General features: G+C 64.5%; 53 protein-coding genes and 1 other RNA gene (1 of these 54 cut by a window edge). 25 read left to right on the plus strand and 29 right to left on the minus strand.

What is annotated here, in order from left to right:
- Positions 1-847: protein-disulfide reductase DsbD domain-containing protein (locus tag AC0L23_RS03755; protein ID WP_473356771.1), on the minus strand; the 847-nt coding region annotated here is incomplete at its 3' end.
- Between the two features lie 142 nt (positions 848-989).
- Here AC0L23_RS03755 and AC0L23_RS03760 point away from each other — a divergent pair.
- On the plus strand, positions 990-1,634 hold the full coding sequence (locus AC0L23_RS03760; protein ID WP_018454636.1) for a YqgE/AlgH family protein: 645 nt from the start codon (positions 990-992) through the stop codon (positions 1,632-1,634).
- Between the two features lie 158 nt (positions 1,635-1,792).
- On the opposite strand, the gene AC0L23_RS03765 is transcribed toward AC0L23_RS03760, so the two are convergent.
- Both AC0L23_RS03765 and AC0L23_RS03770 read right to left on the minus strand, forming a co-directional pair.
- Complete coding sequence (locus AC0L23_RS03765; RefSeq protein ID WP_085351755.1) at positions 1,793-2,680, minus strand: TauD/TfdA dioxygenase family protein; 888 nt, start codon at positions 2,678-2,680, stop codon at positions 1,793-1,795.
- 201 nt (positions 2,681-2,881) lie between these two features.
- Complete coding sequence (locus AC0L23_RS03770; RefSeq protein ID WP_085385081.1) at positions 2,882-3,661, minus strand: SDR family NAD(P)-dependent oxidoreductase; 780 nt, start codon at positions 3,659-3,661, stop codon at positions 2,882-2,884.
- Between the two features lie 99 nt (positions 3,662-3,760).
- Here AC0L23_RS03770 and AC0L23_RS03775 point away from each other — a divergent pair, with 99 nt between their 5' ends.
- Together AC0L23_RS03775 and AC0L23_RS03780 are read left to right on the plus strand one after the other, a co-directional pair.
- On the plus strand, positions 3,761-4,498 hold the full coding sequence (locus tag AC0L23_RS03775) for an SDR family NAD(P)-dependent oxidoreductase (RefSeq protein WP_085351756.1): 738 nt from the start codon (positions 3,761-3,763) through the stop codon (positions 4,496-4,498).
- A 73-nt stretch (positions 4,499-4,571) separates the two neighbouring features.
- Positions 4,572-4,940: a CsbD family protein gene (locus AC0L23_RS03780; RefSeq protein ID WP_018454632.1), complete on the plus strand. Its 369-nt coding sequence runs from the start codon at positions 4,572-4,574 to the stop codon at positions 4,938-4,940.
- A 174-nt stretch (positions 4,941-5,114) separates the two neighbouring features.
- On the opposite strand, the gene AC0L23_RS03785 is transcribed toward AC0L23_RS03780, so the two are convergent.
- Complete coding sequence (locus AC0L23_RS03785; protein ID WP_085351757.1) at positions 5,115-6,803, minus strand: SGNH/GDSL hydrolase family protein; 1,689 nt, start codon at positions 6,801-6,803, stop codon at positions 5,115-5,117.
- Positions 6,804-7,018: 215 nt separating this feature from the next.
- Positions 7,019-8,416 carry a lytic murein transglycosylase gene (locus AC0L23_RS03790; protein WP_198957649.1) on the minus strand — a complete coding sequence of 466 codons (1,398 nt, stop codon included), beginning with the start codon at positions 8,414-8,416 and terminating at the stop codon, positions 7,019-7,021.
- A 203-nt stretch (positions 8,417-8,619) separates the two neighbouring features.
- On the opposite strand from AC0L23_RS03790, the gene AC0L23_RS03795 reads away from it, so the two are divergent.
- Positions 8,620-9,495 (plus strand): UTP--glucose-1-phosphate uridylyltransferase, encoded by an 876-nt coding sequence (locus tag AC0L23_RS03795; RefSeq protein ID WP_085351843.1) that lies wholly within the window; start codon positions 8,620-8,622, stop codon positions 9,493-9,495.
- Between the two features lie 106 nt (positions 9,496-9,601).
- Here the strand turns inward: AC0L23_RS03795 and AC0L23_RS03800 are convergent, their stop codons facing one another.
- Complete coding sequence (locus AC0L23_RS03800; protein ID WP_085385082.1) at positions 9,602-11,098, minus strand: sensor domain-containing diguanylate cyclase; 1,497 nt, start codon at positions 11,096-11,098, stop codon at positions 9,602-9,604.
- Between the two features lie 144 nt (positions 11,099-11,242).
- Here AC0L23_RS03800 and AC0L23_RS03805 point away from each other — a divergent pair, with 144 nt between their 5' ends.
- Complete coding sequence (locus AC0L23_RS03805) at positions 11,243-11,512, plus strand: DUF7662 domain-containing protein (RefSeq protein WP_018454627.1); 270 nt, start codon at positions 11,243-11,245, stop codon at positions 11,510-11,512.
- A 12-nt stretch (positions 11,513-11,524) separates the two neighbouring features.
- Here AC0L23_RS03805 and AC0L23_RS03810 read toward each other — a convergent pair whose 3' ends face one another.
- Complete coding sequence (locus AC0L23_RS03810) at positions 11,525-14,401, minus strand: EAL domain-containing protein (protein ID WP_026232774.1); 2,877 nt, start codon at positions 14,399-14,401, stop codon at positions 11,525-11,527.
- Between the two features lie 154 nt (positions 14,402-14,555).
- A complete protein-coding gene (locus AC0L23_RS03815) occupies positions 14,556-15,554 on the minus strand; it encodes an NAD(P)H-quinone oxidoreductase (protein ID WP_085385083.1) in 999 nt (332 codons plus the stop codon).
- A 111-nt stretch (positions 15,555-15,665) separates the two neighbouring features.
- Here AC0L23_RS03815 and AC0L23_RS03820 point away from each other — a divergent pair, with 111 nt between their 5' ends.
- Both AC0L23_RS03820 and rcdA read left to right on the plus strand, forming a co-directional pair.
- A complete protein-coding gene (locus AC0L23_RS03820) occupies positions 15,666-15,857 on the plus strand; it encodes a DUF1192 domain-containing protein (protein ID WP_007605502.1) in 192 nt (63 codons plus the stop codon).
- A gap of 532 nt (positions 15,858-16,389) precedes the next feature.
- The gene (rcdA, locus tag AC0L23_RS03825) at positions 16,390-16,899 is read left to right on the plus strand and encodes a protease adaptor protein RcdA (RefSeq protein WP_085361612.1); all 510 of its coding nucleotides are present in this window, start codon (positions 16,390-16,392) and stop codon (positions 16,897-16,899) included.
- Positions 16,900-16,987: 88 nt separating this feature from the next.
- On the opposite strand, the gene rpmE is transcribed toward rcdA, so the two are convergent.
- The gene (gene rpmE, locus AC0L23_RS03830) at positions 16,988-17,215 is read right to left on the minus strand and encodes a 50S ribosomal protein L31 (RefSeq protein WP_018454622.1); all 228 of its coding nucleotides are present in this window, start codon (positions 17,213-17,215) and stop codon (positions 16,988-16,990) included.
- A 212-nt stretch (positions 17,216-17,427) separates the two neighbouring features.
- Here rpmE and AC0L23_RS03835 point away from each other — a divergent pair, with 212 nt between their 5' ends.
- The 4 genes from AC0L23_RS03835 (at position 17,428) to AC0L23_RS03850 (ending at position 20,394) form a co-directional block, all read left to right on the plus strand.
- Positions 17,428-19,254 (plus strand): ABC transporter ATP-binding protein/permease, encoded by a 1,827-nt coding sequence (locus AC0L23_RS03835; protein ID WP_085351760.1) that lies wholly within the window; start codon positions 17,428-17,430, stop codon positions 19,252-19,254.
- Between the two features lie 413 nt (positions 19,255-19,667).
- The gene (locus AC0L23_RS03840) at positions 19,668-19,877 is read left to right on the plus strand and encodes a hypothetical protein (RefSeq protein ID WP_085361611.1); all 210 of its coding nucleotides are present in this window, start codon (positions 19,668-19,670) and stop codon (positions 19,875-19,877) included.
- Positions 19,878-19,902: 25 nt separating this feature from the next.
- On the plus strand, positions 19,903-20,076 hold the full coding sequence (locus AC0L23_RS03845) for a hypothetical protein (protein WP_162847278.1): 174 nt from the start codon (positions 19,903-19,905) through the stop codon (positions 20,074-20,076).
- Positions 20,077-20,223: 147 nt separating this feature from the next.
- A complete protein-coding gene (locus tag AC0L23_RS03850) occupies positions 20,224-20,394 on the plus strand; it encodes a hypothetical protein (RefSeq protein WP_157642917.1) in 171 nt (56 codons plus the stop codon).
- Between the two features lie 15 nt (positions 20,395-20,409).
- Here the strand turns inward: AC0L23_RS03850 and AC0L23_RS03855 are convergent, their stop codons facing one another.
- From AC0L23_RS03855 to AC0L23_RS03870, 4 genes are all read right to left on the minus strand, one after another.
- Positions 20,410-20,628 (minus strand): hypothetical protein, encoded by a 219-nt coding sequence (locus AC0L23_RS03855; protein ID WP_018454617.1) that lies wholly within the window; start codon positions 20,626-20,628, stop codon positions 20,410-20,412.
- Positions 20,629-20,738: 110 nt separating this feature from the next.
- Entirely contained in the window at positions 20,739-21,185 is a 447-nt protein-coding gene (locus tag AC0L23_RS03860; RefSeq protein ID WP_085361610.1) for a GNAT family N-acetyltransferase, read from the minus strand.
- Positions 21,185-22,213, minus strand: a complete 1,029-nt coding sequence (locus AC0L23_RS03865) for a peptidoglycan -binding protein (protein WP_085361609.1) — start codon at positions 22,211-22,213, stop codon at positions 21,185-21,187. Before AC0L23_RS03865 ends, AC0L23_RS03860 begins: the two co-directional genes overlap by 1 nt.
- Before the next feature lie 4 nt (positions 22,214-22,217).
- Positions 22,218-23,237: a flagellar motor protein MotA gene (locus AC0L23_RS03870; protein WP_018454614.1), complete on the minus strand. Its 1,020-nt coding sequence runs from the start codon at positions 23,235-23,237 to the stop codon at positions 22,218-22,220.
- A gap of 218 nt (positions 23,238-23,455) precedes the next feature.
- Between AC0L23_RS03870 and AC0L23_RS03875 the strand changes: the two genes are divergently transcribed.
- The 4 genes from AC0L23_RS03875 (at position 23,456) to AC0L23_RS03890 (ending at position 30,464) form a co-directional block, all read left to right on the plus strand.
- Positions 23,456-24,475 (plus strand): SAM-dependent methyltransferase, encoded by a 1,020-nt coding sequence (locus tag AC0L23_RS03875; RefSeq protein WP_085385084.1) that lies wholly within the window; start codon positions 23,456-23,458, stop codon positions 24,473-24,475.
- Positions 24,476-24,706: 231 nt separating this feature from the next.
- Positions 24,707-25,900, plus strand: coding sequence for an efflux RND transporter periplasmic adaptor subunit (locus AC0L23_RS03880; protein ID WP_085351844.1), 1,194 nt, complete (start codon positions 24,707-24,709; stop codon positions 25,898-25,900).
- A gap of 6 nt (positions 25,901-25,906) precedes the next feature.
- The gene (locus AC0L23_RS03885) at positions 25,907-29,062 is read left to right on the plus strand and encodes a multidrug efflux RND transporter permease subunit (RefSeq protein ID WP_473356770.1); all 3,156 of its coding nucleotides are present in this window, start codon (positions 25,907-25,909) and stop codon (positions 29,060-29,062) included.
- Between the two features lie 262 nt (positions 29,063-29,324).
- A complete protein-coding gene (locus AC0L23_RS03890) occupies positions 29,325-30,464 on the plus strand; it encodes an AAA family ATPase (RefSeq protein ID WP_085361605.1) in 1,140 nt (379 codons plus the stop codon).
- Positions 30,465-30,497: 33 nt separating this feature from the next.
- Here AC0L23_RS03890 and AC0L23_RS03895 read toward each other — a convergent pair whose 3' ends face one another.
- The 9 genes from AC0L23_RS03895 to AC0L23_RS03935 form a co-directional block, all read right to left on the minus strand.
- Complete coding sequence (locus AC0L23_RS03895) at positions 30,498-31,283, minus strand: inositol monophosphatase family protein (RefSeq protein ID WP_018454609.1); 786 nt, start codon at positions 31,281-31,283, stop codon at positions 30,498-30,500.
- An 85-nt stretch (positions 31,284-31,368) separates the two neighbouring features.
- On the minus strand, positions 31,369-32,463 hold the full coding sequence (locus AC0L23_RS03900) for a tetratricopeptide repeat protein (protein WP_018454608.1): 1,095 nt from the start codon (positions 32,461-32,463) through the stop codon (positions 31,369-31,371).
- An 8-nt stretch (positions 32,464-32,471) separates the two neighbouring features.
- Entirely contained in the window at positions 32,472-33,146 is a 675-nt protein-coding gene (locus AC0L23_RS03905; protein ID WP_018454607.1) for a thiamine phosphate synthase, read from the minus strand.
- Positions 33,147-33,149: 3 nt separating this feature from the next.
- Complete coding sequence (locus AC0L23_RS03910) at positions 33,150-34,175, minus strand: class I fructose-bisphosphate aldolase (RefSeq protein ID WP_085361604.1); 1,026 nt, start codon at positions 34,173-34,175, stop codon at positions 33,150-33,152.
- Positions 34,176-34,450: 275 nt separating this feature from the next.
- Positions 34,451-35,518 (minus strand): class II fructose-bisphosphate aldolase, encoded by a 1,068-nt coding sequence (gene fba, locus AC0L23_RS03915; RefSeq protein WP_085361603.1) that lies wholly within the window; start codon positions 35,516-35,518, stop codon positions 34,451-34,453.
- Positions 35,519-35,585: 67 nt separating this feature from the next.
- Positions 35,586-36,782 (minus strand): phosphoglycerate kinase, encoded by a 1,197-nt coding sequence (locus AC0L23_RS03920; RefSeq protein WP_085361602.1) that lies wholly within the window; start codon positions 36,780-36,782, stop codon positions 35,586-35,588.
- Between the two features lie 152 nt (positions 36,783-36,934).
- On the minus strand, positions 36,935-37,942 hold the full coding sequence (gap, locus tag AC0L23_RS03925) for a type I glyceraldehyde-3-phosphate dehydrogenase (protein WP_085361601.1): 1,008 nt from the start codon (positions 37,940-37,942) through the stop codon (positions 36,935-36,937).
- 147 nt (positions 37,943-38,089) lie between these two features.
- Entirely contained in the window at positions 38,090-40,075 is a 1,986-nt protein-coding gene (tkt, locus tag AC0L23_RS03930; RefSeq protein ID WP_085351770.1) for a transketolase, read from the minus strand.
- A 185-nt stretch (positions 40,076-40,260) separates the two neighbouring features.
- Positions 40,261-40,419: a hypothetical protein gene (locus AC0L23_RS03935; protein ID WP_158091727.1), complete on the minus strand. Its 159-nt coding sequence runs from the start codon at positions 40,417-40,419 to the stop codon at positions 40,261-40,263.
- Here AC0L23_RS03935 and AC0L23_RS03940 point away from each other — a divergent pair.
- From AC0L23_RS03940 to AC0L23_RS03960, 5 genes are all read left to right on the plus strand, one after another.
- Positions 40,388-40,708: a DUF4164 domain-containing protein gene (locus AC0L23_RS03940; protein WP_026232773.1), complete on the plus strand. Its 321-nt coding sequence runs from the start codon at positions 40,388-40,390 to the stop codon at positions 40,706-40,708. The genes AC0L23_RS03935 and AC0L23_RS03940 overlap by 32 nt on opposite strands.
- Positions 40,705-41,088, plus strand: coding sequence for a cell division protein ZapA (locus tag AC0L23_RS03945; RefSeq protein ID WP_007599950.1), 384 nt, complete (start codon positions 40,705-40,707; stop codon positions 41,086-41,088). Before AC0L23_RS03940 ends, AC0L23_RS03945 begins: the two co-directional genes overlap by 4 nt.
- A gap of 48 nt (positions 41,089-41,136) precedes the next feature.
- Positions 41,137-41,296: non-coding RNA, 6S RNA (ssrS, locus tag AC0L23_RS03950), on the plus strand.
- 207 nt (positions 41,297-41,503) lie between these two features.
- A complete protein-coding gene (locus AC0L23_RS03955; RefSeq protein WP_085361600.1) occupies positions 41,504-42,100 on the plus strand; it encodes a 5-formyltetrahydrofolate cyclo-ligase in 597 nt (198 codons plus the stop codon).
- Positions 42,078-42,902: a TIGR00282 family metallophosphoesterase gene (locus AC0L23_RS03960; RefSeq protein ID WP_085385086.1), complete on the plus strand. Its 825-nt coding sequence runs from the start codon at positions 42,078-42,080 to the stop codon at positions 42,900-42,902. Before AC0L23_RS03955 ends, AC0L23_RS03960 begins: the two co-directional genes overlap by 23 nt.
- Before the next feature lie 190 nt (positions 42,903-43,092).
- Here AC0L23_RS03960 and AC0L23_RS03965 read toward each other — a convergent pair whose 3' ends face one another.
- The 5 genes from AC0L23_RS03965 to AC0L23_RS03985 form a co-directional block, all read right to left on the minus strand.
- Complete coding sequence (locus AC0L23_RS03965) at positions 43,093-44,436, minus strand: c-type cytochrome (protein WP_085351771.1); 1,344 nt, start codon at positions 44,434-44,436, stop codon at positions 43,093-43,095.
- Positions 44,433-46,610: a xanthine dehydrogenase family protein molybdopterin-binding subunit gene (locus AC0L23_RS03970; RefSeq protein ID WP_085385092.1), complete on the minus strand. Its 2,178-nt coding sequence runs from the start codon at positions 46,608-46,610 to the stop codon at positions 44,433-44,435. The genes AC0L23_RS03965 and AC0L23_RS03970 overlap by 4 nt, the downstream gene beginning before the upstream one ends.
- Before the next feature lie 8 nt (positions 46,611-46,618).
- Positions 46,619-47,083 carry a (2Fe-2S)-binding protein gene (locus tag AC0L23_RS03975; protein WP_018454596.1) on the minus strand — a complete coding sequence of 155 codons (465 nt, stop codon included), beginning with the start codon at positions 47,081-47,083 and terminating at the stop codon, positions 46,619-46,621.
- Positions 47,084-47,518: 435 nt separating this feature from the next.
- Complete coding sequence (locus tag AC0L23_RS03980; protein WP_085351773.1) at positions 47,519-49,423, minus strand: sensor histidine kinase; 1,905 nt, start codon at positions 49,421-49,423, stop codon at positions 47,519-47,521.
- 367 nt (positions 49,424-49,790) lie between these two features.
- Positions 49,791-50,126, minus strand: coding sequence for a hypothetical protein (locus tag AC0L23_RS03985; protein ID WP_083926372.1), 336 nt, complete (start codon positions 50,124-50,126; stop codon positions 49,791-49,793).
- A gap of 176 nt (positions 50,127-50,302) precedes the next feature.
- Between AC0L23_RS03985 and AC0L23_RS03990 the strand changes: the two genes are divergently transcribed.
- Both AC0L23_RS03990 and AC0L23_RS03995 read left to right on the plus strand, forming a co-directional pair.
- Positions 50,303-50,566, plus strand: coding sequence for a hypothetical protein (locus tag AC0L23_RS03990; protein ID WP_083926371.1), 264 nt, complete (start codon positions 50,303-50,305; stop codon positions 50,564-50,566).
- Positions 50,532-50,921 carry a hypothetical protein gene (locus AC0L23_RS03995; protein WP_240543344.1) on the plus strand — a complete coding sequence of 130 codons (390 nt, stop codon included), beginning with the start codon at positions 50,532-50,534 and terminating at the stop codon, positions 50,919-50,921. Before AC0L23_RS03990 ends, AC0L23_RS03995 begins: the two co-directional genes overlap by 35 nt.
- A 739-nt stretch (positions 50,922-51,660) precedes the next feature.
- Here the strand turns inward: AC0L23_RS03995 and AC0L23_RS04000 are convergent.
- Together AC0L23_RS04000 and AC0L23_RS04005 are read right to left on the minus strand one after the other, a co-directional pair.
- Entirely contained in the window at positions 51,661-53,085 is a 1,425-nt protein-coding gene (locus AC0L23_RS04000) for a methyl-accepting chemotaxis protein (protein ID WP_085361598.1), read from the minus strand.
- 109 nt (positions 53,086-53,194) lie between these two features.
- Entirely contained in the window at positions 53,195-54,943 is a 1,749-nt protein-coding gene (locus AC0L23_RS04005) for a methyl-accepting chemotaxis protein (protein WP_085361597.1), read from the minus strand.
- Between the two features lie 205 nt (positions 54,944-55,148).
- On the opposite strand from AC0L23_RS04005, the gene AC0L23_RS04010 reads away from it, so the two are divergent.
- From AC0L23_RS04010 to ruvA, 3 genes are all read left to right on the plus strand, one after another.
- On the plus strand, positions 55,149-55,895 hold the full coding sequence (locus tag AC0L23_RS04010; protein WP_085361596.1) for a YebC/PmpR family DNA-binding transcriptional regulator: 747 nt from the start codon (positions 55,149-55,151) through the stop codon (positions 55,893-55,895).
- Positions 55,896-55,966: 71 nt separating this feature from the next.
- On the plus strand, positions 55,967-56,494 hold the full coding sequence (ruvC, locus tag AC0L23_RS04015) for a crossover junction endodeoxyribonuclease RuvC (RefSeq protein WP_018454591.1): 528 nt from the start codon (positions 55,967-55,969) through the stop codon (positions 56,492-56,494).
- Positions 56,491-56,495: the start of a Holliday junction branch migration protein RuvA gene (gene ruvA, locus AC0L23_RS04020; RefSeq protein ID WP_018454590.1), read on the plus strand. The gene runs 613 nt beyond the window's last position; 5 of the gene's 618 nt are visible here — the first part of the coding sequence; it begins with the start codon at positions 56,491-56,493; its stop codon lies off the right edge, out of view. Before ruvC ends, ruvA begins: the two co-directional genes overlap by 4 nt.

Below are 56,495 nucleotides of genomic sequence, written 5' to 3' on the forward strand. Positions count from 1 at the left end.
CCCACACCCACACCTTTTTTTTTTCCACCCGCCCCTCCGGCGCCGCCCCCCCCGCCTCCCCCGCCGGCGGGGCGCGGGGGGGGGGGGCGCGGGGGGCCAGGCCGTCGAGTTCTAAATAAAATCGCTTCACGCCCGGTGGGCTGGGCTCGACCGGCGCCGGGATGGGCAGCGCCCAATCGGGCGTCGGACCTTCCACGAACAGACTGACGGTGCGCGCATCCGGAACGACCACGTCGACCACCACATTCTTGGGCCCATCACGCTTCACGTCGCGGATGGTGAGCGGATTGGGATCGCCGATGGCGGCAGGTTTGGGCACGGTGTCGAGCGCTGCACGCAAATTGGCGTCCTCGGTCGAGGCGACGCTGTTGAAGCCAAGCTCGGCGCGGGCCTCGACTGGAATGCAAAGCTTTTCGCACACCGCATAATTGATCTCGGCGCGCAACGTCACCGGCTTGTCGGCCGCCTTGGCGATGATGCGCAGGGGCAGCACGATCTGGTCGTGATAGCCGATCGAATGGCCGCCCGCGCCGTCGTCGAATTTCTGCGGGGCCGGCCACATCACCGTCACCGCTTCGACATTGTCGGATTTCGAGAAATCGAAGCGCGGCGGAACGCCGGAATCGCCCGGCATGCGCCAATAGGTTTTCCAGCCGGGCTGGATCTGGAAGGCGATACCGCCGAGCAGGACGGCGCCGCTGCGCGATCCTGCCAGCAACCGCACCGCGGAATGTCCGTCGCGCTGCCACGGCGATGCGTCGTCGGCATGGGCCGCAAGCGCCAGCGAGGACGCGAGCAGGGTTGTCGCGACGCCAATCGCCGCACGCCGGGGAACTCTTGTCAGCATGGTACGTCTTTACAGGGTCGCCCGGCGGCAAACCATTGAATTGCTTGTGATGGATGCACTTGAATCAAGTCCCTGAAAGCCTTGATTTGACAGCGGCCCGGCCCGACATCAGGATAGGAATTGAAACCGGAGTGCTTCACCGATGGCTCCCACAGGCAAGAGGACGGGCGAAAGCACCCGCAAGCCAGCCCCCGCGCTCCCGAGTTCGGCGGGCTACCTCGACGGCCAGCTGTTGATCGCCATGCCCGTGATGGGCGACGAGCGCTTCGAGCGCTCGGTGATCTATCTCTGCGCCCACTCCGCCGAAGGCGCGATGGGCATCATCGTCAACCATCCGGCCGGCAGCATCGACTTCCCCGAGCTGTTGCAGCAGCTCGGCATCATCAACAAGGGCGAGCACATCAAGCTGCCGGAGAATGCCGAAAGCATGAAGGTGCTGCGCGGCGGTCCGGTCGATACCGGCCGCGGCTTCGTGCTGCATTCCAGCGATTTCTACATCGAGAATGCGACGCTCCGGATCGACGACGGCGTCTGCCTCACCGCGACCGTCGACATCCTGCGCGCGATCGCCAACGGCTCCGGCCCCAAGCACGCCATCCTGGCGCTCGGCTATGCCGGCTGGGCGCCGGGCCAGCTCGAGACCGAAATCCAGAGCAATGGCTGGCTGCATTGCGACGCGGATTCGGATTTGATCTTCGGCGACGACGTCGACGAAAAATACGGACGCGCGCTGCGCAAGATCGGCATCGATCCCGGCATGCTCTCGAACGAGGCGGGGCACGCGTAGCGCCTCAGTGTCGTCCTGGCGAAGGCCAGGACCCATTACCCAGGCTGCAATTGTTGAAGCAGGCTGGCAACCACCAGCCTTCGCCGAACTGGACACCGGTGGTAATGGGTCCTGGATCGGCGCTGCTTCGCTCGCTGGTCCAGGACGACTATGGAAAACTACTCCGCCGCCTGCTGCTGCACCGTTGGCTCCGTGCCCGCCACCGTCGCGCGGCGCATGTCACGGGGCTGCGACTGGTCGTAGCGGCGGACGCGGTGCATGGTCTGCCGGTTGTCCCACATCACGAGGTCATGCAGCTTCCATTTGTGGACGTAGACGAACTCGCTTTGTGTGGCGTGCTCGTTGAGATCGCGCAGCAGCAGCCTTCCCTCGGGGACGCTCATGCCGACAATCTTGCCGGCATGCGATGAGAGATAGAGCGACTTGCGGCGATGGACCGGGTGGGTGCGCACGAGACGTTGCAGCACCGGCTTGAACATCTCCTTCTCCTCGTCGGTGTATTCGGTGAAGCCCAGCGATCCCCGCGAATACATCAGCGAGTGCTCGCAGACGAGATCCTCGATCTCCGCCTTGGTCTCGTCGTCGAGCGCGTCATAGGCCGCCCGCATGTCGGCGAATTCGGTATTGCCGCCCTTCGGGTTGAGCACGCGGGCCGACAGCAGCGAGAATTTTGCCGGGATAGGGCGGAACGAGCTGTCGGAATGCCACAAGCAATTGCCGAGGTTGAACAGGTGCGCGCGGCTGTCCTTTGCCAGCGGCTTGCCGTCCTTGCCGAGATTGGAAACGTCGTTCAGGCCCGACTGGAGCCGGTAGTCCTTCTCCTTCGTGACCGTGCCGCCGCGCGCGTCCTCGCGCTGGCCGAAGTTTAGCGCAAAGGCCATCTGCTGTTCGTCGGTGATGTCCTGGTCGTGGAACACCAGCACTGCATATTTGTCCATGGCGGCTTCGATCTCGCGCGCCTCGGCCTCGGTGAGAGGTTGCCGCAGGTCGAGGCCCGAGACCTCGCCGACAAAATGTTTGTGAAGCTGCCGGATGGCGATCGTCATGACGTTTCTCCCGCGAACCGCGAGCGGTTGGTCCCGCTCTGTCGAGGAAAAAGTTACTCACGTAACAAGCGATGTCAACGCTGGGCGCGCATAGCTGCCCGTAGCCCGGATGGAGCGAAGCGTAATCCGGGGAGTCTTCCTGCCAGGTGAGAACCCCGGATTGCGCTGCGCTCCATCCAGGCTACGCACCTTTGGTGCCGCTTACGCGTTGCGCGCCATCAGGCCGCCGTCGACAGGGATGACCGCGCCGGTGAGGAAGGACGCTGCCGGCAGGCACAGGCTCAGCGTCATGTGCGCGACCTCTTCGGGATCACCGTAGCGGCCGAGTGCCGTGCGGCGCTTGGCGTAGATGGTCTTGTGCTCTTCCGAGATCCGGTCGGTGATGGCGGTGCGGATCGGTCCCGGGCAAATGCAGTTGACGGTGATGCCCTCGCGGCCAAGCTCCACCGCGAGCGAGCGGGTGAGGCTGGCGACGCCGCCCTTCGCCGCCGAATAGGGGCTGTGCAATGCGGTGGCGCCGAGCGCCTCGGTCGAGGCGATGTTGACGATGCGCGGGCTCTTCGACTTGCGCAAGTGAGGCAGCGCGGCGCGGATGATGCGCGGATGCGCCGTCAGCATCACCGCGAGGCCCTTGGCCCAGGCTTCCTCATAGGCGTCGTCGTCGATCGCGACGCGCACGGAGATGCCGGCATTGTTGACGATGATGTCGAGTCCACCGAAATGTGCAGCGACGTCGCCGACCACGCGCTTGATCTTATCGCCGTCGGCAACGTCGAGCTTCCAGGCTTTCGCGGCGCCGCCGCTTGCCACGATCTCCTTCGCGACGGCCAGCGCGCCCTGCTCGTCATAATCGGTGACGGCAACGTTCGCGCCCTCAGTGGCAAACACGCGCGCCGTCGCGCGTCCCATGCCGCTGGCCGCGCCGGTAACGAGAACGGTCAGGCCCTTCACGGACCGGCTGAGTTGTTTGAAATCGGCCATGCTGTTTCCTCTGAGCCCTGCTTGTTCTTGTTGTGATTGACAAGGCTGTCATCGATCCGCAGACAGGTCAAACAAGCAAGACAATGGGAGAGGCCAGCGATGACGAACGAGCTCGATTTCTCAGGCAAGCAGGTGCTGGTTGTCGGCGGATCCAGCGGCATCGGCAACGGCATTGCGCAAGCCTTTCGCGTCAGGGGCGCGCAAGTTGCGGTCTGCGGCACGCGTGCTCACGCGAAGGAATATTCGCAAGCTGAAGGCTCGGATCTCACCGGTCTTTCCTATGCGCAGCTCGACGTCGGCAATGCCGGAGCGGTCGAAGCGTTCAAGCCGTCGTTCGATCGGCTCGATATCCTGGTGCTCGCACAGGGCGTGGTGCTCTATCGCCGCGGCGAGTTCGAGATGGCGGGCTTTCGCAAGGTCGTCGAGGTCAATTTGATGAGCCTGATGGCCTGCGCCACGCGCTTCCATCCCATGTTGCGGGACGCGCGGGGATCGCTGATTATGGTGTCCTCGACCGCGGCCTATCATTCCACCATGGGCAATCCCGCTTACAACGCGTCGAAGACCGGCGCGGTCGGACTAACCCGGACGCTGGGCGAGGCCTGGGCCGAAGATGACATCCGCGTCAACGGCATCGCGCCCGGTCTGGTCGACACCAAGATGACGAAGGTGACGACCGACAATCCCAAGCGGCTCGAAGGTGCACTTTCACGCATTCCGCTGCGGCGATTGGGCACCCCGGCTGACATGGCGGGCGCGGCGCTGTTCCTGGCATCGCCGCTGTCGTCCTACATCATCGGCCAGACATTGGTCGTCGACGGCGGGCTGATTCTCTGAGTCCAATTTCAAGTCAGATGGAACTGCGCCGCTCCTGATCGGTTACTTGGGCTGACCCCCGAGGAGGAGCATCATGGATAAGGATCGGATTGTCGGATCGGCCAAGGAATTCGCCGGACGCGCGGAAGGCGCTATCGGAGATTTGGCTAGCGATACGCAGACACAGGCGTCCGGCAAGGCACGCGAAGCCGCCGGCAGTGTGCAGAATCTTTACGGCCAGGCCAAGGATGCCGTACGTGACGCCACGGACACCGCGGCAAGCTATGCCAAGGACGCCTACGACAAGCCGGCCGAAACGTTGCGTGACGGCTCGCAGGCGATTGCCCAGAAGGTGCAGGACAACCCGATGGGCGCGCTGCTGGTCGCCGGCGGCATCGGCTTTGCACTGGCACTGCTGATGGCGCGGCCTTCGCGCCGCCCGCCGCCGCGCTGGCGCTACTAGGCTAAAGCCAACGCGCGATAAGCATCAGGGCCCCGGACGCAGCGCGGCGCGTACGCCGCGTTGCCGAGCCGGGGCCCATTCTTTTTGTGACTGTCGGACGAGCTGGGTCCCGGCTCTGCGCAGCAGCGTTTCCCGCTGCAGCGCGTCCGGGACACGAGAGCTCAGCTTAGAAAATTATCGGAACACTTCCGCCGATCGCCCGACGTTGCCAGGCGGACGCGGGATCGCAGGGTTGGGATTCGGATTGCGCGGCGCCGGCGCCAATTGACGCGGCGGGGGCGGCGGCGAGCCAAAGCCGAAGAAATCGCGCATCGATGGCGCTGCCTGTGCCGGTTGCTGCGGCGCCGGTGGCTTCTTCGGCGCAAGCTTTGGCGGGGCGATCGCCGCGGCCGCACCCGGCGTACCGCGATCGGGTGTCGTCGTGGCGACCGGCGTATCGCCCTTGGCCTGCTCGCGGCCGACTTCGCGGCGCGGCCAGGCATAATCGTCGGCGCGGCCGGCGGGCGCAGCCAGTGGCTCGCCCTTCACCATCGTCTTCGCAGCGAGCGCATCGACGGCGGCAGGACGTGAGCCCGGCCCACCCAGCAATTGATCGGTCGAGATCGAGGCCGCAACCAGCGGCACGATCGGACCGGCCAGCGGCCGCGGCGCGGGCTTGCCGGGTTCGGCACTGGTGTCGGGGGTCGCCGGTTCGCTCGGCAGCGCGATCGGGCCGGAGCGCCCGGCGAGCAGGCGGGTGATCTCGCGCTCGACATAGTGGGCGAGCTTGCGCGCGCCGGGTTTCGTGAAATAGACGCCGTCACCGCTGCGGAGCTGACGGATCTGGCCTTCGAAGTCCGGGCCCTTCTGCAAGAAGCGGCCGGCTTCGTCGACAAAGCCGTCCCAGACGTCGACATAGGTGATGCCGGCCTTGGCCGCGCCTTCGCGATAGAGCGAATCCAGGAACAGCATGTCCGCAGTGCCCTTGGGGCCACGGATGGCGGGCAGGCCGACCCAGAGCACCGGCACGCCCTTGGACTTGAGGACGTTGGCGAGCTCCTCGATCTTCTTGCCGTAGAGCTCGACCCAGCGCTCGTCGCGGAATTCGTAAAGGCCGTTCGGGTTGCGCGCGGTCTTCTCGGGCGCGGCGACCGCCGGTGCGTCAGCGTTGTCGGCATCATCCTGCGGCAGGTCGGCATCGGCCGGCTTGTCATCCGGCTTCGCGGCGGTGTCGCCGGGCTTGGCATCGGCAGGCTTGGCCGGTGGTTTGCCGCGCGCGCCCTTGTCGTTCTTCTTGTCCTTGTCCGTCGCCTTGTCCGATTTATCGGGTGCTGCCGCCTCGCGGATCGCGATGCGGTCGTTGAGGCCGAGCATCACCACGATCACGTCGGGCTTCTCGGTCTCGAGAATGCCCTTCGCAGCAGCGGTCCAGTCCGAGGGCTCGCCTTTGGGCTGGTACTTGATCAGGCCCGACGTGGTCTTGTGCTTGCGGATCACGCCCATGTCGGGCTGCTCGGTGTAGGCGTCCTCCAGGCCGTAGGCGAGCCAGTCAGCCATGGCGTCGCCGATCACCAGCACGTTCCTGTCGGGAATGGTGTCGCGCTTGGCCGGCGCCGGTGCGCGCGAAAAATCCTGGCGCGGCGCTTGCGGCTGTTGCTGCTGGAACGGCGCGAAGAAGTCGCCGCCGAACCATCCGCCGCCTCCGCCTCCGCCGTTGCGCGGCGGCGGCGGAGCCGAGCGCTGCGGCGGGCCGCCGAAGCCGGGGAAGTTGAAGAACTGCGCCGAGGCGGGTCCCGCGACCGACACCAGAATCGCAAGCGCCGTCCCCAGCGCGATCAGCGGGCCAGTCTCGGTCAGCACCTTGAACAGGGACTTCTTCGACATGCGATCTCGGCACGTGCAATAGGGATCAGGACAGGCTCGATATAATAACGGAATCGGGCGCCAAACGGGCAGATTCTCTTTCAGATTCTCTTCAGATCCTTGAGATTCTGGGCCCAGATTCTCGGCCCAGAATTATTGGCCCATACACGGCGAACCGCCGCCCCGGTCAAGACTGCCGGCCAAAATCCCTGTTCAGGGTTACTTTCGGCGCGATTTTATTGCCCGCGCAGCCGATTCAGCGCATCAGAGGAGGCAAATCCGTCCGCGGGGACCCCGATCGAGGCCTGGAAGTTGCGCAGGGCTTCCCGGGTCTGGCCGCCGAACTGGCCGTCCGGGGTGCCCTTGTAGAAGCCGCGCTGGGCCAGCAGCTGCTGGAGTTCCAGCCGCTCGGTCCGGGACAGCTCCCGTTCCTGCCGCGGCCAGGGCTGAACGAACGGCTGGCCGCCGCGGAGGCGATCGGCGAAATGGCCAATCGCCAGCGCATAGGCCTCGGCCGGGTTGTACTTCATGATGACCCGGAAGTTCTGCAGCATCAGGAAGCCGGGCCCTTGGGCACCGGCCGGCGCCAGCAGATAGGCCTTCTCGGCTGGATGCGGGAAGGGCTGGTTGGTCGGGCGCTTGAGGCCGAGCTTCTCCCACTGCGCTACCGTCATCGCCTTGGCGCGGTCGGCCAGCATGTAGTTGAAGCCTTGGGGCACCACGACCTCGTAGCCCCAGGTCTGGCCGGCCTGCCAGCCGTCCTTCTTCAGATTGTTGGCGGTCGACGCAATCAGGTCGGAGGGATTGTCGACGACGTCACGCCGGCCGTCGCCGTCGCCGTCCACGGCAAAGCGCTTGAATGCGGTCGGCATGAACTGGGTCGGGCCGAAGGCGCCGGCCCAGGAGCCGCGCAATTGTTCGGGCCTGAGATCGCCGCGGTTGAGGATCTCCAGCGCGGAGAGGAATTCGTCCTTGAAGTAAGCCTGGCGGCGGCCGATGCAGGCGAGCGTCGCGGTCGATTGCAGCACGCTGCGGTCGCCCATCTGCGTCGAGTAGTTGGACTCGATGCCCCAGATCGAGGCGATGACATAACGATCGACGCCGGTGGCTTTTTCGGTGGCCTCGAACTGCGCCTTGTATTTGGCCAGGACCTCGCGGCCCTTGGCGAGGCGGTTGTCGTTCACGAGGATGTCGAGATAATCCCAAATCGACTTGGTGAACTCGGGCTGCGAATCCATCAGGTCCATGATGCGCAGATCGGGCGCGAGGCCTGCCGTGAAGCGCTGGAAATCTTCCTGCGTGATGTTGCGCCGTGCGGCATCGGGCCACATGCCTGCGACGCAATTGTTGAAGTTACCCGCGGCCTCTCGGATCGCGGCGGCTGTCATCAGCGGATGCCCGGAGGCGCCATCCTCGCCGGTCCAAGGTTGAACTCCCGTTTGAGCGCCGCTGGGCCCGGGCGCTGCTGGCGAAGGCGCCTGGTTCGGGCCGGAGAAAATACCGCCGAACAGATTGGACAAACCGTTCTGAGCCTGCGCGCTGGCGGGAAGTGGGAACAGCAGGGCGGTCGCAATCATCGTCGCACCGGTCACGGACCCGCCCCGTTTTGCCAGCCCTGCCATTGATTGCATCATGTCCACACCTGTCCGGCCAAAATCCGCCCTCAGGAGGCCTGGTTACGGTTGCCAACAGCTTAACAAAGGTGAAATTTTGATGGTGGCCTTTTTCTTAACTCTGTGAGGATGAGGCCCCACATCCGCCTTTGTTGGCGGCTGCAAACAAGCTAGCAAGATGCCATTGCTCCCTTCACGTGTTCCTCAGGTATTCGATCAATCCCATGAAAATCCGCAAAGCCGTATTTCCCGTTGCCGGCCTCGGCACCCGCGTCCTGCCCGCCACCAAGGCGATGCCGAAGGAAATGCTGACGATCGTCGACAAGCCGCTGATCCAGTACGTCTATGACGAGGCCCGGGAAGCCGGCATCGAGCACTTCATCTTTGTCACCGGCCGCAACAAAAATGTCATCGAAGATCATTTCGACCGGATGTTCGAGCTCGATGCGACGCTGGCCGCGCGCGGCAAGAAGACCGAGCAGGACGTTCTGGCGCAGAACCAGCCGGAGGCCGGCGCCGTCAGCTTCACCCGCCAGCAGGCGCCGCTCGGCCTCGGTCACGCGGTCTGGTGCGCACGCGACATCGTCGGCAACGAACCGTTCGCGGTCGTGCTGCCGGACGAACTCGTGCTCAATTCGCCCGGCTGCCTGAAGCAGATGATCGACACCGCCAGCAAGCTCGGCGAAAAATCCAACGTCATCGCGGTCGAGGCGGTGCCCGACCATCTGACCCATCAATACGGCATCTGCGGCGTCGGCAAACGCACCGGCAAGATGTTCGAGGTCGACGGCATGGTCGAGAAGCCGGCCAAGGGCACCGCGCCCTCCAACCTCTCGATCACCGGCCGCTACATCCTGCAGCCGGAGATCTTCAAGATCCTGGAGACCCAGGAGCGCGGCGCCGGCGGAGAGATCCAGCTCACCGATGCCATGATCGGCCTCGCCAGATCGCAAAGCTTCTACGGCGTCGAGTTCGAGGGCGAGCGCCATGATTGCGGCTCCAAGCCCGGCTTCCTCCGCGCCAACATCGCCTACGGACTGAAGCGGCCGGAGCTGCGTGACGGGCTCATTGCGGAAATGAAGAAGTATTTGGGGCAGTAGCGCTCCGATCGTCATTGCGAGGAGCGAAGCGACGAAGCAATCCAGGCTGTCTTCGCGGAGACAGTCTGGATTGCTTCGCTTCGCTCGCAATGACGAAACGAAACCCTCACGCCACTAGCGACAGCTTCGGCAAGCTTGCGACCACCGACTGGTTGCGGCCGCCGGCTTTTGCGGCGTAGAGCGCCTTGTCGGCGGCGGCGACCAGGATCGGCCAGTCCATGCCGGTGGTGGGAACGAGGCTCGCGATGCCGCAGGACACCGTGGAGCTCGTGTGGTCGTCGGACCATCCCTGCACCTTGGCGCGGATCTTCTCGGCCACCAGGAGGGCGTCCGTGACCGAGGTGCCCGGCAGCAGCACGGCGAATTCCTCACCGCCATAGCGCGCGGCGCAGTCGCCGGCGCGGCTCACCGAATCGGAAATGCAGATGGCGATGCCGACCAGCACCTGGTCGCCGGCCTGGTGGCCGAACGTGTCGTTGTAGGCCTTGAAGTGATCGGCATCGATCATCAACAGCGCGATCGGCGTCTGCTGCCGCATCGCGCGGCGCCATTCGACGTCGATCACCTGGTCGAACTTGCGGCGGTTCTTCAGACCGGTGAGCGCGTCGGTCGTCGCCATCTGCTCGAGCTTGCGCTCGGCCTCGGCGCGCCGGCCGATCTCGCGCGCGAGCACCAGCGTCGATGCCAGCATGAACAGGCTGAGCGCCACGACCACGGCGCCGATGCGGTAGGCTTCCCTCTGCCAGAGCTCGAACACGGTGTTCAGTGGCTTACCTGCCACCACGAATAGCGGGCTGGTCCCACCGCTGCGGACATAGAGCCGCGGCGTGCCGTCGATCGGCCCCTGTCCGGCGAATGCGCTGCCGACCTTCAGATTTTCGGCCTTCCAGACCGGCCGGTCGGCCAGATTCGTGCCGATCACGTCGAGATCAAACGGCCGCCGCATCATGACGGTACGGTCGCGCCTGAGCACGGTGATGGTATCGTCGGGATCGAGGCTCAGCCGCTCGAACAATTCGTGGAAATAGCTGAAGCGGATCGAGCCGGCGACGACGCCGAGGAAGCCGCCGTCGGTGTCGCTGATGCGCCGGCTCAGCACGATCGAATAAGCGCCGCGGAACAGCATGGGACGGCTGATGAAGAGCCCGGCTTGCGGATTGTCCCGATGGGCCTTGAAGTAATCCTCGTCGCCCCGGTTCACGACAACGGGATCGAGCGTCGAGGCGTCAATGGTCAACCGGCCGTCGGCGTCGAACACCTGGATCGCGCCGAAATGCCTCGCCGTGGTCGAATGGTCGAACAGGATGAGGTGACGGATCGGCTTCGAGACCGTGGCGATTTCCGGCAGCAGCATGTTGCTGGCGACCGCCTTAAGGGCCAGATCGTAGATCTCGATGTTGCGGCTGACGTCGGACTCGATGGTCGTCGCCAGGTTTTCCAGCGTCTGGCGGGCGAGCGCCTCCTCGCCGCGGCGCATGTCCAGCATGACGTTGACGCAAATGGCGGAAAAGCCGATCACCGTCACCACGGACGAGATGATCAGCAGCTTCGCCGAAAGCCGCCATGGCCGGCGGGCCGTGACGTCGCGCCATCGAGACAACATCGTTTGCTCCCGACACCAGTGAATGCGCCCGAAAGCTTGAGTAGTGTTTAAGCCGGGACGGCGCTGCCGGAATGAGTTAAAAATTGGTTTCCGCGGCTCACGTTTTTGGGCAAAGCGGAGCTTCGACCAGCGAAGAGGACAGCGGTGAACGACTACGACGCGTTGCGCGATTATCTGATGCGGCAGAAGCAGGCGGAATTCGTGCTGACCTATGAACAGATCGAAGAGATTATCGGCGCGGCCCTGCCGCGCGCGGCGAATCGTGCCTCATGGTGGGACAGCCTGCGCAGCCCGGATATCCAGATGCCGCAACGCGAAGCCTGCCTCGCCGCGGGTTTCAAGGCGATGCGGATGCCGGACGGTGCGAGCGTGCGGTTCACCAAGCTGAAGAGTGACCGGCGCAGGCCTGGGTGAGGCGAAGGGAAGCTAGCTCGCCGCTTCCAGGCGCACTTCCGTGAGCAGGCGCATCGCGGCGTCGGCATCCATGGGTTCGCCAAAGGCAAACCCTTGCGCGTATTCGCAGCCCATCTGGTAGAGCTCGACCGCGTCGGAATCGGTCTCGGCACCTTCGGCGACCACGTCCATGCCGAGGTCGTGCGCGAGCGCGATGATGGACTTCAGGATCACCGGGCGGGTGCCGCGGTTGGTGGTGCGCACGAAGGACTGGTCGATCTTGATGGTGTCGAACGGGAAGCGCTGCAGATAGGCCAGTGACGAATGGCCGGTGCCGAAATCGTCGAGCGACAGCCCGGTGCCGAGTTCGCGGATGCGCGTCAGCATCTGCGCCGCGTGCTCCGGATTCTCCATCACCAGCGATTCCGTCAGCTCCAGCTTCAGCGTGCCGCGCGCGACCGAGGAGCGCGACAGCACGGTGCGGATGTCGTGGATCAGATCGTGGCGCAGCAATTGCCGCGAGGAGACGTTGACCGATGCGAAGATCGGCTCGCGCGAGCGCATCGCGCGCTGCCAGATCGAGAGCTGCTTGGCGGTCTGGTCGAGCACGAACATGCCAAGGTCGATGATCAGGCCAGTCTCTTCCGCGATGGTGATGAATTCCGAGGGCGCCATGCGTCCGAGCTTGGGATGATCCCAGCGCACCAGCGCCTCGAAGCCGGCGACCGAACGGTCTTCAAGCCGCACGATCGGCTGGTACAGGATCGTGAGCTCCTGCCGCTCGATGGCGCGGCGCAGTTCGCTCTCCAGCGTCAGCCGGTCGGTTTTTCGCGCGCGCATCGCGGACTTGTAGACGTCGATGCGGTCGCCGCCGATGCGCTTGGAGTGATACATCGCGAGCTCGGCGTCCTTGATGATCTCGTCCGTGAGCTGAACTTGCGGATCGGACAAGGCGAGGCCGATCGAGGCCGTGAGAAAGATCTCGCGTTCGTTGAAGGCGATCGGCGCGCGGATGGTCTTGCGGATGGTCTCGGCGAAGGCGGTGATGCGGGCGGGGTCCTGCTCCGAGAGCAGGATCAAGCCGAACTGGTCGCCGGCGAGCCGCGCCAGTGTATCCTGCGGCTTCAGGATGCGGGTGAGGCGGCGGGCCAGCGTCAGCAGGATGGAATCGCCGACCGCGATGCCGACGGAATCGTTGACCTGCTTGAAGCGGTCGAGGTCGATCACCATCAGCGTCGGCCGCAGCGTCGGCATGGTCTTGGCGAAATGCGCGACGGCGCCGAGCCGGTCCATGAACAGCTTGCGGTTGGGCAGGCCGGTGAGATTGTCATGCACCGAATCGTGCAGCAGGCGCTCCTCGGCGTTGCGCAGCTCGGTGACGTCGGTGAGGGTGCCGACCACGCGCGAGACCTCGCCGTCGGAGCCGACCACCGGGCGCGCCTTCAGCGCGAACCACATGAAGTGACCGTCCGGCGTGCGCAGGCGGAAATCCTGCACCAAGCGGCCGCGGCGCTGGTCGAGCACGCTGTCGAGCGCGGCGCGGAAACGGTCCTGGTCGAGCGGGTGCAGCACTTCGAGCCAGGAGGCGGCCGGGCCTTCCAGCGTGCCGCGCTTGAGGCCGAGCAGGGCCTCGGTCTCAGGGCTGGTAAAGACCTTGTCGGCGGACACGTCCCAGTCCCAGATCAAATCGCCGGAACCGGCCAGCGCCAGCGCGCGGCGCTCGATGTCGGAGACGACGCCGGTGGTGGCGCCGCCGCCGGCGAACGCATGCTGCATCACCGTGAAGCCGATCAGCATCACGATCAGCACGAGGCCGCCGAGCAGCGCAGGGCCGACGATGTCGTTGGTGACGGAGCCTGCGACCGTCATGCCGGCCGCGACCACCCAGACCACCAGCAGGAACCAGGTCGGGATCAGCAGCACAGCGCGGTCGAAGCCGTGGGTGGAGAGATAGACGATCAGCGCGAAGCCGGCGAAGGCAATCAGCACCAGCGATATGCGCGCGATGCCGGAGGCCACCGCAGGGTCGAACAGGGCCAGCGCCACCAGTGATCCCAGGAACGCGAGCCAGCCCACGGTGATGTGGGAATAGCGCACGTGCCATCGACTGAGATTGAGATAGGCGAACAGGAACACCAGCAGCGTCGCCGCCAGGATCGCCTCACCCGCCGCGCGCCAGATGCGCTCGGCGTTGTTCGACATGTCGAGCACCTTGCCCCAGAAGCCGAAATCGACGCCGATATAGACCAACACCGCCCAGGCCAGCGCCGCGGCGGCCGGGAACATGATGCTGCCCTTGACCACGAACAGGATTGTCAGCACCAGCGCCAGCAAGCCGGAGATGCCGATCACGATGCCCTGGTACAGCGTGAACGAGTTGACCTTGTCCTTGTAGGATTCCGGCTCCCACAGATAGAGCTGCGGCAGCTTGTCGGTGCGCAGCTCCGCGACGAAGGTGACGACCGCGCCGGGATCGAGGGTGACGCGGAAGACGTCGGCGGTCGGGCTCTCCTGCCGCTCCGGCCGGTCGCCGGTCGAGGGCGTGATGGTCGCGATGCGCGACAGCCCGAGGTCGGGCCACAGCAGCCCCGAGGAGACGATACGGTAATGCGGGGCGACGATCAGGCGGTCGAGCTGGTCGTCGGTGTTGTTGGCGAGCGCGAACACCACCCAGTTCTGGCCGCCTTCGCGGGCGCGCACCTCGATGCGGCGGACGATGCCGTCGGTGCCGGGCGCGGTCGAGACCTGGATGCGGTCGGCGTCGCTGCGCTGATGCTCGAGCACGCCGGTGAGGTCGATCGCGGGCGCGTCACCGCGGACGCTGACAGCGTCCAGCGCGCGCGCCGGGAACGCGCAGACGAGAATCATGAGGCCCAGCGCTATGGGCGCGAGGCACCTGATCAGACGCAAGGTCAGTTCTCCGCGTTCGACGCAAACTCTTCGGTGCAGGCTCTTCGGTGCACGGCGTTTTCCGAACGGAACAAGGTGGTTCGGTGCGTCGCGATAGATGCCACGAAAGCAAGGAAAATCAAAGGGTTTCCGGCTTGCCCTGTGGGCCGTTGGCCTAGACCTCCAACACAATTTTGCCAATATGTGCCGAGGTTTCCATCCGCCGGTGCGCGTCGGATGCCTTTTCCAGCGGGAAAGTGCTGTCCATCAGCGGCTTGACGCGGCCTTCGCGCAAAAGCGGCATCACTTTCGCCTCGATCGCGGCCACCATCGCCGCCTTGTCCGCATTACTACGGGGGCGCAGCGTCGAGCCGGTATGGGTCAGGCGCTTCACCATCACCTTGGCGATGTTGACGGTGACCTTGGGCCCGTTGAGGGTCGCGATCTGCACGATGCGGCCGTCGAGCGCTGCGGCGTCATAGTTGCGATCGACATAGTCGCCGGCGACCATGTCGAGGATCAGATTGGCGCCGGCATTGTTGGTCTCCGCCTTGACCACGGCGACGAAGTCTTCGGTCTTGTAGTTGATGGCACGATCCGCGCCGAGCTTGAGGCAGGCATCGATCTTGTCCTGCGATCCCACGGTGACGATCACCTTGGCGTCGAAAGCTTTTGCGAGCTGGATCGCCATGGTGCCGATGCCGGAAGAGCCGCCGTGGATCAGCAGCGTCTCGCCGGCCTTCAGGGCGCCGCGCTCGAACACATTGTGCCAGACCGTCATCAGTGTTTCCGGCAGTGCGCCGGCTTCCTTGATCGACAGCGACGGCGGCACGCTCATCGCCTGACCGTCCTGCGCGATGCAGTACTGCGCATAACCGCCACCGGCGACCAGCGACATCACCTTGTCACCGATCTTGTGCCGCTTGGCGTTGCTGCCGACGGCCACCACTTCGCCGGCGATTTCGAGGCCGGGCAGGTCGCTGGCGCCGGGCGGCGGCGGATAGGCGCCGGAGCGCTGCGCGACGTCGGGCCGGTTGACGCCGGCGGCCTGCACCTTGACTAGGATCTCGTCGGGGCCGGGCTGCGGCAGCGCCCGTTGTTCCGGCACCAGCACTTCCGGTCCGCCGGGTTTCGAGATGGCGACCACGGTCATTTGCGCGGGCAGCTTGTCCATGATGTGTCCTTGAGCAAAGGTGCGGGATGGAACGAGGCCATTGCTTAGCCAGCGGGGTGCAGGCTGGCAACCGCCTCAGCCGCTTGTGAGGCGAACGCAGGAGGAACCAGGATGGCGATGGAAGACGACGACCGCCCGCGCAAGAAGATCAGCCATGACATCGGACAGGATCTCTCACTGTTGTCGGTGGAAGAACTGACCGAGCGCATCGCGCTGCTCAAGGGCGAGATCGCAAGATTGGAAGAAGCCGCAACAAAGAAACGCGCCTCGCGCGATGCGGCCAACAGCGTTTTCAAGAAGTAGGCTCGAAACAATAGCTGTCGTCCCGGCGGAGGCCGGGACCCATACGCCGTGCGAGCAGTTTTCCGAAGACTCGGAGTTGCCGGCTCGCGCGACGACTTTTCCCTGTGGCTAAGGGCCCCCCGTGCGCAATTGCGCACTAGGCCGGGGCGACGGGGAGAGTTTGTTCCGCAGCTCACTCGCCACTGACCGACATGGCTAACGAACCCTCAAGATAATCGCTCGTTTACTCCACATTAAGCTTTCGAGTTTATGACTGGGAACTGTCCTTGTTTGGACACCGAGTGGCTCCTGTCCACTCTGTTTGACGCCTCCCTGTTATCAACTTTCAAAGCCGCCGGTTTTCCGGCGGCTCTTTTTTTTGCGCCCAGCTCCGCTTTTTTTCGTCTCGCACCGGTTGAATTCCGGGCAAAGACCCGCGGAAACCATATCCGCGCTTGTCACTGGACTCGGCGTCCGGCCCGCGCAATGATTTGTTCATCATAAGCCGGTGCCAAAGCCGGGCAGTCAGACAGTTGCGTAAGGGGCGTTAACCATGGAACGTTTGCAAGCCGAAGGCGCTCTCGTTCAACTCAGCGAGCGGTTCACCAATTCTGCGGCGTTCGGCGTTCTGTTCCGTGAGGGCATGGACCTGGTCGAGGAGACCGCCGCCTATCTCGATGGCGCCGGCCGCTCCGAGGCCAAGGCGCTCGATCGTGCCGTCAGCCTCACCTATGCGACCGAGAGCATGCGCCTGACCACCCGCCTGATGCAGCTCGCCTCGTGGCTGCTGCTGCATCGCGCCGTGAAGGAAGGCGAGATGACGCTGGGCCAGGCCAATCGCGAAAAGACCAAGGTCAAGCTCTCCGCCGCCGATCCCGGTCCCACCGACACCATCGAGAAGCTGCCGTCGCAGCTCCAGGATCTGATCCATCGCTCGATGAGCCTCCAGACTCGCGTGCGCCGCCTGGACACCACCATCCACACCCCGCCGGTCGATCATTCCTCGATCGGCAACCCGCTGGTGCCGCATCTCAACGCGTTGAAGGCGGCGTTCGAGCGGTAAGCTCCCGTCACTGCGACGAGCGCCCCCAAAACAAAAAACGCCCCCGGCTCTCCGGGGGCGTTTTCGTCTCCAGCCTCGAGGGGCCGGATCAATCCTTTTTGAGAAAGCCCGAAAACTTCTTCTGGAAGCGCGAGACGCGGCCGCCGCGATCCAGCAGCTGCGCGTTGCCGCCGGTCCAGGCCGGGTGCGACTTGGGGTCGATGTCGAGGTTCAGCGTGTCGCCTTCCTTGCCCCAGGTGGAGCGGGTCAGGTACTCGGTTCCGTCGGTCATCACGACCTTAATCGTATGATAGTTCGGGTGAATTTCGGCTTTCATGGCAATTCCTCGGCGCCCCGGCGCCTCACTTGAGTGGCTATCGAATGACGGATTTGGCGCGGTCTATACCCCACGAGGCCCTGTAAAACAAGCCATTGCAGGGCCTTAGTAGGGGACCGGGCGGCCCCCTAAGGGACATCCCGGATTTGCCACTCCCGCTCGCCCGGCCTATCTGGAGCGGAGCACCTCTCTTTGTCTTTTGGTCGGATCTCATGAGCGCAGTAGAACGGCTTGAAACCGGGTCCGCGGAAGCCCCGTCGATCGAGGCCGACCTGATCGAGGCGCCGGCGAAGAGCCGCGCGAAGCTGCGGCCGCTGTTGGCGCTCGCGCCCTATGTCGCCCGCTATCGCGGCCGGGCGGCGCTGGCCTTCGTCGCGCTGACGATCGCGGCACTGACCACCCTGCTGGTGCCGGTCGCGGTGCGCAGGATGATCGATTTCGGCCTGACGCCTGAGGGCATCGAGCTGATCAACAGCTACTTCTCGGTGATGATCGCCGTCGTCGCCGTGCTCGCGCTGGCGAGTGCCGCGCGCTACTACCTCGTGATGACGATCGGCGAGCGCATCGTCGCCGATCTCAGGCGTGACGTCTTCGCCCATCTGCTGTCGCTGTCGCCGGCCTTCTTCGATTCCGCGCGCAGCGGCGAGCTGGTGTCGCGCCTCACCGCCGACACCACCCAGATCAAATCCTCCGTCGGCGCCTCGGTCTCGATCGCGCTGCGCAATCTGATGATGTTCTTCGGTGCCGCGGCGATGATGGTGATCACCAGCCCGCGGCTGTCGGGCTTCGTGCTGCTCGCCATTCCCCTGATCGTGCTGCCGCTGGTCGCCTTCGGGCGCTGGGTGCGCCGTCTGTCGCGCAATGCGCAGGACACGCTGGCCGAGGCCTCCGCCTATGCGAGCGAGCTGGTCGGTGCGATCCGTACCGTGCAGGCCTATACCAGCGAGAGCCTCGCCGAGAAGCGCTTCGGCGGCGAGGTCGAGCAGGCCTATGAAGCCGCGCGCACCTCCACGCAGGCCCGTGCCGTGCTCACCGCCATCATCATCTTCATCGTGTTCGCAAGCGTGGTCGCGATCCTCTGGATCGGCTCGCACGACGTGCTGACCGGCACCATCACGCCGGGCCGGCTCGGCCAGTTCGTGCTCTATGCGGCCTTCGCCGCGGCCGGCCTCGGCCAGCTCAGCGAAGTCTGGGGCGAGATCTCGGCGGCATCAGGCGCTGCCGAGCGCCTGTTCGAGATCCTGCATGTGCAGCCCGACATCACGGCGCCCGCTTCGCCGCGCGCGCTGCCGGTGCCGGCGCGCGGCGAAGTCGGCTTCGACCATGTCAGCTTCGCCTATCCGGCGCGGCGCGACGTCAATGTGCTCGATGCCGTGTCGTTCGCCGTGCGTCCCGGCGAGAAAGTCGCGATCGTCGGTCCGTCCGGCGCCGGCAAGAGCACGATCTTTCATCTCTTGTTGCGCTTCTACGATCCGCGCAGCGGCGCGATCTCGCTCGACGGCGTGCCGGTCAAATCCGCCGATCCCCGCGAATTCCGTTCGCGTATCGCGCTGGTGCCGCAGGAATCCAACGTGTTCGCGGCCAGTGCCCGCGACAACATCCGCTTCGGCCGACCCGATGCCACCGATGCCGAGGTCGAGCGCGCGGCCGAGCTCGCGCACGCCGCCGAGTTCATCCGCCGTCTGCCCGAAGGTTTCGACACCCCGCTCGGCGAGCGCGGCGTGACGCTGTCCGGCGGCCAGCGCCAGCGCATCGCGATTGCGCGTGCGATCCTGCGCGATGCGCCGCTGCTGCTGCTCGATGAAGCCACCTCCGCGCTCGATGCCGAAAGCGAGACGCTGGTGCAGACCGCGCTGGAAGAGCTGATGCGCCACCGCACCACGCTCGTCATCGCGCACCGCCTCGCAACCGTCTTGTCGTGCGACCGCATCCTGGTGATGGACCAGGGCCGGATCGTCGAGCAGGGCACGCATGCGGAGCTCGTCGCTGCGAACGGGCTCTATGCCAGGCTGGCGAGGTTGCAGTTCGAGGGGGCGTGAGGCGAGGTAGTCTGGACTGCCGCTTCATTCAGGCTGTCATCCCCCGCGCAGGCGGGCGATCGAGACGGAAGTGATCAAGCGATAAGCCGCGGCGTACTGGATTCCCCGCCTCCGCGGGGAATGACAGCGGAGCTTTTGGCGAGAGCGTCGCACCACGTGGTCTCCCTTCGTAGCCGGGTCGATAGCGGACATTTGTCGATCTGATCGGCTGCGCGATTCGAATCGGCCACATCGTAAGGTGATCGATGGAAGCGGCGCTGCTGGCTGTCGCAGAACATGGGCGTCGTCGTTTTGATGAGTTTCGGAATGCTCGTCGTTGGCTTCAGGAATTTCGGACAGCGTTGGCGCGCGCGGAGGGAGTGGACGGCCGCGGCTGCTGAAGCTAGGGTTCGGGCCGACCCAGGAGAAGCCAAATGCCTTATTCGACAGCCGACCAGACCCGAGGCGAGCGCAACGGCAAGCTTGTCGCCGACGTCTTCTGCGCGCTCTTGCTTGCTACCTTTTCCGTGGTCTTCTTCGGTTGGCTCGGCGGTCTGGCCGCCTTCATTGTCGTCGAAAGTTGCCTGCTCGCAATCGATTGGGTGATTCCTAGCAAGAACGATGCGGCAGGCGTTGTTCGTTGAGCTGACGGAGTGGACGGTGTTGTGAATGATTGTTCTGATCGGTCCGGTACTGTTCATCCTCCTCATCCTGTTCGCTATTCGACAGCAAAAGCGCGGCCTTGCGGGGTGGAAAGCGGCGCTGCTTGTTGTCGCTGGTAGCGGCGTCATCGTTGTGCTGAGTTTCGGATTGCCCATCGTGGGCTTCCGGAATTTCGGATAGGGCAGCCCGCGCCCCTGAGCCGAGTGGATGAACCTTGCAGTTCCCCCGGATGTGGCGCCTAATCAGGTATCGCCGGCCAAAGGCTCGTCCGTAGGCGTCGGTGCCTGAGAGATGATTTGTGCTCCCGCCTCAATGGGAGTGCGCCTCATGGCCCCGCCATTCAGCAAGGAAACCCACGAACTTTTGGAGCGGGCGCAGCGAGCGATCGATGAGTCGATCCGGCTTCGCGAAGACAGCCAACGCGCGATCCGCCAAGCCGAAAGCTGGCAGTTCGAGCTTGAACTCCGCTTGAGCCGAGAGCGCACCGCGGCGAGTTGACGGCAGCACTGCTTATCAGCACTTCGGCGACAGCGCCGGCACGTTCGGCCATGGCCAGTTCTTCCAGCTCCCGTCCTCATCAACGCAGGCCGATGGCCCAAGGCCATTCGTCGGAGCACTCGTCGTCTTGACCGGCGTGGCGAGGTGCTGGTCGACATAGCTCGTCGAAACATATCCGGCGACGATGACGCCGAGCAGGACCGAAGACCCCTTGGCCAGATCGCTCAATTTCATCGGTCATCTCCATCCGCTTGCCGGCGCAACTTGCGGGCACAACGACTAGCTGACGTCCTGGGATCCCGACGTGACGGCCGTCACGCGTCCAGAATCAAGATCGCCAGAATCTAAGGTTGCCAAATCATCTTCAGCACCGGACGTCCCGAGGTCGGGTTCACCTCGTCGCCGGCATGCGCGAAGCCGTTGCGCTCGTAGAAGCGGATGGCGCGGCTGTTGTCCTTGTTGACAAGCAGTGTCACGCCCGCCGGTGACAGGCGCTTGGCCTCATCCACCAGCAGCCGCGCCGCGTCCGAGCCCCAGTGCGCGGGATCGACCACGAGCTGGTCGAGATAACCGTCGCCGTCGATGGTGACGAAGCCGGTCAGCGCGCCGTCCTGCTCCGCGACCACGATCGAAGCCTTCGGCACCAGCTCCTTGCGCCAGCGCTCGCGCCACCAGTCCAGGCGGGCCGCGAAGTCGATCTGCGGATAGGCCTGCTGCCAGGTGCGATGCCACAGGTCAATCGAGGCGGCCTCGTCCTCGGGACGGTAAGGGCGGAGGTGGAGGGCGCTCACTACCGCTCCGTCAGCTTCAGCTCGATGCGGCGGTTGCGCTTGTAGGCTTCCTCGGTGTTGGCCGTGTCGAGCGGCTGGAATTCGCCGAAGCCGGCGGCGACCAGGCGCTGGGCCGACACGCCGAGCGAGATCAGGTACTGCACCACGGAGATCGAGCGCGCGGCCGAGAGGTCCCAGTTCGACTTGAAGTTCGGACCGTTGACTGGGCGCACGTCGGTATGGCCGTCGACACGCAGCACCCAGGGGATCTCGTTCGGGATTTTCTTGTCGAGATCGATCAGCGCGGTTGCGAGCGTGTCGAGCTCGGCGCGGCCTTCGGGCAGCAGCACCGCCTGTCCGGTGTCGAAGAAAACTTCGGACTGGAATACGAAGCGATCGCCGACGATGCGGATGTCGGGGCGGTTGCCGAGGATGGCGCGCAGGCGGCCGAAGAATTCCGAGCGATAGCGCGACAATTCCTGCACGCGCTGCGCCAGGGCGACATTCAGGCGAGAGCCCAGGTCGGCGATGCGATTTTGCGATTCCTTGTCGCGCTTCTCGCTAACGTCGAGCGCCTCTTCCAGCGCGGCCAATTGCCGCCGCAGCGCGCTGATCTGCTGGTTCAGCACCTCGATCTGCGCCAGCGCCCGGGCCGAAACCGCCTTCTCGGAATCCAGCGCCTTGCCGAGCTCGGAGGACTTGCCTTGCGCATCGTTGCCGGCCGCGGCGAGCCCCTCATAGAGGCCCTTGATGCGGTCGCGCTCGCTCTCGGCCGAAGCGAGGCCGGCCTTCAGCGACGAGACCTGGTCGTCGAGCGTGAGCTTGCCGAGCTTCTCCAGCGACAGTAATTCGTTGAGCTGCGCGATCTTGGCGTTGAGCTGCTCCAGCGCCTTGTCCTTGCCGGTGACCTCCTGCGACAGGAAGAACTGCACGACCAGGAACACCGACAGCAGGAACACGATCGACAGCACCAGCGTCGACAGCGCGTCGACGAAGCCGGGCCAGTAGTTGAAGGAGGTATCGCCGCGGCGACCGCGCGCCAGTGCCATGTCGCTAACCCTTCTCGGGCTGACGCGCGATGCGCTCCAGCAGGCGCCGGATCTCGCGGTTCTGCTCGCCCTGGCCGTCGGCCCATTCGCGGATCATCTGCTGCTCGGTCCGCATATGCGAGACCAGCGCCTGGATGGCTTCGGCGAGGCTCGCCATCGCCGCGGTGGTGCCGCGGCTGCCGCTGCCTTCCTCGAGCACGGAGCGTAAGCGCTCGACGACGGCCTGAAGCTCGCCGCTGGCAATGCCACCGCCAGTGCCGGCAACAGCCACCTCGCCGCTGCCATATTCGCGCACGGTGGTGGCAAGCCAGTCTTCGAGGTCGGTGTAGAAACGGTTCTGCGCCTGGCTCGATTGCAGGTCGAGGAAGCCCAGGATCAGCGAGCCGGCGAGGCCGAACAGCGAGCTCGAGAACGAGATGCCCATGCCGCCGAGTGGGGCGGCCAGCCCCTCCTTCAGCGTGTCGAACAGGGCGCCGGAATCTCCGCCGACCTTGAGCCCGTCGATCACCTTGCCGACCGAGCCGACCGTTTCGATCAGGCCCCAGAAGGTGCCGAGCAGGCCGAGGAAGACCAGCAGCCCGGTCATGTAGCGGGAGATGTCGCGGGCCTCGTCGAGGCGGGTCGCGATCGAATCGAGCAGGTGCCGCATGGTGGTCTGGGTGATCGACATCCGCCCGGTGCGCTCGCCGCCGAGGATCATCGCCATCGGCGCCAGCAGCTTGGGGTGGCGGGCGGGCGCAAGGCCGGGATCGGCGATGCGGAAATTGTTGACCCAGGAGACTTCGGGATACAGCCGGATCACCTGGCGGAAGGCCAGGATGATGCCGATGAACAGCACGCCGCCGATCAGGGCATTGAGGCCGGGATTGGCGAAGAAGGCCTGGATGATCTGCTTATAGAGCACCACGCCCACCAGGGTGCAGAGCACCAGGAAGACCAGCATCCGCACCAGAAAGACGCTGGGCGAGGAAAGCTTGGTGTATTCGATGTCGAGGGAGGAGCGGGGCGAGGCGCCTGGCGGCATGGCCGGTATCATCCGTTAACTTGCTTGCGGGGCGCACTATGGCACAGCGCCAGCCCAAAAAAAGCGCCGGATGCGCCGATTTCGGGCAGAGCTGGGGAACCCAAAGCTGAAACCGGGCTTTGGTAAGGACGTACTTTGCAAATCGTCGGCATTCCACAGGTTCAAGTCGCACTTTTTCCCCTGGCGCCAAAACCCGCCGCCCAAGACGGAGTCGTCGCATGAGCGTCGTGTCCGCGATCATCGGGACTGCCGAACGGGTGCCGTTGCCTGATGTCGTGATCCGCGCGGCGATCCAGCGCCTGTGCTCGCGCACGGTGACGCGCCTGTCCGCGCTGGGCGGGGCGGACGATGCCGCCTTCGCCGGGCGGATGATGCTGCGGCCGATCGCCGAGGACGCGGATGCCGAGCACGACGAGGTGCCCGCTTCGTTCTTTGCGAAGGTGCTCGGTCCCAACCGCAAATACTCCTGCTGCTTCTACAAGACCGACGCGACCACCTTGCGGGAGGCCGAGGAGGAGGCGCAGCGCCAGACCGCCGAGCATGCCGCTCTCGCCGATGGTCAGACCATCCTCGAGCTCGGCTGCGGCTGGGGCTCGCTGTCGCTGTGGATGGCGCGGCAGTTTCCGCACGCCAAGGTGACGGCGGTGTCGAGCTCGCAGGCGCAGCGCGCCCATATCGAGGAAGAGGCGCGGCTGCGCGGTCTCCTCAACCTGCGGGTGATCTGCGCCGACATCAACGTGTTCGCGCCCGACGGGCAATTCGACCGCATCGTGTCGGTCGAGATGTTCGAGCACGTGATGAACTGGCGCAAGCTGATGACGCGCTTGCGATCATGGCTCGCGCCGGAGGGGCGGTTCTTCATGCACATCGTCGCCCATCGCTCCGGCTCTCACCTGTTCGACCGGGCCGATCGCGACGACTGGATCGCGCAGCGCGTCTCCACGGGCGGGCTGATGCCGAGCCATCACCTCGTCAGGCAATTCGACGATATTTTCACCGTCGAGAAGGAATGGTGCTGGAGCGGCACGCACTATCAGCGCACCGCCAACGACTGGCTCGCAAATTTCGACGCGCATCGCGACGCCGTCGAGGCGGCCTTACGCAACATCCATGGCGAGGAGACCGCCCAGCGAATGCGACGCTGGCGCTGGTTCTTTCTCGCGACCTCGGGCCTGTTCGGCTATGCCGACGGAACCGAGTGGGGCGTCAGCCACTACCGGATGAAGGCGGCGGGGTAATTGCGGTCTTCTGACGCAGCACGCGGTGATGGAACCGGACTCACAATCGGGTGAGACGCGAAAAACGCCGTGAACTCAGCACCCTAGGCCGTGTGACATTGGGCCGCCCGCAAGGTGCGTTGCGTCGCAGCACGTCCGCTCTATTTTGACCGCATCAGCCGCGTGCTATGGCCCAGAACGGGCCTCGCGCCGAGCGTGATCGGTTTCAACAATATCGGGGCACCCCATTTCATGTCAGGACTTCGCGCGCGATCGGCATGCGTTGCAATGATGCTCGCGGCCTTTACGCCGCTGTTGGCGGGCTGCGACGAATCCAGCTCCGCCATTTCAGCCGCCCAGCCCAACGACCCCGACGTCAGCATCGTCATCGTCAAGCCGCAGCCGCGTGCCGTGGTGCGCGAGCTGCCGGGCCGCATTGCGCCGACGCGCGTCTCCGACGTGCGGCCGCGCGTGTCCGGCATCGTGGTCGAGCGCCTGTTCCGGCAGGGCAGCGAGGTGAAGGCCGGCGATCCACTGTATCGGATCGATCCGCGTCCGTTCGAGGTCGAGGTGATGGCCAACGAGGCTGCGGTCGCCAAGGCCGAGGCCGCGTTGATGCAGTCCCAGCAGCAGGCGCGCCGCATCGCCACGCTCACCAGCCAGCGCGCCGCGCCCGAAGCCGAGAACGAGAAGGCGATCGCGGCCGAGCGCCAGGCCCATGCCGAGGTCGAGGGCCGCAAGGCCGATCTCGCGCGCGCAAAGCTCAATCTCGACTATGCCACCGTACGCGCGCCGATCGACGGCGTCGTCGGTGCCGCCCTGGTCAGCGAGGGCGCGCTCGCGGTTCAGAACGAGACCAATCTGGCCACCATTCAGCAGCTCGATCCGATCTACGCCGACTTCACCCAGTCGGTGAACGAGCTCAACCAGCTCCGCCGCGCCTTCGAGAGCGGTGACCTCGAGCGCATCGCGCCCGACGCCGCCAAGGTGCATCTCGTGCTCGACGACAACACCCTCTACTCGCTCGACGGCAAGTTGCTGTTTTCGGATGCCAAGGTCGACGCCAATACCGGTCAGGTGACCTTGCGTGGTGAGTTCCGCAATCCGAAGCGCGAGCTGCTGCCGGGCATGTATGTCCGCGTCCGCATCGACCAGGGTCTCGATAGCGATGCGATCGCCGTGCCGCAGCAGGCGATTCAGCGCAATGGCGGCGGCGGCAGCGAGGTGTTCGTCGTCAAGGACGACAATCGCATCTCGGTGCAGCCGGTGCGCACCGGTTCGGTGCAGGACGGCATCTGGTTCGTCACCGACGGCCTGAAGGCTGGCGACAAGGTCGTGGTCGAAGGCTTCCAGAAGTTCGCCGCCGGCGACAAGGTCAAGCCGCAATCCTGGTCGGAAGCGGATGCGACCGCCGACAACCGGCACGCCCAGAAGCTGATGCGGTAATAGACCATGGCGAGCTTCTTCATCGACAGGCCGATCTTCGCCTGGGTCGTCGCGCTGTTCATCTGTCTGGTCGGCGCAATTTCGATTCCGCTGTTGCCGATCGCGCAGTACCCGATCATCGCGCCGCCCTCGATCTCGATCTCGACCAGCTATCCCGGTGCCTCGCCCGAGAACCTCTACAACAGCGTCACGCGGCTGATCGAGGAGGAGCTCAACGGCGCCTCCGGCATCCTCAATTTCGAATCGACCAGCGACTCGCTCGGCCAGGTCGAGATCATCGCCAATTTCGTGCCGGGCACCGATACCAGCGCCGCCTCGGTCGAGGTGCAGAACCGCATCAAGCGCGTCGAGGCGCGGCTGCCGCGCGCGGTGATCCAGCAGGGCATTCTGATCGAGGAGGCCTCCAGCGCGGTGCTCCAGATCATCACGCTGAACTCGACCGACGGCAGCCTGGATGAAGTCGGCCTCGGCGACTTCATGATCCGGAACGTGCTCGGCGAGATCCGCCGCATCCCCGGCGTCGGACGCGCCACGCTGTATTCGACCGAACGCAGCCTGCGCGTCTGGGTCGATCCGGCAAAGCTGGTCGGCTATGGTCTGACCGCCGACGACGTCAACAAGGCCATTGCCGCGCAGAACGCGCAGGTCGCTTCCGGCAGCATCGGCGCCGAGCCGTCGACCTCGACCCAGCGCACCTCCGCGCTGGTGCTGGTCAAGGGCCAGCTCTCGTCCCCGGATGAATTCGGCACCATCATCCTGCGCGCCAATGCCGACGGCTCGACCGTGCGGCTGCGCGATGTCGCGCGGATCGAGGTCGGCGGCCTCAGCTACCAGTTCAACACCCGTCTCGATGGCAAGCCGACCGCCGGTCTTTCCGTGCTGATGTCGCCGACCGGCAATGCGCTGGCGACCGCGAGCGCCGTCGAAGAGAAGATGAAGGAGCTGTCTCGCTTCTTCCCGGCCAATATCGGCTACGAGATTCCATACAACATCACGCCCGTGGTCGAGGCCTCGATCAAGAAGGTGTTGTCGACGCTGGTCGAAGCCATCGTGCTGGTGTTCGTGGTGATGTTCCTGTTCCTGCAGAACATCCGCTACACCATCATTCCGACCATCGTGGTGCCGGTGGCGCTGCTGGGCGCCTGTACCACGCTGCTGCTCGCCGGCTATTCCATCAACATGCTCTCGATGTTCGGCATGGTGCTCGCCGTCGGCATCCTCGTCGACGATGCCATCGTCGTAGTCGAGAACGTCGAGCGCATCATGGCCGAGGAGGGCCTGCCGCCCAAGGAAGCGACCCGGAAAGCGATGTCGCAGATCACCGGCGCCATCATCGGTATCACGCTGGTCTTGATGGCCGTGTTCGTGCCGATGGCGTTCTTCCCGGGCTCGGTCGGCATCATCTACCGCCAGTTCTCCGTGACCATGGTCGCCGCGATCGGCTTCTCGGCCTTCCTCGCGCTGTCGCTGACGCCGGCACTGTGTGCGACGCTGCTCAAGCCCGTCGCGGCCGGTCATGGCCATGCCAAGAAGGGCGTGTTCGGCTGGTTCAACCGCATGCTCGACGGCAGCAAGGAGGGATATTCCCGCACCGTCGGCTTCTCGCTGAAGCGCACCGGCCGCTTGATGCTGGTCTATGTCGCGCTGCTCGCCGGCCTGTCCTGGGCCTTCGTCAATCTGCCCGGCGGCTTCCTGCCCGTCGACGACCAGGGCTTCGTCACCACCGACGTGCAGACGCCGTCGGACTCGTCCTACGGCCGGACCGAGGCGGTGATCGAGAAAGTGGAAAAATACCTGGCGCAGCGTCCGGGCGTCGACAACGTCACCTTCCTCACCGGCTTCAGCTTCTCCGGCCAGGGCATGAACACCGCGCAGGCCTTCATCACCCTGAAGGACTGGTCGGAACGCGGGCCGAAGGATTCTGCGGCCGCGATCGTCGCCGACATCAACCGCGATTTGTCGTCGTCGATCCGCGACGCAAAAAAAATTTCCGCGCTGCAGCCGCCGCCGATCGACAATCTCGGCAACTCCTCGGGCTTCTCGTTCCGTCTCCAGGACCGCGGCCAGAAGGGTTATCCGGCCTTGATGCGCGCCGCCGATCAGTTGATCGCGGAGGCCAATGCGAGCGCTGTGCTTCAGAAGGTCTATGTCGAAGGCCTGCCCGAGGCCGGCGTGGTCAATCTCGTGATCGACCGCGAAAAGGCGGGCGCCTTCGGCGTCACCTTCGAGGACATCAACAATACGATCTCGACCAATCTCGGCTCGAACTACATCAACGACTTCCCGAACCGCGGCCGCATGCAGCGTGTCGTGGTGCAGGCCGATGCCCGCGACCGCATGCGGACCGAGGACATCCTCAACTACAACGTCAAGAACAGCCGCGGCCAGCTCGTGCCATTCTCGTCCTTTACCACCGTGGAATGGGCGCGCGGACCGACGCAGATCGCCGGCTTCAACTACTATCCGGCGGTGCGCATCTCCGGCGAGGCGAAACCCGGCTTCACTTCAGGCGATGCCATCGCCGAGATGGAACGGCTCGCCGGCAAGCTGCCGCGCGGCTTCGGCTATGAATGGACCGGACAGTCGCTCCAGGAGAAGCTGTCGGGCTCGCAGGCGCCGTTCCTGCTCGGGCTCTCGGTATTCGTGGTGTTCCTGTGCCTGGCCGCGCTCTACGAGAGCTGGACCATTCCGCTCGCGGTGCTGCTCACCGTGCCGCTCGGCATCGTCGGCGCCGTGGTCGCAGCGATGCTGCGCGGCCTGCCCAACGACGTCTATTTCACCGTCGGCCTGATCACCATCATTGGCCTTGCGGCCAAGGACGCGATCTTGATCATCGAGTTCGCCAAGGATCTTCGAAAAGAAGGCAAGCCGCTGGTGGACGCCACCATCGAGGCCTGCCGCCTGCGCTTCCGCCCGATCCTGATGACCGGCCTTGCCTTCATCTGCGGCGTGCTGCCGATGGCCATCGCCCATGGCGCCGGCGGCGCCAGCCAGCAGGCGCTCGGCAGTGTCGTGATGGGCGGCATGATCGCGGTAGTGATCCTGGCGCTGCTGATGGTGCCGGTGTTCTTCGTCTCGGTGCAGCGCGTGCTGGGCGGGGATCGGGAGAAGGCGGCGAAGCAGGGCGAGATGTACGGGCCGCCGGCGCCGGCCAAGCTGTAAGGTGAGGTGTCATGCCCCGCGCAGGCGGGGCATGCCGTACCCCGCGGCCTTTCCGTATCCGAGCGGCGTCTCTGGAATACTGGATCATCCGCCTTCGCGGATGATGACCGTCGGGTTTGCGCTGGTGAGAGTCGGCCATTGAACGCCGGATCGGTCGGCTTGATTTCTCGGAGGCCTCAATCCAGACTGCACCCCTGGATTGAAACATCGTATTCGCACCTTACTGCGAATGCGGAGATAGCCCGCCGATTGAGAGCATGTGATGCGTCCGACCGACATTGCGATCTCGAACTATCGCTCCATTCGGCGGCTCTCCATACCCATCCATCCCCTGTCGGTGTTCGTCGGCGAAAATGGAGTCGGCAAGTCCAATCTCTACAAGTCCTTGTCGCTGTTGCGCGACGCGGCGACCGGTCAGATCACCCGCACGATCGCCGATGAAGGCGGTTTGAATTCGGTCTGCTGGTCCGGCATACGCAAGCGAGGCGAAGACGGGCGGCTGCGGCTGTCGGCGACATTCGACGGCATGAGATATTCCATCGAGCTCGGATTTCCCAGCCCGCTTCAGGCGGCATTTTCCGGCGAGCCGATGATCAAGGCCGAAACGATCGAAACGACGCGCGGCAAACGCACGGTCAAGCTGATGGAGCGGATAAACTCGCTCATCAGCGTCCGCGGCGAGAGTGGCGCCTGGAACGCTCACAAGGATGCGGTGCTGCCGTCAGAGACCGCGCTTGCGGCTTTTTCCGATGGCAAGCAATGCCCGGAAATCGACCTGATCAGAAATGCAATGCTGGGCTGGCGATTCTATCATGACTTTCGCACTGATCCGGCGTCACCGATACGAAAGCCTTGTCTGGCGATCGCAACGCCCTCGCTCAGCGCCGATGGCATCGATCTGGCTGCCACCCTGGCGACCCTCTATGTCATTCGGGAAGACGCCAACGACCTGCAGGACGCGATCCAGGATGCATTCCCGGGTGCCGAACTCCGCGCATGGGAAGAAAATGGCAGGTGTGAATTCGATCTGCAATTGCCGGATATGCCGCGGCCGTTCAGGGCTCATGAACTATCCGACGGGACGCTGAAATACATCTGCCTGCTCGCGGTATTCATGGGCTATCGGCTGCCGCCGTTCATTGCGCTGAACGAACCCGAGACCAGCCTGCATCCGTCGCTGCTTGCGCCGCTGGCCCGGCTCATCGCCAAGGCATCGCGCCGCGCCGACATCTGGATTGTCACCCATTCGGAACAGTTGATGGACGCACTGCGAAGCGAGAGTTCGGTCCCGCTCCGCCGGGTGATCAAGTCGAAAGGCGCCACGGCGATCGAGGGCCTGACCATCGGCGGTGAATATCGCGACGACGAAGCCGACGAGGACGATGAGGACGACGATTCCTAACCGTCGTCGATCGAGCCGTCGTGCTGCTGCGGCCTACTTCCGCAAGATCTTCACCAGTTCCCCGTGCACGTATTCATTCCCGCACACGACATTGCCTGTCACCAGCGCGTCGCCCGGCGTATCGATGTCGGTGATCGTTCCGCCCGCTTCGCGCAGCATGATCAGGCCCGCCGCGATGTCCCAGGATTGCAAATTGCGCTCCCAGTAGCCGTCGAGGCGGCCGGCGGCGACGAAGGCCAAGTCGAGCGAGGCGGCGCCGAAGCGGCGCAGGCCGGCGACGCGCTCCTGCATCGCGGTCATCTCGCGACGGAATTCCTCGTGGTCGCCGCGGCCGATATGAGGCAGGCCGCAGGCCACCACGCATTCGTTGAGCTGACGGCGGCCGGCTACGCGCAGCCGCTGGTCGTTGAGGAAGGCGCCCTTGCCGCGCTCGGCGATGTAGAGCTCGTCATTGGCGGGATTGTAGATCACGCCGGCGATGATCGTGCCCTCGCGCGAAAGCCCGATCGAGATCGCGAATTGCGGGATGCCGTGCAGGAAGTTGGTGGTGCCGTCGAGCGGATCGACGATCCAGGTATGGCTCTTGTCGGAGCCCTCGCGTGTTCCGCCTTCCTCGCCGATGAAGCCGTAGCCGGGCCGCGCCTTGGCGAGGTCCTGGTAGAGGATCTCCTCGGCGCGCTTGTCGGCCAGCGAGACGAAATTCGCCGGTCCTTTCAGCGAGACCTGGAGATGCTCGATCTCGCCGAGATCGCGCTTGAGGCTGCGGCCGGCGCGGCGCGCGGCCTTGACCATGACGTTGATAGTTGCGGAATACAGCATGAGCTTCCGGTCTTGATCGGGGGAAATGGCGCGAAATCGCGCCTGTTTGAGGGATGGGGTGCCCTGCGGGGGCCTCAACGTCAAGTCATTTGGCCCCGAGCCATTTCCTGGCGGCGGCCTCGGCCTTGGCCCGGTCCTCGGCCGGCAAATCGGACAATTGCTTGTCCAGCTCCGGATCGCCCTTGCCGGAGGTCTTGGCCACCAGATGCCATTTGAAGCCCTCGACCTTGTCCACGGCCGTGCCCATGCCGTTGATCAGCACCCAGGCCAGCCGGTTCTGCGCGATCGCGCTGCCCTGGCGGGACGCCTTGCGGAGCAGGGCGACGGCCGCCGGCTGGTTCTTCGGCGTGCCTGTGCCGTTGAACAGCGCAATGGCGTATTCGACCTCGGCATCGACATTGTCGGTCAGCGTGGCGACCTGGAGCAGACGCACCGCCCGTTCCAAATCCTTCGGCACGCCAGTGCCTTCCTTGTAGAAGGTCGCGAGCGCGTATTGCGCCTCGGGCAGGCCGGCATCAGCCGCCTGGCGCAGCAGCTCGGCGGAGCGCTTGACGTCCTGCGGCAGGGTCTGGCCGTCGAGATAGAGCAGCGCGAGATTATAGGCCGCCTTGGGTTCGCCGAGCTTGGCGGCGGACGCCATCAGCTTGACCGCCTCATTTTTGTCGACCGGGCCGCCGCGGCCGGTCATCCTGAGCATGGCGAGCGCGAACATCGCTTCGCGGTCGCCGGCGTCGGAGGCGCGCTTGTACCATTGCAGCGCCTTGGTGTAGTCGCGTCGGATGCCCATGGCGTTGGAATAGAGCTCACCCAGCATGGTCATCGCTTTGGCATCGCCGGTTTCGGCACGGGCCGTGGCGAGTTCGAAGGCGGTCTTGTACTGGCCGCGCTGATAGGCGCCGTACACCAGATCGACGTTGGGGTTGTCGGTCGGCGGCGCCGGAATCACGGTCGCGGCCGGAGCAGGCTTTGGGGACGCGGAAGGTTTGGGGGAGGCTGAAGGTTTGGGTGCCGGCGGCGCTTCCTTCTTCTTGGTGATGGTGTGCGGCGTGGCCTTCGGCTTGTCTTTGGTTTTCTCGGCCGAAGCGCCCGGCGTTGCCACCGGCGGCGTGATCTGGAGCTGCGCGGCCGCGGGCGCCGTCAGCAGCAGCGTGGCCAGCATGATGATGCGCGGGAGCTTCATGTCGGGCGCTAGCCGTGCTCCTGGTCTGCAAGCGCAGTCGCATGAGCCTTCTTGATCGCAGCGTCGGCCTCGATCAGCGCAGCCTTGGGTCCGCGCGGATCGGCCCAGATGAAGTCGCCCACCAGCACGAAATCGGCGCCGCTGGCGGCGAATTCGTGGGCCTCCTCCAGCGAGATGGCAAAGCCGACGCAGGGCGGTTCGAACAGCTCGGCCCACCAGTCCAGCCGCTCAGCGATCGCTTGCGACGACGGCCGCTGGCCCTTTGCGTCGGGTTCGCCGAACAGCACGTAATCCGCGCCAATCTCGCCCGCATCCATGGAATGGTGCCGCGTTGTCAGCCCGCCAACGCCCGCGATGCGATCCGGCTTCAGCGATGGCAGCGCCTCTTTCAGCGCGGCGATGCCGGGCAGATGCGCGCCGTCGGCGCCGCCGCGTGCGACGAGCTCAGGATGGCCATCGACAAGCAGCGCCGCGCCCGCTTTCTGAGCCGGCGGCGCCAAGGCCTTGATCCGCGAGATCATGGTGCGCTGATCGGTCTGCTTCAGCCGCAGCAGCACGGCCGCGACATCGGCGGCGGCGAGCAGGCCGGGCAGCTCGGCCAGGAGCGAAGCGGGATCGTCGACGACAGGCGTCGCGAGATAAAGGCGCGGCGCCGGGCGCGGCGGAGGAGATTTGTTCGACAAGATCTAGGCCGCTTTCTGTTCCAGGCTGCTTTGCCATTCGCCTTTGCAGGCGAGGCCGTTCATGCGCGCGCGGTGACTGAATGCGCTTTGTCCGGCCGCGACGTTCTCGGCCTTGCCCGACCAGGCCTTCTGCGGCGCGGCCTGGAGTGCGCGACCATAGGAGAAGGTCAGGCCCCAGGGCAGCGGGCCGAGCTTGTGCATGGCGTTGAGATGCGCCGTTGCCTCTTCATCCGACTGGCCGCCGGAGAGGAAGGCGATGCCGGGCACCACCGCGGGCACGCATGCCTTGAGCAGCCATATCGTCTTCTCCGCAACCTCCTCGACGGAAGCCTGCTTCGCGCACTTCTTGCCGGAGATGGCCATGTTCGGCTTCAGCACCATGCCCTCGAGCGCGACGCGCTGCACGCGCAATTCCTGAAACGTCTTGTTGAGCACACGGCTCGTCACCTCATAGCAGCGATCGATGTCGTGATCGCCGTCCATCAACACTTCGGGTTCGACGATCGGCACGATCTGCGCGGCCTGGCACAGCGCTGCGTAGCGCGCCAGCGCGTGGGCGTTGACGCTGATCGCAGTCATGGAAGGGATGCCACTGCCGATGTCGATCACCGCGCGCCATTTGGCGAAGCGTGCGCCGCGCTCGTGATATTTCTTCAGCCGTTCGGCGAGCTTGTCGAGCCCGACGGTGACGAGCTCGCCCGGACACATCGGCAGGGCTTGGGTGCCTTCGTCGACCTTGATCCCGGGGATGGCGCCGCTGCTCTCGATCAGCTTGACCAGGGGCGTGCCGTCCTTCGCGTTCTGCCAGATCGTCTCGTCATAGAGGATGACGCCGGAGATGTAGCGGCTCATGGCTTCGTTCGAGCGGAACAGCATCTCGCGATAGTCGCGGCGGTTCTCTTCGGTCGATTCCACGCCGATCGCGTCGAAACGCTTCTTGATGGTGCCGGAGGATTCGTCGGCGGCAAGGATGCCCTTGCCGGGCGCGACCAGGGCGGTCGCGATCCTGTTCAGCTCAGTCAGATTCATCGAGATGTCCTCCCAAAACGATTCTGCCCTTGCCGGTGAAAATAGACCGTTCTCGGGCAAATGCCGAGTTAACGTTCGTCGCAGGGTAAGGGCTGGGGCAGCGTTGGGCCGGCCGGGCGACTCTTCACCTCGCCCCGCTTGCGGGGAGAGGTCGGATCGCCCTTGCGATCCGGGTGAGGGGGGTACAGGTCCCCCAGTCATCTCATCTGCCGAGAGAGCCCCTCACCCCAACCCTCTCCCCGCGAAGGGCGGGGAGAGGGGAAGGATAGAGCAGCTTACGCCACCTTCGGGGCGAGCTCGCCCTTGGCGTAGCGCTTGGCCATCTCGGCCGTGGTCAGCACCTTCTTGATCTTGGAGGCTTGGCCCGCGGTATTGAATTCCTGGAGCCGCTGCTTGCACAGCCTGGTCATCGCTTCCATCGCGGGCTTCAGGTACTTGCGCGGATCGAACTCTTCGGGATTGTCCTTGAGCACTTTCCGGATCTGGCCGGTCATCGCCATGCGGTTGTCGGTGTCGATGTTGATCTTGCGCACGCCGTTCTTGATGCCGCGCTGGATCTCGGCAACAGGCACGCCCCAGGTCGGCTTCATCTTGCCGCCATAGGCGTTGATGATGTCCTGGAGGTCCTGCGGCACCGAGGAGGAGCCGTGCATGACGAGATGCACGTTCGGCAGCTTGCGGTGGATCTCCTCGATCACGTTCATGGCGAGGATGTCGCCGTCGGGTTTGCGGGTGAATTTGTAGGCACCGTGAGACGTCCCCATCGCGATCGCGAGCGCGTCGACCTGGGTCTCCTGGACGAACTTCACGGCTTCATCCGGATTGGTCAGGAGTTGGTCGTGGCTGAGCTTGCCCTCGGCGCCGTGGCCGTCTTCCTTGTCGCCCATGCCGGTCTCGAGCGAGCCGAGCACGCCAAGCTCGCCCTCGACCGAGATGCCGCCGAGATGGGCCATGTCGGTTACGGTCTTGGTGACGCCGACATTGTAGCCCCAGTCACCGGGGGTCTTGCCGTCGGCCTTGAGCGAGCCGTCCATCATCACCGAGGTGAAGCCGGCCTGGATCGCGGTCATGCAGGTGGCCGGCTCGTTGCCGTGGTCGAGATGCACGCAGACCGGGATGTGCGGGTAGATCTCGGTCACCGCGTCCATCATGTGCTTGAGCATGACGTCGTTGGCGTAGGAGCGCGCACCGCGCGAGGCCTGGATGATGACGGGCGCGTCGACCTGGTTGGCCGCGTCCATGATCGCCAGCGCCTGCTCCATGTTGTTGATGTTGAAGGCCGGGACGCCGTAATCGTTCTCCGCCGCATGGTCGAGCAATTGACGCAACGTGATCCGAGCCATCTGTGTTTTTCTCCCGTTTGGGCCTGCAAGGCCACTGCTTGAAGGCGGCTGACGACTTGCCGACCGATTACTTGGTGCGCAGAACTTCGACGCCGGGCAGGGGCTTGCCTTCCATCCATTCAAGAAATGCGCCACCGGCGGTCGAGACATAGGTGAACTGACCGGCCACATGGGCCTGGTTGAGGGCTGCCACGGTGTCGCCGCCGCCCGCAATCGAGACCAGCTTCTTGGCCTTGGTGCGCTCGGCGGCATGCTTGGCGGCGGACATCGTGCCGCGGTCGAACGGCTGCATCTCGAACGCACCAAGCGGTCCGTTCCAGACCAGCGTCGCCGCATCGTCGATGGCGGCATGGACACGTGCGATCGACTGCGGACCGACGTCGAGGATCATGCCGTCGGCCGGGATCGCGTCGAGGCCATAGGCGTGCGACGGCGCGTTGGCCGCGAAATGATAGGCGACGGTAGCGTCGACCGGCAGGATGATGGCGCAGTTGGCGGCTTCGGCCTTTTCCATGATGCGCAACGCGGTCGCGGCGAGATCCTTCTCGGCCAGCGACTTGCCGATGCCGACGCCTTGGGCGTGCAGGAAGGTGTTGGCCATGCCGCCGCCGATCACGAGCGCGTCGACCTTAGTCACGAGGTTTTCGAGCAGGTCGATCTTGGTCGAGACCTTGGCGCCGCCGATGATAGCGATGACAGGCTTGGTCGGTGAGCCCAGCGCCTTCTCCAGCGCGACCAATTCGGCCTGCATGGTGCGGCCGGCATAGGCGGGCAGCTTGTGGCCGAGGCCTTCGGTCGAGGCGTGGGCGCGGTGCGCGGCCGAGAACGCGTCATTGACCCAGATGTCGCCGAGTTTTGCGAGCTCCGCGACAAAGGCCGGATCGTTCTTCTCTTCCTCTTTGTGGAAGCGGGTGTTTTCGAGACAGAGGATGTCACCGTCCTTCAAGCCGGCAACGGCCTTGACCGCGGGCTCGCCGATGCAGTCGTCGGCGAAGGCGACGGTCTTCTTCACGACCTTCGACAGCGCCTCGGCCACGGGCTTGAGCGAGTCCTTGGCATCGCGCCCTTTCGGCCGGCCGAAATGCGCGAGCAGGATGACCTTGCCGCCCTTGTCGGAGATTTCGGTGATGGTCGGCGCGACGCGCTCGAGCCGGGTCGCGTCGCTGACGCGGCCGTTCTCCATGGGCACGTTGAGGTCAACACGCAGCAGCACGCGCTTGCCCTTCACATCGACGTCGTCGAGGGTACGGAATTTGTTCGTCATCGGAGGCCCTTGTCCCGGGCGCACTGCGGCGCGTAGTGCCGCCGTGCAGAACCGGGACCCAAATTGCGGCGAGTCCCGCGGTTAGTTAAACGGGCCCCGGCTCTGCGACGCAGCGCTTCACGCTACGTCGCGTCCGGGACACGAGAGCGGAGTTAGATCACCTTCGACATCGCGACGGCGGTATCCGCCATACGATTCGAGAAGCCCCACTCGTTGTCGTACCAGGACATCACGCGCACCAGCGTGCCGTTCTGCACCTTGGTCTGGTCCATGTGGAATGTCGAGGAGTGCGGGTCGTGGTTGAAGTCGATCGAGACGTTCGGCGCGGTGGTGTAGCCGAGAATGCCCTTGAGCTGCTGCTCGGAGGCACGCTTCATCGCCTCGTTGATTTCCTTCGGATCGGTGGCGCGCTTGGCCACGATCTTGAGATCGACGACCGAGACGTTCGGGGTCGGCACGCGGATCGCGACGCCGTCGAGCTTGCCCTTCAGTTCCGGCAGCACGAGGCCGATCGCCTTGGCGGCGCCGGTCGAGGTCGGGATCATCGACATCGCAGCCGCGCGGCCGCGATAGAGATCCTTGTGCATGGTGTCGAGAGTCGGCTGGTCGCCGGTATAGGCGTGGATCGTGGTCATGAAGCCGGTCTCGATGCCGACGAGGTCGTTCAGCACCTTGGCGATCGGCGCAAGACAGTTGGTGGTGCAGGAGCCGTTGGAGACGACCAGATGTTCCCGGGTCAGCGTGTCGTGGTTGACGCCGTAGACGATGGTGGCGTCGGCGCCGTCGGCGGGCGCAGAAACGAGAACGCGCTTGGCGCCGGCAGTCAGATGCGCGGAGGCCTTGTCCTTCGAGGTGAAGATGCCGGTGCATTCCATCGCGATGTCGATGCCGAGATCTTTCCAGGGCAGCTTCGAGGGATCGCGCTCGGCGGTCACCTTGATCTTGTTGCCGCCGAGGCTGATCGTGTCGCCATCGACGGTCACGGTGCCGGGGAAGCGGCCATGGACGCTGTCGAAGCGAAGCAGATGGGCGTTGGTCTCGACCGGGCCGAGGTCGTTGATGCCGACGACCTCGATGTCCTTGCGGCCGGACTCGGCGATGGCCCGCAGGATGTTGCGGCCGATACGGCCAAAACCGTTGATTCCGACGCGGACTACCATGTTTCGTCTCCTTCAATGACCGTTGTCATCCCGCACAACGCGCTAGCGCGCCTGCGAGGGTTTTTTTAGGGCGGACGCCCGGTTCGGCCGGGCGGGGCTTGATCATATGGGAAGTTAGGTAGTCCTTTTTTTCGGCAATCTCAACTCTCAGGAAACGCGTTTCAGAACGGCGTTAACCGCGGCCTCGGCGGTAATGCCAAAGTGCTGGAATACCTTGTTGAGAGGGGCGCTGGCGCCGAAGGAGTGCATGCCGATGAACTCGCCATCCTGGCCGATCACGGCGTCCCAGCCCCAGCGCACGGCGGCCTCGATCGCGACCTTGATGGGGGCATTGCCGATGATCTCGTCGCGGCGCTCCTTTGGTTGCGCTAGCAGGAGCTCGAGCGAGGGAACCGAAACCACCCGGGTCGGAATGCCGCGCTCGGCGAGCTGCTTCTGCGCAGCCACCGCCATCTCCACTTCGGAGCCCGAGGCAAACAGCGTCGCCTTGGCTTCGCCCTGGGCGGCCACCAGCTCGTAGGCACCAAACCGGCAGGGGCTCTCGTTCGGTGCGGTGGTGCGCAGTTGCGGCAGGTTCTGCCGGGTCAGCGCCAGCACCGTCGGGCCGTCGATGCGGTTGAGCGCGAGCTCCCAGCACTCGGCAACCTCGATGGAATCGCACGGACGGAACACGCGCATGTTGGGAATGGCGCGAAGTGCTGAGAGATGCTCGACCGGCTGGTGGGTCGGGCCGTCTTCGCCGAGGCCGATGGAATCGTGGGTCATGACATAAACGACCCCGGTCCCCATCAATGCGGCGAGCCGCATCGCGGGCCGCGCATAATCGGTGAACACCAGGAAGGTCGCGCCGTTCGGCGCAAAACCACCGTGCAGGAAGATGCCGTTCATCGCCGCGCACATGCCGTGCTCGCGGATGCCGTAATGGATGAAGCGGCCCTTCGGCGTCTTGGCCGAGAACGCGGTTGCGGACTTCGCCTTGTTGTTGTTGGAGCCGGTGAGGTCGGCCGAGCCCGCCAGAAATTCCATCGGCATCGCGCCGGCAATCACTTCGATCACGGCTTCGGAGGATTTGCGGGTCGCCGCATTCATCGGCTTTTCCAGCAGCTCCTTCTTGTAGGCGCGCACCGCCTTCGCGAGCGCGGCCGGGCGCTCGTGGCGCAGGCGACGCTCGAACTCGGCGCGCTTGCGGCTGCCGAGTTCACCGAGCCTTGCTTCCCATTCCTGTCGTGCCGCCGCGCCGCGGCTGCCGGCCGCGCGCCAGGCCTTGAGCACGTCGTCGGGCACCGAGAACGGCTCCAGCGAAATGCCGAGATTTTCCTTGGCGGCCTTGAGCTCGTCGGCGCCGAGCGCTTCGCCGTGCACCTTGTTGGTGCCGGCCTTATGCGGGGCGCCGAAGCCGATGGTGGTGCGGCAGGCGATCAGCGTCGGCTTGTTTGATTTCTGCGCGCGCGTGATCGCGGCGGCGATTGCGGCCTGGTCGTGGCCGTCGATCTTTTCGGCGGCCCAGCCCGCCGACTTGAACCGCTTCACCTGGTCGACGGAGTCGGAAAGCGAGGTCGGGCCGTCGATCGAAATGCCGTTGTCGTCATAGAGCACGATCAGCTTGTTGAGCTTCCAGTGCCCGGCCAACGCGATCGCTTCCTGCGACACGCCTTCCATCAAATCGCCGTCGGAAGCGATCACATAGGTATGGTGATCGACAATCTTCTTGCCGAACTCGGCGGCGAGCATCTTCTCGGCGAGCGCCATGCCGACGGCGGTGGAAATGCCCTGGCCGAGCGGACCGGTGGTGGTCTCGATGCCCTTGGTGTGGCCGTGCTCGGGATGTCCGGGTGTCAGCGATCCCAACTGGCGAAAGTTCTTGAGCTGGTCGATCGTCATCTCGGGGCTGCCGATCAGATACAGCAGCGAATAGATCAGCATCGAGCCGTGCCCGGCCGAAAGCACGAAGCGGTCGCGGTCCGGCCAGTCCAGCGCGGCGACGTCGAATTTCAGGAATTGGGTGAACAGTACGGTCGCCATGTCGGCGGCGCCCATCGGCAGGCCCGGATGACCCGATTTCGCCTTCTCGACGCCGTCCATGGCAAGGCCGCGGATCGCATTGGCCATACGGTTGTGATCGACCTGCGTCATGTCTGAAAATCCGTCTGAAATGAGGCGCTTGTGGCTGGATTTGGCCGCGCCGGAAGGAGCCTTTCGGCCGCTGGGGTCGCGGCTGGGATAGCATCTCGGTTCCGACAGGCCAAGGCAATCAAACGCCGGTTTGGCCGCAAAAGTTGCTTAGCAGTGCATAGGTTTCGCGGCGGCGTTGCGATTCCCTAGCTTGCCACGTAAATTTCTGCTTCTAACCGCTTGCCGAACCGAGTCTTTTGCCGGACGGCAAGCCCCAGGAAAAGCCCAAAGGAAAACCCCAAGGGCAAGGCCACAGGTTCCGCCGCTGACTGCATGAACGATCGCGTATCCAACAGCTCTGCCATGACCGAGTCCTCGGCCGTCGAGATCGAGATCGCGACCCGCAGGCTCATGGCGGCGCTCGACTCGCTCGAAAGCGCGGTGGAGCGGCGGCGCGATGCCGATCGCGACGAGAACGAGCTCGCGGCGCGGATTCAGGCGCTCGGCGCGGACCGCTCGCGGCTTGCCGATGAGCTCGACGGCGCGCTGGTGAAGGCGCGCAAGCTCGAGCGCTCCAGCCGCGAGATATCCGATCGGCTGGATTCCGCGATCGTCACGATACGCTCGGTGCTCGATACCGGAGAGGACGGATGAGCCACATCAACGTCACCATCAACGGCCGGCAATACCGCATGGCCTGCGAGGAGGGCCAGGAGGTGCGGCTGCTCAAGCTCGCTGAAAGCCTGGAGACGCGGATCCAGTCGCTGCGCGGAAAGTTCGGCGAGATCGGTGATGCCAGGCTCACCGTGATGGCAGCGCTGACCGTCTGCGACGAACTGGTCGATGCCGGCAACCGCATCCGGACCATGGAGCAGGAGCTGACCGAATTGCGGGATTTCCGCAACGCCGCCGTCGAGCGCGCCCGGTTGACCCAGACCGCGGTCGTGAACGCACTGAACTCTGCCGCCGAGCGCATCGAGAAGTCGACCCAGGTCCTGAACCGGACCGTCGGCAACGGGATCGCCATCGGCTGATCGTTCACCGGGCTGGCGATTCGTCAGCATCGTTGTTACATTGCCCGAGCGGGGCTGCGACGCGCGTCAGGAGCCATTATCCCCGGGGCCTTATCGATCCTTTAGGGAACTGTCCCTGGCCGAGCCCGTGGGCTCGGACATATGGTGCCCACCTACTTTCGTAGGGAACTCCGGGATCGAGTGCTTCAACGGCGTTCGCGGCTTCGCACTTTTGTCTTTCTTCTTCTGGTTCGTACCCGTCGAAATTGCGTCCCCGACACGCTCGCGGTTCAGTCTCGGTGTCATGCCCCGGCTTGACCGGGGCATCCAGTACGCCGCGGCGTTGAGGTTCTAGCAGTGGCGTTTGTGGATACTGGATCGCCCGCCTTCGCGGGTGATGACAGCGGGACTAGTTCTGCCTCGGGGGAACACGCGCATGTCGAATTCAAAAGCCGAACTCCGTGCCAAAGCCCTCGCGGCGCGCGATGCGCTGAGCGAAAAGAAACGCATCGCCGCCGCCGCCAAGCTCGCCAAGCGCGGGCTGCCGTTCCAGCTTCTGCCTGGCAGCATCGTATCGGGCTATTCGCCGATCCGCAGCGAGATCGATCCGATACCGCTGCTGAAGAAGCTCGCCGAGCAGGGCGCCAGGCTTGCGCTGCCTTGCGTCACTGCGCGCGGCCAGGCGCTGATCTTCCGCATCTTCCATCCGAACGATCGCCTGATGCTCGGCCCGCTCGGCATTCCCGAGCCGTCGCCTGGGGCCGCTGAAGTCATTCCCGACATCATGCTGACGCCGCTCGCTGCCTTCGATCGTCTCGGCCATCGCATCGGCTATGGCGCGGGGCACTACGACCACACCTTCGCGCATCTGCGAAAAACCAAGACCATCGTCGGCATCGGGCTCGCTTTTGCAGCGCAGGAGATCAAGGCGGTTCCGGCACTAGCCCACGACGTGGCGCTGGATTATGTGCTAACGGAATCGGACGTATTCGATTTCCGGAGTTCTGAAGTTGCGCATTCTCTTCGTGGGTGATGTCGTCGGCCGTGCCGGGCGCAATGCCATCGCCGAATATCTGCCCGGCATGGTCAAAGACTGGTCGCTCGATTTCGTCGTCGTCAACGGCGAGAATTCCGCCGGCGGCTTCGGCATCACGGAAGCGATCTATCAGGAGTTTCTCGACGCCGGCGCCGACGCGGTGACGCTCGGCAATCACTCCTGGGACCAGCGCGAAGCCCTGGTGTTCATCGAGCGCGCGGAGCGCCTGGTGCGGCCGGCGAACTATCCGCGCGGGACGCCCGGCCGTGGCGCCGCGTTGGTCGAGACCAAGAACGGCAAGCACGCGCTCGTCGTCAACGCTTTGGGCCGCGTCTTCATGACCCCGTTCGACGATCCCTTCGCGGCCCTCGAGCGCGAGCTCGGCGCCTGCCCGCTCGGCATTGCCGCGGACGCCATCGTCGTCGACTTCCATTGCGAGGCGACCAGCGAGAAGCAGGGCATCGGCTTCTTCTGCGACGGCCGCGCCAGCCTGGTCGTCGGCACCCACACCCATGTGCCGACCGCCGACCACCAGATCCTGTCGGGCGGCACCGCCTACATGACCGATGCCGGCATGACCGGCGACTACGATTCCATCATAGGCATGCAGAAGGAGGAGCCGTTGCGCAGGTTCACCTCCGGGATCCCCTCAGGCCGCTTCGAGCCGGCAGCGGGCGCTGCGACGCTCAGCGGCGTTGCGGTCGAGACGGATGACGAGACGGGGCTTGCGCTCCGTATTGCGCCGGTGCGCGCCGGCGGCAGGCTGGAGCCGACGACGCCGAAATTCTGGCTGAGCTGAATTGCAGCGGCAGATCCCGCTGCACCTTCTCCCCTTGTGGGAGAAGGTGGCGCGAAGCGCCGGATGAGGGGTCGCTTCCGCGAATTCAAATGCGAGTTGGATGCGTGGAGACAACCCCTTACCCGGCTTCGCTTCGCGAAGCCACCCTCTCCTGCAAGGGGAGAGGGTGCAGCGTCAGTCGGCGCGAGAATTACTCCGCCGTCTGCTCCCGCAACTCCGCAACATCCTTCGCCGTCAGCTTCGAGCCCTTCGCGCCGAACCGCGCTGTCACGTAGTTCGCCACCGCCGCGATCTCGTCGTCGCTATAGGCGTTGCCGAACGCCGGCATCGACAGCGCGCCGTCCGGCGTGTCGCGCTTGGTGCCTGACAGCACGATTTGCGCGACGTTGGTGGCGGCGGGGTCGTTGACGGCCCAGGTGCCGGTCAGCGTCGCCATCGGCGAGACCGGGCTTTCGCCGCTCCAGCCATGGCAACTGGCGCAGGCGCTGGCGAACACCATTTTGCCGCGCGCATCCGCCGTGACGCCGTCCTTGTGCGAGGCGGGTGCGACGGGCGCGGTGATTGCGGGCAAGTCGGGCGAGGGCTGCGGCGGCACGCTGCGCAGATAAGCGACGATGCTGCTTATGTCCTCAGGCGCGAACTGGCTAAAGCTGTGGTCGACCGCTTCGCCCATCGGACCCGACGCCGAGCCGTGGCCCGGCGCATGGCCGAGCGACAGATAGGAGACCAGGTCCTCGTCGCTCCAATTGCCGAGGCCGGTGGCCTTGTCGGAGGAGATGTTGAAGGCGCGCCACCCCGCCGTGATCGCGCCTGCAAATTTCTTGCGGTTGTCCAGCGCAAAGCCGAGATTGCGCGGCGTATGGCATTCGCCGCAATGCGCCAGCGCCTCCACGAGATAGGCGCCGCGATTCCACTCCGGGCTCTTCGACGTATCAGGCGCAAAGCGCGTGTCCGGATTGAACACGGCCGACCAGAACATCATCGCCCAGCGCTGGTTGAACGGGAACGACAGCGTGTTCTCCGGCGACTTCGCACGCACCGCAGGCAGGCTGAACAGATAAGCCTTCACCGCCAGCACGTCCTCGTCGGTCATGTAGGTGTACGACGTGTACGGCATCGCCGGATAGAGCCGGGCGCCGTCGTGGCGCTTGCCGCGCTGGACCGCGTTGAGAAAATCCTGGTCGCTGTAATTGCCGATGCCGGTGTCCTTGTCCGGCGTGATGTTGGTGGAATAGAGCGTGCCGAACGGCAGCTTGAAGCCGAGCCCGCCGGAATAGTCCGTCCCGCCGGGCTTGGTGTGGCAGACCATGCAGTCGGCCGCCTTCGTCAGATATTCGCCGCGTTCGACCATGCCAGCCTTCTCGAGCTTGGCCGGCACGCCGGCCGGCTTGCCCGCGCGGTAATCCGCCAGCGCCACCTTGGTGCCGCCGGCAAAGTCGAGCGGGCCGGGGCCGCGGATGAACCAGAGGCCGAGTCCCGCCAGCACGATGGCGATCACGACCAGGCTTGTGAGGATACGCATCTTGCCGCTCATGCCTTTTTCCCCGCAGCCAGCAGTTTCCGATCGATTGGCAGGCGCCGCAGCGCAACGCCGGTTGCCGCGTAGATAGCGTTGCGCAGCGCCGGCGGTCCGGCATTGACACCGGCCTCACCGATGCCGCCGGGCGCCTCGCCGCTCCTGACGACGAAGACCTCGATCTTCGGTGTCTCATTGATGCGCATCATGCGGTAGTCGTGGAAGTTCGACTGCTGCACGCGGCCCTTCTCGATGGTGATCTCGCCATAGAGCGCGGCGGTGAGGCCGAACACCAGGCCTCCCTCGATCTGCGCCTTCACCGTGTCGGGGTTGACCGCGATACCGGTGTCGACCACCGAGACGATGCGGCGGAGCGCGATCTCGCCGATATCGTCGATCTCCGCTTCCACCACGGTGGCGAGGAAGCTTGCAAACGACGGTTGGACGCAGACGCCGCGGCCGACGCGCGGTGGCAGCGGTTGGCCCCAGCCGGATTTCTCGGCGGCAAGATTGAGCACCGCGAGCATGCGCGGATTCTTCGTCAGCATCGAGCGGCGGAATTCGACCGGATCCTTGCCGGCCTTGCGCGCGAGCTCGTCCATCGCGCATTCGACCGCAAACACGTTGTTGTTCGGACCGACGCCGCGCCAGAAGCCGGTGGGCACCGCCGGCGGTTCGGCGCGGACATATTCGACATGGAAGTTGGTGAAGTCGTAGGGTGCATCCACGGCGGCATCGACCGCGTCGATGTCGATACCCTTCTGGAACGCCGGCGGCAGCCAGCGCGCCAGCACGGCGGAACCGGCGACCTTGTACTTCCAGGCCGCGACCTTGCCGTCGACCAGCGACGCCGTGACCTGGTCGCGATAGACCGGACGGTAGACGTCGTGCTGGATGTCCTCCTCACGGGTCCATATCACCTTGACGGGATAGTCGACCTGCTTTGCGATCTTCACGGCGGCCACCACCATATCCGGCTCGAGCTTGCGGCCGAAGCCGCCACCGAGCAGATGCTGGTTGACAATCACCTTGTCGACCGGGAGGCCCGCAGCCTTCGCCGCCTCCGACTGCACGCGCGTCATGATCTGCGTGCCGGTCCAGATCTCGCAGGCATCCGGCCTGACGTGAACGGTGGCGTTGATCGGCTCCATCGAGGCATGCGCAAGGAACGGCAGTTCGAAGCTTGCCTCGAACCTGTCGCCGCTGGCGAGCCCCTTGGCGATGTCGCCGACCGATTTCGCGACCACGCCGTCCTTCTCGCTGGCGGCGCGCAGATGCTGCCAGACGTCCTTCGTGCTGAGCTTCGCGTTCGGTCCCTCGTTCCACTCGATCTTGAGCGCATCGAGGCCCTTCTTTGCGGCCCACATGTGATCGCCGATCACCGCGACCGCATCCTCGAGCACCACGACCTTGCGTACGCCCGCAATTTTGACCGCCGCGCTGTCGTCGACCTTGCCGACCTTGCCGCCAAAGACCGGGCAATTGGCGATCGCGGCGATCTTCATGCCGGGCAGGATCGCGTCGATGCCGTAGACGACCTTGCCATTGACCTTGTCCGGCGTGTCGAGCCGCTTCAGCGGCTGGCCGATGATGACGAAGTCCTTGGGGTCCTTCACCCGGACGTCCTTCGGCGGCGTTTGGCCCTGTGCGGCCAGTGCCAGTTCGCCATAGCCGAGCTTGCGGCCGCTTGCGGCATGCACGACCTCGCCTTTCGATGTCGTGCAGCTTGCCGGCTCGACCTGCCATTGCGCCGCTGCGGCCTGCACCAGCATCGCCTTCGCGCTGGCGCCGGCGGCGCGCAACGGATTCCACCAGGCGCGGATCGAGGTCGAACCACCCGTGGCCTGCAGGCCGAACGCCGGATTGGCGTAGAGCTTGTCGTTGGGCGGCGCGTGCAGCACCGCAACCTTTGCCCAATCCGCGTCGAGCTCTTCGGCCAGGATCATCGCAATCGAGGTATAGACCCCCTGGCCCATCTCGACTTGCGGCATCAGGAGCACGGTGCGGCCGGTGTCTTCGACCCGGATGAAGGCGTTCGGCGCGAATTTGCCGTCGGTCGTGTCCTTCGGCTGCTCCGGCTCGTTGACGGCGGCGCGGAGCGGCAGATGGAAGGCGAGCAGGAAGCCGGTGGCGAGACCGCCGGTCAGAACCGCACGGCGGGAGACGTCAGGAAGAGTCTTGTCGGTGATCATGGCGGACCTCACGACTGACGGCCGGAGGCGGCTTGCTTGATGGCCTCGCGGATGCGCACATAGGTGCCGCAGCGGCAGATGTTGCCGGCCATCGCGGCGTCGATGTCGGAATCGTCAGGGCTGGGCGTTGCCGCCAGCAGTGCCGCGGCCGACATGATCTGGCCGGACTGGCAGTAGCCGCACTGGATCACTTCGGCATCGAGCCAGGCCTTCTGCACCTTTGCGCCCGCTGGCGTGCTGCCGACATGCTCGATCGTGGTGATGGCGCGGTTCGCGACCGCGCTGACCGGCAAGACGCAGGAGCGGACTGCCTTGCCGTCGACGTGCACGGTGCAGGCGCCACACTGCGCAATGCCGCAGCCGAACTTGGTGCCGGTCATCCCAAGGACGTCGCGCAGCACCCACAGCAGCGGCATGTCAGGTGGCGCGTCGAACGATTTCGTTTCGCCGTTGATGGTGAGAACAGTTGCCATATGCATCCCCTTGCTCGCTCGATCGCTTGCGGCGATCTAGTCAGCGAATTTGCGCGCACAATAATCATATCGATGCGAAACGATGAAGCGTCGACATGTCCGGCAATGCATTTTTGCGCAGTGAGCGCGTCAGGCCATGACGTTCACGAATTTGTGCGGCGATCACTGCAGTAATTTTGGGCTAATTGATATGATAATCGTCATTTTCTGACGCATTTTGCTCACAAGCGTCATTGATGGCCACAGATGATCGTGCGAATGCGCAAAATCATGCGATGACGAAAGTCGTGCGATTGTGGAAGTCGATCGACGGCGCGATCAATTGCCGCGACTCATTGTTGTGCCCTCTCCCCTTGTGGGAGAGGGCAGCGACGCTGGTAGACGCAGGCTCATTCGGGTGAGGGGTCCGTCTCCGCGTACGGGCGCCGTTTTGGATCAAGCGACAAAGGGAAGCCTGATCGTGAACGAGGCACCGCCATGCTCCCGATTGCTCGCTGATATGAACCCGTTGTGTGCTTCGATAATGGTGCGCGCAATGGACAAGCCCATGCCCATGCCTTCCGCTTTACTGCTGTAAAACGGCTCGAAAACCTGTTTCAATTTGTCTTCTGGAATGCCGGGTCCGCGATCTGACACGGATAGCTCGGCGAATTGATCGACGCGCGCAGTCCGGATGCTGATAGTGCGGCTTTCGTGAGACGTGTCCTTCATAGCCTCGACCCCGTTCAGCACAAGGTTCAAAATGACTTGTTGAAGCTGAATGCGGTCGCCGAGGATCGGTAGCGCATCGGGCGTGATCACGTTGACCATTTCGAATTTTCGGCTGACGGTTAGCGCCAAAAGAAATCTGACCGTCTCTTGCACAACCTCATTGAGGTCCAGTTGCTTCAATTCGAACGGCGCCTTTTTTAGGAGGCTGCGCATCCTGCGAATGACCTCGGTGGCACGCCGGTCATCCTGTAGAATATCGTTCACAATTTCCCTGAGTTCAACGACATCGGAAAGTGCAGCGATATCGGGACGCTGCGATTGCAGGATCGCGGCTGCGGTTTCGGCGTTCGTCAGAATAGACCCAAGCGGCTGGTTGATCTCGTGAGCAATCGAGGCGGTCAGTTCGCCAGCGGTCGCGAAGCGATTAACGTGGGCGAGTTCAGTCATGCGCTGTCGCGACTGTACTTCGGCGAATTGACGACGGCGATGCTCACGTAGCAGGATAGCAATAAGCCCGGCTTGTATGAGAAAAACCGCGACGACGGATGCGATCAGCCATAAATACCGTTCCCACACCGATGGCTCGCGGAAGTAGACCGTGCTGCCGGGCGGCAGGTGGCTGTCGCTGATCCCGAACCGCTGCATTTGCCGCCAATCGAACCTTGGCAGCTCGAATTGGCTGGGTGCGACCTTTACGTCGCCAGCTTTTTCACCGTTTAGAATACGGATTGCCGCCGCGGCTGCGATAGTCATGCCCTTCTCAGTCGAATGCATGGAGCCGCCGACAATCGAGCCATCAAAAAATCCGTCAAGATAAGAAAATATGGGAGCATTGGCGGCAGCCGAGAGCCTGTGCAATGCGGCAGCGCCCTCATGTGTAACACCCGCCGCATCAACGCTCATCAGATGCCAGAAGATGGCGCTGTGAGGTGGAAGATGTGCCGCGTCTTTCAGGATATCTTCAAATGACAGCTTGTTATACCATCGTAGTTCAACCCGCCCGCTGAACGGTGCGAGTTCTCGCTCCAATACCCCTTGCCAAAATGTTTCATTGGGCGAAGCCCCATTCACGACGGCGATCACTTTCGTGTCGGGCAACACCTTCAGAATAGTTTCGATGGCGGCAGGAAAATTATGAGCCGCAGCGGCCACGGTGTCATACTCGGTCAGCTTGTCGTATTGGACCCGTCGCGCCTCGACGGAAGTAAACATCATGGGTGTCTTGGGGAAAAGCTGAGCGCGATACCGCTGCACAAACTCGGCAGCTGGCGCACCGAGGGCGACAATGAGGTCGGGAGGTTTGGCCCCGTACAATGCTTGGAGGTAACCGATAAAGGGTGCGAGCGCCTTGTCGTCGTCCACACGGGCGCTTAGCAGCGAGTGGTCCTGAAAGTCGATTGGGACTTTCGATTGCTTGATCATTTGGGGGCGAAGAAACTCAGCGAAATCGGTCCACGGTTTGAAGCGGAGGCCGAATGATTGCAGCATCAAAACGCGCTTGGGCTCAGGATCAGCCGCCCGACCCGGCCCCAGTGTTGCCAGCAACAATGCGACGACCAGCGGGGCGGCGAAGGTCCGCCTGCAAAAGGATCGCCAGGATAGTGAGAACAGGCAAAACCGCATTGCCATCCTAGTCCCCTCGGTCCCGGAGCCTAATGGCACGGCCGAATGTTTAATAGGCCGAAAAACGGCTGTCGGCGGCTTGGCCGGGGAGAGCGATCAGGACTGGACCCAGCGGCAGCGGACCGCAACGATTCCGGGGACAATGAATTCCAGCCGAAATCTTGGTTTTACTGCACGCGCTAACGGTGGCTGAAAGTTGAAGCTCGGGGTTCGCCCGAGCTTCAACAGGAGCAAGCCATGCGAAGCCCGAAGCCGTTCACCGTCTATCAGCCGGTCCCGGCTAAAGCCCGAAGCCCGCTCTTCGCCGTTCACGCCTATTCGCTCGATCAGGCGCGGACTTGAGCGCGAGGCGATGGAAGTCGCGGTCGACGGGTTAATAGGCGCAAATATAGTTTCCGTAAGCATCGTAGCAACTGCGGCGGTACGCAGCAGTGCCAACGGCAGCCGCGCCTACCGCTGCCGCTCCCACACCGTAGCCCCGATAGCCGTAGCCGCGATAGCCGCCCCGGTAGCCGTAGCCCCGGTAGCCTGCGCCGCGCACCGCAACAGCGCCGCCGCCTCGCGGTCCTCGAACTGCGACCGCACCGCCGCGATAACCGCCGCCACCCCGATAGGCACCTCCGCCGCGCCGAGCCTCGGCATCATCGGGGATCAAGCAGGCGGTGAGCAAAACGAAAGCGGCAAGAGAAGCAAGAATGAAGCGGAGCATGACAGAAACCCTTCCATGAATTCCTTAAGCCCCGCTCGCGAGATTGCGGCTCTCTCCGCGCAGGAGCTTGATGTAGATCAATCGAACCCGCCCACTGCGGCGACTACGCTATGTTCTGCCGCACCTGAGAAGGGCGATGAGCCTCAGTTGCGCAAGTTCCAAGAGAGAGGTCCGCCATGCATCCGAGCAAGCATCTTTCGATCAGGTCAGCGACTGTTGCCGGGATTGCTGCCAGCGCCCTGTTGGGCCTTGCAGGTCTCACGCTCAATCCAGGCCCAGCCAATGCGGTCGTGTATTGCCAATACACTGCCTACCCAGCGGGTTGCGTTGCTCGGGCAGGCGTCGTGCTCAGGCCCCGCCCGGTGGCGCGCGCCGCAGTCCGTCATAACGCCGGCGGCAATGCGAATGGTGGCGTCAATCGTGTCGGAGCCAGGCGGTAAAGGCCGGTTTCGCAAGCCAGGAAGAAGCCGCCATCGCCTCGTCCCGGTGGCGGCTTTGCTTTGTCTGGCGGGGATAGGCCACCGTACCGACGGGGCGGCTTTAGGCATGAAACACACTTGGTACGTCACTTTTGAAGTGCCGCTGGATGGCACACTGTCAAGACGGCGACATCCGCGGCTAACCAACACGTTTGAAAGCGAAGCAGCAGCCAAGGATTTTGCGCGAACCAAATTCAACGACGGACTGATCGTCAGTGCAGGGACTGTCATCCCTCACTTTCCGAGAGTGTCGATCCCATCGGCCGAAATCCCAACGTGGCTCGAAGCACCGAACCAAGTTGATCCAGATCAATAACTAGGCCACCGACGCTGGTGACATGCTCTAAGGGGCAGCAACCGGGAGCCTGACCATGAATGAACGTTCGGAGCCGAAACAGGTCTGTCGTCGCAACGCACTAACCTTCCTTGGATACGCAGGGGTGTTTGGGCTTGTGGTTTCGTCCTCAATTTTGGCGGCCTCAGAGGCTGTTGCTCAAACCACTGCGCCAGCCGCCGCGCCTACCACGCCGCCAGCGGACGCGCCGAAGTCAGGCACAGAACGCCGCCAGGAGCGGCGCAGCGGGCGAACAGAGCGCCGCCAGGAACGCCGCACGGGACGCACAGAGCGGCGCCAAGAGAGGCGTACGGGACGCGACGAGCGACGGGACGCTCGCGACGGCACCCCGGCCGCCACGACGACCACCGAGCAAAAGAAGTAGTCCGTTCATTGCCAAGCACAGCTACCGGGCCGCCCAAGCGTAGGCCCGGAAGGCCGTACAGCGCGCGGCCAGCGCCGTCTACGGAAAGCGGGGCGGGGCTATGGAAATCGGCTTCTCTCGCGAGGGGAGAGGAGGAGGGGTGGAGATTTCGGAATAATAGCAGTATACGCCTGTTTTGCCCGACGGCGCAAGCGCTTCAGAGGCGCCTGGATCGACGGATTCATCTGGCGCTTAAGCCGTTGATTCTACTCGCCCCGGCTACTGTGCATGGGGTTGTTTTCGAGGTTTTTGATTCAGGGAGGCCATGCGCCCGCCGCAAGCGCGTCGCGACGACCCTCAGCTCTGCCGAAAGCCCATCCGGAAGGCGCCCCAGTGCTTGCCGCGGATCATGATCGGCGAGGACAGGTCCTTCATCAGCACGAACTGCCCGCCGCCCATGTCGCGGCGATAGGTCTGCAGCAGGAACGGCTTGGTGTTGGCCGCGGCCTTCTGCACCGCGCGATCGGTGAACAGGCGGCGGTTGCGGCAATTGGCGTTATTCCAGACCGGGTCCTTGCCCTGCGGCAGGCGGTAGTTCGGGTTGTGCGTCGGCAGATAGCCGCCCTTGGCCCAGGCGACGCAGAACACGATGCGGGGATCGGATTTCTGGATCGGGTCCTGGATCGGGGGCAGCACGCGGTCTGTGAAGTCGACATAGTTGGTGTTGTACTGCTTGGGATCGGTGCCGGGGATTTCCCGATAGTTCTCGTCCATGAACTGGTCGAGCGTGATCTCGCCGCGGCCGATGGCGGCTTCGAACTCGTCCGAGATCCGCTTTGCGGTCTCGACGACAATTCGGATCAGCGGCGCATCCGATGTCTCGACGCCGCTGTCGGCGATCAGCGCAATCAGCCCTTCGGACGTGTCGAGCAGTTTGGTCACGCGTTGATCGGCGTTCTTGAGATCGCGTGAGGAGAGGTCGACGCCCTTGGCGAGCTCGTTGAGCTCGCTGATGACGGTGTCGCAATGTCCGAGATTGGAGGTTGCCGCGCGCGTGACGCTGCCGATCTCGGCTTCCACGGAGGCGAAGCCCTGCTGGACCCGCGAGATGATGCCGGAGATCCGCTGGGCGCCTTCGCCGGCCGTCTTCGCGCGCTGCGAGGCATCGCTGCTCTCGCCGATCAGACCTTCGATCTGGCCGTCGAGATCGCGCACGGTGTCGGAGATCTGGTGCGTGGCCTGGCGGGTGGCTTCCGCGAGGTTCTTGACCTCGCTTGCGACCACCGCGAAGCCGCGGCCGGCATTGCCGGCGCGTGCCGCCTCGATGGTGGCGTTGAGCGCGAGCAGGTTGGTCTGCTTTGCGATCGCCTCGATCGAGCCGGACACTTTTGCCACTTGTGCCAGCGCGGAGCCGACGGCGCTCAAGCGCGCCTCGATCCGCTCCACCGCTGCAACGAGCTCGGAGATGTGGCTCACCGCGGCATCGACTGCGCCGCGCGACTGCGCGATCTCGCCCACCGCCGCTGACGTGGTCGTTTGCACCGCCTGTGACGCATTGGCGATGTCGTGATTGGCCGACACCATCGTTTCGGCAGTTTCCTGGAGGTGGTGGAAACGTTCCGACTGGTTCGCGACGCGGCTTGCGACTTCCTGGACGTTGCCGGCGATGTCAGCGAGTTCCACGCCGAGTCCGCCGATGCGGTCGGCGAGCTGATCGATCAGCCGTTCGGCAAGCGTTCGGTTGGAGCCAGTGTCCAGTACTGCAAGTTGTACGACGGACATGTCTTGAGAGTCCTCCAGTCAGAGCCGTTCGCCGGCTCTCCGCGGCATTCCCATTCCAATATCGATCTTAGGAGGTGATTCGCGCTTTGGCGTCTTGCCTGAGCGCGCACTAGAGCTTGTAGGCCGTCCTGAATCCGCCCCAGTGCCGGCCTTGCACGCGGATCGGAACGTCGATCTCGCGCATCATCACCGTATTTCCGTTGCCCATGTCGCGTGCATAGCTCTGCACCAGATACGAGCGCAGGTTGCGCGCGGCAGCCAACCCCGCCGGATCGTTGAACATCCGCCGGTTGCGGCTGTTGGCCGTGTTCCAGGCGGCATCACCCGGCCGCTGCGGGTGCGAATAGATCCTGTTGTGCACCGGCAGGAAGCCGTTGCGATCGACCATGGCGCAGAATGCCATGCGCGGGTCCTTCGCCAGAAAGGCTTCCTGGAACGCCGGCAGCGCGCGGTCGGCCCAGTCCAGATATCTGGTGCGGTACTGCTGCGGATTGGTTCCGGCGATTTCGGCATAATCGGTGTCGAAGAGGTCGTCGATCTTCACCTCGCCGCGGGCAACCGCCTGCTCGAAGATCGCGGTCAGCGCGTTACCCGCCTCCATGGCGCGGGTGACAAACTCCGTGTTCTCCTCGTGGATCGACCACAGCCTGTCCTCGATCTTCTCGCGGAGCTCGTCATTGGGACTAACGAATTGCGCGCGGGCACCGGCCTTGGATTGCTCGACCACGCGCAGGCGGCAGGCGCCGACGCCTTCGAGGGTGCCTTCGACCATGGCTTGCGATGCAAGGCGGCCCGCGTCCGCGCCGCCGATCAGCACGCCGTCCATCGCTATCTCGTAGACCGGCAGCACGCCGCGGGCGGTTTTTAGCTTGAGATGGCAGGGCAGCCGCTCGGTCTTGCGGCGGTCATCGTGCTCGCTCTGGCGGAGCAGCACGGCGCAGCGCGATTTCAGTTTCTGTGCGAAGGCGGTCACGGCCTTGCCTGCGCTGGCGACGCTCTCGCCGTGGCTCTCGGCCGCCTTGGTCGCAGCATCGATCTCGGCTGCGCTGTCGCCGACCGAGATGATGAACTGCGACGCGCTGGTCGCGTTGCCGGAGACTTCGCTGGTGGTGGCGTTCTGTTCGGCGACCGCGCCGTTGACGGTCTCGAACACCGGGCGGATGGCCTCAATCGCCTGCGAGATGCGGTGCACCGCATCCGCGGAGCCGGCGGCGTCGCGCTGCAGCGCGTCGATCTTCTTGGTGATTTCCTCCGTCGCGCCCTGGGTCTGCACCGCGAGTGCCTTGACCTCGGTGGCGACGACCGCAAAGCCTCTTCCCGCAGCGCCCGCGCGCGCGGCCTCGATGGTCGAGTTGAGCGCGAGCAGCGTCGTCTGCCGCGCGATCTGTGCGATCAGATTGACCACGTTGCCGATGGCGGCCGAGGATTCGCGCAAGCGATCGACATTGGCGCGGGCTTCCTGTGCCGCGGCGCTGGCCTCGTCGGCGAGCTTGCCGGCCTCGCGAACCTGCGCCCCGATGCCCAGCGCCGACTGGGTGAATTTGTCGGCGGCATGGGCGAAGGTGGAGGCATTCGATTGCGCGGCGTTGGTCCGGCCGGTCAGGGCGTCGGTGCGGTCGCGGATGGCGGCAAGTGTCGTGGCGGTCGCCTCGGCGCCGCCGGCCACCGAATTGGCGGCGCGCTCGAGCTGGCGAATCATGGCGCCCAGTTCGAGTTCCAGCAGTTCCAGGATTTCCTTGGCCGAATCGCTTTCGACGGCCGCGGCAGGCTCGGAATGGGCCGCCGGCTGCGCAGCCTGCGGGGCAGCCGCAGGTGCAGCCATGTCCGGCAGACGCTTCCGAAATAGTCCGAATGCCATCAGGTCTCTCTTGTCGCGGGACGGTCGGAGGCTATTTTCGCAGGCTGGAATGAAATCAGGGTTAACGATGCCTGACATCTAGGCACGGGCCCGTACGGTGTTACCTTAAAGTCGTAGAGCCTCTTTCTTTCCAAGGGGGTGGCGGCCTATAAGGCCGCGCTTCCCACGCTCACCTTGGCGCACGAGTCCCTAGAGAAGATCACGCATGGCCGGACATTCCCAATTCAAGAACATCATGCACCGCAAGGGGCGGCAGGATGCCCAGAAGTCGAAACTGTTCGGCAAGCTGGCACGGGAAATCACCGTCGCGGCCAAGCTGGGGACGCCCGACCCCAACATGAACCCGCGCCTGCGTGCCGCCATCACCGCGGCGCGCCAGGAGAACATGCCGAAGGACAATATCGAGCGCGCCGTCAAGAAGGCGCTCGGCAGCGACAGCGAGAATTATGACGAGATCCGCTACGAGGGTTACGGCCCAGGCGGCGTTGCCGTCATCGTCGAGGCGCTGACCGACAATCGCAACCGCGCGGCTTCCGACATCCGCTCCTTCTTCACCAAGTCCGGCGGCAATCTCGGTGAAACCGGCTCGGTCTCCTTCATGTTCGACCGAACCGGCATCGTCGAATACGACCGCAGCATCGCCTCCGACGATGCGGTGCTGGATGCCGCGATCGAGGCCGGCGCCGACGACGTGATCTCGAGCGAAGGCGGCCACGAGATCTACGCCTCGACCGAAGGCTATCGCGACGTCGCCAAGGCGCTGGAGGCCAAGTTCGGCGAGCCGCGCAAGGCCGCGCTGATCTGGAAGCCGCAGAACACGGTCGCAGTCGACGACGAGACGGGCGAGAAGCTGCTCAAGCTGATGGACCTGCTCAACGAGCACGACGACGTCCAGCACGTCTACGCCAATTTCGAGGTGTCGGACGCGCTGCTGGCGAAGATGGGCGGGTAGGGGGGCACTTCCCCTGTTACTTCCGTTCTGTTTCTGTTTCCCCCACGGCGGCCAGCCGCTATCACTGGCTCATGACGACGCTCCCGATTCGTGGCCCCGTTCGCATCATCGGCATCGACCCTGGCCTGCGCCGCACCGGCTGGGGCGTGATCGAGGCCGAGGGCAACCGCCTGATCTACGTCGCCTGCGGCTCGGTGGAGCCGCCGGACGATTTGCCGCTGGCGAGCCGGCTGCTCGCGATCCATGAGGGGCTCGCCGCCGTCCTGTCCAGTCACAAGCCGATGGAAGCCGCGGTCGAGCAGACTTTCGTCAATAAGGACGGCGTCGCGACGCTGAAGCTCGGCCAGGCCCGCGGCGTCGCCATGCTCGCGCCTGCGATGTTCGGCATCAGTGTTGCCGAATACGCGCCGAACCAGGTGAAGAAGACGGTGGTCGGCGCCGGCCACGCCGACAAGCAGCAGATCGCGATGATGCTCAAGATTTTGCTGCCGAAGGCCGATCCGCCGTCCGCGGACGCCGCCGACGCGCTCGCCATCGCCATCACCCATGCCCATCATCGCCAGAGCACCGCGCTGCGGCTGAAGGTGGCAGGCTTATGAT

This window comes from Bradyrhizobium sp. MI1.4, assembly GCF_055811315.1.

Coding starts and splice junctions, on each gene's coding strand:
- AC0L23_RS03760 (WP_018454636.1), top strand. CDS start 990: ATGGCTCCCACAGGCAAGAGGACGGGCGAAAGCACCCGCAAGCCAGCC.
- AC0L23_RS03765 (WP_085351755.1), bottom strand. CDS start 2,680: ATGACGATCGCCATCCGGCAGCTTCACAAACATTTTGTCGGCGAGGTC.
- AC0L23_RS03770 (WP_085385081.1), bottom strand. CDS start 3,661: ATGGCCGATTTCAAACAACTCAGCCGGTCCGTGAAGGGCCTGACCGTT.
- AC0L23_RS03775 (WP_085351756.1), top strand. CDS start 3,761: ATGACGAACGAGCTCGATTTCTCAGGCAAGCAGGTGCTGGTTGTCGGC.
- AC0L23_RS03780 (WP_018454632.1), top strand. CDS start 4,572: ATGGATAAGGATCGGATTGTCGGATCGGCCAAGGAATTCGCCGGACGC.
- AC0L23_RS03785 (WP_085351757.1), bottom strand. CDS start 6,803: ATGTCGAAGAAGTCCCTGTTCAAGGTGCTGACCGAGACTGGCCCGCTG.
- AC0L23_RS03790 (WP_198957649.1), bottom strand. CDS start 8,416: ATGATGCAATCAATGGCAGGGCTGGCAAAACGGGGCGGGTCCGTGACC.
- AC0L23_RS03795 (WP_085351843.1), top strand. CDS start 8,620: ATGAAAATCCGCAAAGCCGTATTTCCCGTTGCCGGCCTCGGCACCCGC.
- AC0L23_RS03800 (WP_085385082.1), bottom strand. CDS start 11,098: ATGTTGTCTCGATGGCGCGACGTCACGGCCCGCCGGCCATGGCGGCTT.
- AC0L23_RS03815 (WP_085385083.1), bottom strand. CDS start 15,554: ATGGACAAGCTGCCCGCGCAAATGACCGTGGTCGCCATCTCGAAACCC.
- AC0L23_RS03820 (WP_007605502.1), top strand. CDS start 15,666: ATGGCGATGGAAGACGACGACCGCCCGCGCAAGAAGATCAGCCATGAC.
- rcdA (WP_085361612.1), top strand. CDS start 16,390: ATGGAACGTTTGCAAGCCGAAGGCGCTCTCGTTCAACTCAGCGAGCGG.
- rpmE (WP_018454622.1), bottom strand. CDS start 17,215: ATGAAAGCCGAAATTCACCCGAACTATCATACGATTAAGGTCGTGATG.
- AC0L23_RS03835 (WP_085351760.1), top strand. CDS start 17,428: ATGAGCGCAGTAGAACGGCTTGAAACCGGGTCCGCGGAAGCCCCGTCG.
- AC0L23_RS03840 (WP_085361611.1), top strand. CDS start 19,668: ATGCCTTATTCGACAGCCGACCAGACCCGAGGCGAGCGCAACGGCAAG.
- AC0L23_RS03845 (WP_162847278.1), top strand. CDS start 19,903: ATGATTGTTCTGATCGGTCCGGTACTGTTCATCCTCCTCATCCTGTTC.
- AC0L23_RS03850 (WP_157642917.1), top strand. CDS start 20,224: ATGGCCCCGCCATTCAGCAAGGAAACCCACGAACTTTTGGAGCGGGCG.
- AC0L23_RS03855 (WP_018454617.1), bottom strand. CDS start 20,628: ATGAAATTGAGCGATCTGGCCAAGGGGTCTTCGGTCCTGCTCGGCGTC.
- AC0L23_RS03865 (WP_085361609.1), bottom strand. CDS start 22,213: ATGGCACTGGCGCGCGGTCGCCGCGGCGATACCTCCTTCAACTACTGG.
- AC0L23_RS03870 (WP_018454614.1), bottom strand. CDS start 23,237: ATGCCGCCAGGCGCCTCGCCCCGCTCCTCCCTCGACATCGAATACACC.
- AC0L23_RS03875 (WP_085385084.1), top strand. CDS start 23,456: ATGAGCGTCGTGTCCGCGATCATCGGGACTGCCGAACGGGTGCCGTTG.
- AC0L23_RS03880 (WP_085351844.1), top strand. CDS start 24,707: ATGTCAGGACTTCGCGCGCGATCGGCATGCGTTGCAATGATGCTCGCG.
- AC0L23_RS03885 (WP_473356770.1), top strand. CDS start 25,907: ATGGCGAGCTTCTTCATCGACAGGCCGATCTTCGCCTGGGTCGTCGCG.
- AC0L23_RS03890 (WP_085361605.1), top strand. CDS start 29,325: ATGCGTCCGACCGACATTGCGATCTCGAACTATCGCTCCATTCGGCGG.
- AC0L23_RS03895 (WP_018454609.1), bottom strand. CDS start 31,283: ATGCTGTATTCCGCAACTATCAACGTCATGGTCAAGGCCGCGCGCCGC.
- AC0L23_RS03900 (WP_018454608.1), bottom strand. CDS start 32,463: ATGAAGCTCCCGCGCATCATCATGCTGGCCACGCTGCTGCTGACGGCG.
- AC0L23_RS03910 (WP_085361604.1), bottom strand. CDS start 34,175: ATGAATCTGACTGAGCTGAACAGGATCGCGACCGCCCTGGTCGCGCCC.
- fba (WP_085361603.1), bottom strand. CDS start 35,518: ATGGCTCGGATCACGTTGCGTCAATTGCTCGACCATGCGGCGGAGAAC.
- AC0L23_RS03920 (WP_085361602.1), bottom strand. CDS start 36,782: ATGACGAACAAATTCCGTACCCTCGACGACGTCGATGTGAAGGGCAAG.
- gap (WP_085361601.1), bottom strand. CDS start 37,942: ATGGTAGTCCGCGTCGGAATCAACGGTTTTGGCCGTATCGGCCGCAAC.
- tkt (WP_085351770.1), bottom strand. CDS start 40,075: ATGACGCAGGTCGATCACAACCGTATGGCCAATGCGATCCGCGGCCTT.
- AC0L23_RS03940 (WP_026232773.1), top strand. CDS start 40,388: ATGAACGATCGCGTATCCAACAGCTCTGCCATGACCGAGTCCTCGGCC.
- AC0L23_RS03935 (WP_158091727.1), bottom strand. CDS start 40,419: ATGGCAGAGCTGTTGGATACGCGATCGTTCATGCAGTCAGCGGCGGAA.
- AC0L23_RS03945 (WP_007599950.1), top strand. CDS start 40,705: ATGAGCCACATCAACGTCACCATCAACGGCCGGCAATACCGCATGGCC.
- AC0L23_RS03955 (WP_085361600.1), top strand. CDS start 41,504: ATGTCGAATTCAAAAGCCGAACTCCGTGCCAAAGCCCTCGCGGCGCGC.
- AC0L23_RS03965 (WP_085351771.1), bottom strand. CDS start 44,436: ATGAGCGGCAAGATGCGTATCCTCACAAGCCTGGTCGTGATCGCCATC.
- AC0L23_RS03970 (WP_085385092.1), bottom strand. CDS start 46,610: ATGATCACCGACAAGACTCTTCCTGACGTCTCCCGCCGTGCGGTTCTG.
- AC0L23_RS03975 (WP_018454596.1), bottom strand. CDS start 47,083: ATGGCAACTGTTCTCACCATCAACGGCGAAACGAAATCGTTCGACGCG.
- AC0L23_RS03980 (WP_085351773.1), bottom strand. CDS start 49,423: ATGGCAATGCGGTTTTGCCTGTTCTCACTATCCTGGCGATCCTTTTGC.
- AC0L23_RS03985 (WP_083926372.1), bottom strand. CDS start 50,126: ATGCTCCGCTTCATTCTTGCTTCTCTTGCCGCTTTCGTTTTGCTCACC.
- AC0L23_RS03990 (WP_083926371.1), top strand. CDS start 50,303: ATGCATCCGAGCAAGCATCTTTCGATCAGGTCAGCGACTGTTGCCGGG.
- AC0L23_RS03995 (WP_240543344.1), top strand. CDS start 50,532: ATGGTGGCGTCAATCGTGTCGGAGCCAGGCGGTAAAGGCCGGTTTCGC.
- AC0L23_RS04000 (WP_085361598.1), bottom strand. CDS start 53,085: ATGTCCGTCGTACAACTTGCAGTACTGGACACTGGCTCCAACCGAACG.
- AC0L23_RS04005 (WP_085361597.1), bottom strand. CDS start 54,943: ATGGCATTCGGACTATTTCGGAAGCGTCTGCCGGACATGGCTGCACCT.
- AC0L23_RS04010 (WP_085361596.1), top strand. CDS start 55,149: ATGGCCGGACATTCCCAATTCAAGAACATCATGCACCGCAAGGGGCGG.
- ruvC (WP_018454591.1), top strand. CDS start 55,967: ATGACGACGCTCCCGATTCGTGGCCCCGTTCGCATCATCGGCATCGAC.